54 protein-coding genes and 1 pseudogene (2 of these 55 only partly in view) are annotated in these 55,579 nt (G+C 73.4%); 18 read left to right on the top strand and 37 right to left on the bottom strand.

Going from position 1 to position 55,579, the window contains the following annotated elements; all coding sequences use genetic code 11:
• On the top strand, window positions 1-180 hold the 3' portion of the coding sequence (locus ASD33_RS08650) for a hypothetical protein (protein WP_056556206.1). It extends 141 nt beyond the left edge of the window; 180 of the gene's 321 nt are visible here — the last part of the coding sequence; the start codon falls outside the window, past its left edge; it ends in the stop codon at window positions 178-180.
• A 38-nt stretch (window positions 181-218) separates the two neighbouring features.
• Here ASD33_RS08650 and ASD33_RS08645 read toward each other — a convergent pair whose 3' ends face one another.
• The 7 genes from ASD33_RS08645 to ASD33_RS08615 all read right to left on the bottom strand — a co-directional run bounded on the left by ASD33_RS08645 (window position 219) and on the right by ASD33_RS08615 (window position 7,506).
• Window positions 219-899 carry a GntR family transcriptional regulator gene (locus ASD33_RS08645; protein WP_056556006.1) on the bottom strand — a complete coding sequence of 227 codons (681 nt, stop codon included), beginning with the start codon at window positions 897-899 and terminating at the stop codon, window positions 219-221.
• Between the two features lie 47 nt (window positions 900-946).
• Entirely contained in the window at window positions 947-2,332 is a 1,386-nt protein-coding gene (locus tag ASD33_RS08640; protein ID WP_107103649.1) for an aldehyde dehydrogenase family protein, read from the bottom strand.
• Window positions 2,329-3,333, bottom strand: coding sequence for a proline racemase family protein (locus tag ASD33_RS08635; RefSeq protein ID WP_056556003.1), 1,005 nt, complete (start codon window positions 3,331-3,333; stop codon window positions 2,329-2,331). Before ASD33_RS08635 ends, ASD33_RS08640 begins: the two co-directional genes overlap by 4 nt.
• Before the next feature lie 99 nt (window positions 3,334-3,432).
• On the bottom strand, window positions 3,433-4,341 hold the full coding sequence (locus ASD33_RS08630; protein ID WP_056556000.1) for a dihydrodipicolinate synthase family protein: 909 nt from the start codon (window positions 4,339-4,341) through the stop codon (window positions 3,433-3,435).
• A 154-nt stretch (window positions 4,342-4,495) separates the two neighbouring features.
• Entirely contained in the window at window positions 4,496-6,028 is a 1,533-nt protein-coding gene (locus ASD33_RS08625; RefSeq protein WP_079044653.1) for an NAD(P)/FAD-dependent oxidoreductase, read from the bottom strand.
• A complete protein-coding gene (locus tag ASD33_RS08620; RefSeq protein ID WP_056555996.1) occupies window positions 6,009-6,323 on the bottom strand; it encodes a (2Fe-2S)-binding protein in 315 nt (104 codons plus the stop codon). The genes ASD33_RS08625 and ASD33_RS08620 overlap by 20 nt, the downstream gene beginning before the upstream one ends.
• A gap of 31 nt (window positions 6,324-6,354) precedes the next feature.
• Window positions 6,355-7,506: an FAD-binding oxidoreductase gene (locus ASD33_RS08615; protein WP_056555994.1), complete on the bottom strand. Its 1,152-nt coding sequence runs from the start codon at window positions 7,504-7,506 to the stop codon at window positions 6,355-6,357.
• Window positions 7,507-7,710: 204 nt separating this feature from the next.
• Between ASD33_RS08615 and ASD33_RS08610 the strand changes: the two genes are divergently transcribed.
• From ASD33_RS08610 to ASD33_RS08590, 5 genes are read left to right on the top strand one after another with little or no spacing between them, the layout of a single operon-like run.
• Entirely contained in the window at window positions 7,711-9,456 is a 1,746-nt protein-coding gene (locus tag ASD33_RS08610; protein ID WP_056555990.1) for an ABC transporter substrate-binding protein, read from the top strand.
• Window positions 9,457-9,496: 40 nt separating this feature from the next.
• Window positions 9,497-10,522, top strand: coding sequence for an ABC transporter permease (locus tag ASD33_RS08605; protein ID WP_079044652.1), 1,026 nt, complete (start codon window positions 9,497-9,499; stop codon window positions 10,520-10,522).
• Entirely contained in the window at window positions 10,519-11,505 is a 987-nt protein-coding gene (locus ASD33_RS08600) for an ABC transporter permease (protein WP_056555988.1), read from the top strand. The genes ASD33_RS08605 and ASD33_RS08600 overlap by 4 nt, the downstream gene beginning before the upstream one ends.
• The gene (locus tag ASD33_RS08595) at window positions 11,505-12,509 is read left to right on the top strand and encodes an ABC transporter ATP-binding protein (protein ID WP_056555985.1); all 1,005 of its coding nucleotides are present in this window, start codon (window positions 11,505-11,507) and stop codon (window positions 12,507-12,509) included. Before ASD33_RS08600 ends, ASD33_RS08595 begins: the two co-directional genes overlap by 1 nt.
• Window positions 12,506-13,486 carry an oligopeptide/dipeptide ABC transporter ATP-binding protein gene (locus ASD33_RS08590; protein WP_056555982.1) on the top strand — a complete coding sequence of 327 codons (981 nt, stop codon included), beginning with the start codon at window positions 12,506-12,508 and terminating at the stop codon, window positions 13,484-13,486. Before ASD33_RS08595 ends, ASD33_RS08590 begins: the two co-directional genes overlap by 4 nt.
• Before the next feature lie 57 nt (window positions 13,487-13,543).
• On the opposite strand, the gene ASD33_RS08585 is transcribed toward ASD33_RS08590, so the two are convergent.
• The 3 genes from ASD33_RS08585 to ASD33_RS08575 form a co-directional block, all read right to left on the bottom strand.
• Window positions 13,544-14,479: an ornithine cyclodeaminase family protein gene (locus ASD33_RS08585; protein WP_107103648.1), complete on the bottom strand. Its 936-nt coding sequence runs from the start codon at window positions 14,477-14,479 to the stop codon at window positions 13,544-13,546.
• Window positions 14,476-15,462 (bottom strand): proline racemase family protein, encoded by a 987-nt coding sequence (locus tag ASD33_RS08580; RefSeq protein WP_056555979.1) that lies wholly within the window; start codon window positions 15,460-15,462, stop codon window positions 14,476-14,478. Before ASD33_RS08580 ends, ASD33_RS08585 begins: the two co-directional genes overlap by 4 nt.
• A gap of 203 nt (window positions 15,463-15,665) precedes the next feature.
• Window positions 15,666-17,150, bottom strand: coding sequence for an MFS transporter (locus ASD33_RS08575; RefSeq protein WP_056555976.1), 1,485 nt, complete (start codon window positions 17,148-17,150; stop codon window positions 15,666-15,668).
• Window positions 17,151-17,287: 137 nt separating this feature from the next.
• Between ASD33_RS08575 and ASD33_RS08570 the strand changes: the two genes are divergently transcribed.
• Window positions 17,288-17,728, top strand: coding sequence for a MarR family transcriptional regulator (locus ASD33_RS08570; protein WP_056555973.1), 441 nt, complete (start codon window positions 17,288-17,290; stop codon window positions 17,726-17,728).
• A 48-nt stretch (window positions 17,729-17,776) separates the two neighbouring features.
• Here ASD33_RS08570 and ASD33_RS08565 read toward each other — a convergent pair whose 3' ends face one another.
• From ASD33_RS08565 to ASD33_RS08540, 6 genes are all read right to left on the bottom strand, one after another.
• Window positions 17,777-18,355, bottom strand: a complete 579-nt coding sequence (locus ASD33_RS08565; RefSeq protein WP_056555970.1) for a hypothetical protein — start codon at window positions 18,353-18,355, stop codon at window positions 17,777-17,779.
• Window positions 18,352-19,527, bottom strand: a complete 1,176-nt coding sequence (locus ASD33_RS08560) for an ROK family glucokinase (protein ID WP_056555967.1) — start codon at window positions 19,525-19,527, stop codon at window positions 18,352-18,354. Before ASD33_RS08560 ends, ASD33_RS08565 begins: the two co-directional genes overlap by 4 nt.
• A gap of 57 nt (window positions 19,528-19,584) precedes the next feature.
• On the bottom strand, window positions 19,585-20,388 hold the full coding sequence (locus tag ASD33_RS08555) for an ATP-binding cassette domain-containing protein (RefSeq protein WP_056555963.1): 804 nt from the start codon (window positions 20,386-20,388) through the stop codon (window positions 19,585-19,587).
• Window positions 20,388-21,449, bottom strand: coding sequence for an ABC transporter permease (locus ASD33_RS08550; protein ID WP_056555961.1), 1,062 nt, complete (start codon window positions 21,447-21,449; stop codon window positions 20,388-20,390). Before ASD33_RS08550 ends, ASD33_RS08555 begins: the two co-directional genes overlap by 1 nt.
• Entirely contained in the window at window positions 21,446-22,465 is a 1,020-nt protein-coding gene (locus tag ASD33_RS08545) for a sugar ABC transporter substrate-binding protein (protein ID WP_199863479.1), read from the bottom strand. The genes ASD33_RS08550 and ASD33_RS08545 overlap by 4 nt, the downstream gene beginning before the upstream one ends.
• Before the next feature lie 110 nt (window positions 22,466-22,575).
• A complete protein-coding gene (locus ASD33_RS08540) occupies window positions 22,576-23,295 on the bottom strand; it encodes a GntR family transcriptional regulator (protein WP_056556187.1) in 720 nt (239 codons plus the stop codon).
• Between the two features lie 140 nt (window positions 23,296-23,435).
• Here ASD33_RS08540 and ASD33_RS08535 point away from each other — a divergent pair, with 140 nt between their 5' ends.
• A complete protein-coding gene (locus ASD33_RS08535; RefSeq protein WP_056555956.1) occupies window positions 23,436-24,449 on the top strand; it encodes a Gfo/Idh/MocA family oxidoreductase in 1,014 nt (337 codons plus the stop codon).
• A gap of 177 nt (window positions 24,450-24,626) precedes the next feature.
• On the opposite strand, the pseudogene ASD33_RS36165 reads toward ASD33_RS08535, so the two are convergent.
• The 4 genes and pseudogenes from ASD33_RS36165 to ASD33_RS08520 all read right to left on the bottom strand — a co-directional run.
• Window positions 24,627-24,749: pseudogene (locus tag ASD33_RS36165) on the bottom strand (RNA polymerase subunit sigma-70); the annotation flags it as partial.
• 136 nt (window positions 24,750-24,885) lie between these two features.
• Window positions 24,886-26,064 (bottom strand): cytochrome P450, encoded by a 1,179-nt coding sequence (locus ASD33_RS08530; protein ID WP_056555955.1) that lies wholly within the window; start codon window positions 26,062-26,064, stop codon window positions 24,886-24,888.
• A gap of 9 nt (window positions 26,065-26,073) precedes the next feature.
• Complete coding sequence (locus ASD33_RS08525; RefSeq protein ID WP_199863478.1) at window positions 26,074-26,751, bottom strand: response regulator transcription factor; 678 nt, start codon at window positions 26,749-26,751, stop codon at window positions 26,074-26,076.
• On the bottom strand, window positions 26,748-27,962 hold the full coding sequence (locus tag ASD33_RS08520) for a histidine kinase (protein WP_056555949.1): 1,215 nt from the start codon (window positions 27,960-27,962) through the stop codon (window positions 26,748-26,750). The genes ASD33_RS08525 and ASD33_RS08520 overlap by 4 nt, the downstream gene beginning before the upstream one ends.
• A gap of 144 nt (window positions 27,963-28,106) precedes the next feature.
• Here ASD33_RS08520 and ASD33_RS08515 point away from each other — a divergent pair, with 144 nt between their 5' ends.
• Window positions 28,107-28,331 carry a hypothetical protein gene (locus ASD33_RS08515; RefSeq protein ID WP_056555945.1) on the top strand — a complete coding sequence of 75 codons (225 nt, stop codon included), beginning with the start codon at window positions 28,107-28,109 and terminating at the stop codon, window positions 28,329-28,331.
• A 23-nt stretch (window positions 28,332-28,354) separates the two neighbouring features.
• On the opposite strand, the gene ASD33_RS08510 is transcribed toward ASD33_RS08515, so the two are convergent.
• From ASD33_RS08510 to ASD33_RS08500, 3 genes are all read right to left on the bottom strand, one after another.
• On the bottom strand, window positions 28,355-28,717 hold the full coding sequence (locus ASD33_RS08510; protein WP_056555943.1) for a hypothetical protein: 363 nt from the start codon (window positions 28,715-28,717) through the stop codon (window positions 28,355-28,357).
• Between the two features lie 11 nt (window positions 28,718-28,728).
• Window positions 28,729-29,664 carry a DMT family transporter gene (locus ASD33_RS08505; RefSeq protein WP_056555940.1) on the bottom strand — a complete coding sequence of 312 codons (936 nt, stop codon included), beginning with the start codon at window positions 29,662-29,664 and terminating at the stop codon, window positions 28,729-28,731.
• Between the two features lie 186 nt (window positions 29,665-29,850).
• Window positions 29,851-30,459 carry a dihydrofolate reductase family protein gene (locus ASD33_RS08500; RefSeq protein ID WP_056555937.1) on the bottom strand — a complete coding sequence of 203 codons (609 nt, stop codon included), beginning with the start codon at window positions 30,457-30,459 and terminating at the stop codon, window positions 29,851-29,853.
• A 168-nt stretch (window positions 30,460-30,627) separates the two neighbouring features.
• Here ASD33_RS08500 and ASD33_RS08495 point away from each other — a divergent pair, with 168 nt between their 5' ends.
• A complete protein-coding gene (locus ASD33_RS08495) occupies window positions 30,628-31,368 on the top strand; it encodes an SDR family oxidoreductase (RefSeq protein ID WP_056555934.1) in 741 nt (246 codons plus the stop codon).
• Between the two features lie 204 nt (window positions 31,369-31,572).
• Here ASD33_RS08495 and alc read toward each other — a convergent pair whose 3' ends face one another.
• Together alc and allB are read right to left on the bottom strand one after the other, a co-directional pair.
• Window positions 31,573-32,688, bottom strand: a complete 1,116-nt coding sequence (gene alc, locus ASD33_RS08490; protein WP_056555931.1) for an allantoicase — start codon at window positions 32,686-32,688, stop codon at window positions 31,573-31,575.
• A gap of 1 nt (window position 32,689) precedes the next feature.
• Entirely contained in the window at window positions 32,690-34,024 is a 1,335-nt protein-coding gene (allB, locus tag ASD33_RS08485; RefSeq protein WP_056555927.1) for an allantoinase AllB, read from the bottom strand.
• Between the two features lie 351 nt (window positions 34,025-34,375).
• On the opposite strand from allB, the gene ASD33_RS08480 reads away from it, so the two are divergent.
• Entirely contained in the window at window positions 34,376-35,182 is an 807-nt protein-coding gene (locus ASD33_RS08480; protein WP_056555924.1) for an IclR family transcriptional regulator, read from the top strand.
• Between the two features lie 77 nt (window positions 35,183-35,259).
• Here the strand turns inward: ASD33_RS08480 and ASD33_RS08475 are convergent, their stop codons facing one another.
• Both ASD33_RS08475 and ASD33_RS08470 read right to left on the bottom strand, forming a co-directional pair.
• Entirely contained in the window at window positions 35,260-35,931 is a 672-nt protein-coding gene (locus ASD33_RS08475; protein WP_056555921.1) for a response regulator transcription factor, read from the bottom strand.
• Window positions 35,928-37,055, bottom strand: a complete 1,128-nt coding sequence (locus ASD33_RS08470) for a sensor histidine kinase (RefSeq protein WP_056555918.1) — start codon at window positions 37,053-37,055, stop codon at window positions 35,928-35,930. The genes ASD33_RS08475 and ASD33_RS08470 overlap by 4 nt, the downstream gene beginning before the upstream one ends.
• A 219-nt stretch (window positions 37,056-37,274) precedes the next feature.
• On the opposite strand from ASD33_RS08470, the gene ASD33_RS08465 reads away from it, so the two are divergent.
• Window positions 37,275-37,703 (top strand): DUF6223 family protein, encoded by a 429-nt coding sequence (locus tag ASD33_RS08465; RefSeq protein WP_056555914.1) that lies wholly within the window; start codon window positions 37,275-37,277, stop codon window positions 37,701-37,703.
• Between the two features lie 64 nt (window positions 37,704-37,767).
• Here the strand turns inward: ASD33_RS08465 and ASD33_RS08460 are convergent, their stop codons facing one another.
• The gene (locus ASD33_RS08460) at window positions 37,768-38,448 is read right to left on the bottom strand and encodes an ABC transporter ATP-binding protein (RefSeq protein ID WP_056555912.1); all 681 of its coding nucleotides are present in this window, start codon (window positions 38,446-38,448) and stop codon (window positions 37,768-37,770) included.
• Between the two features lie 58 nt (window positions 38,449-38,506).
• Window positions 38,507-39,583 carry an ABC transporter permease gene (locus ASD33_RS08455; RefSeq protein ID WP_056555909.1) on the bottom strand — a complete coding sequence of 359 codons (1,077 nt, stop codon included), beginning with the start codon at window positions 39,581-39,583 and terminating at the stop codon, window positions 38,507-38,509.
• A 112-nt stretch (window positions 39,584-39,695) separates the two neighbouring features.
• On the opposite strand from ASD33_RS08455, the gene ASD33_RS08450 reads away from it, so the two are divergent.
• Together ASD33_RS08450 and ASD33_RS08445 are read left to right on the top strand one after the other, a co-directional pair.
• Window positions 39,696-40,883: a sensor histidine kinase gene (locus tag ASD33_RS08450; RefSeq protein ID WP_056555907.1), complete on the top strand. Its 1,188-nt coding sequence runs from the start codon at window positions 39,696-39,698 to the stop codon at window positions 40,881-40,883.
• 3 nt (window positions 40,884-40,886) lie between these two features.
• Entirely contained in the window at window positions 40,887-41,513 is a 627-nt protein-coding gene (locus ASD33_RS08445) for a response regulator transcription factor (RefSeq protein WP_056555905.1), read from the top strand.
• Between the two features lie 92 nt (window positions 41,514-41,605).
• Here ASD33_RS08445 and ASD33_RS08440 read toward each other — a convergent pair whose 3' ends face one another.
• Window positions 41,606-41,932: a DUF5955 family protein gene (locus tag ASD33_RS08440; RefSeq protein ID WP_056555903.1), complete on the bottom strand. Its 327-nt coding sequence runs from the start codon at window positions 41,930-41,932 to the stop codon at window positions 41,606-41,608.
• A 186-nt stretch (window positions 41,933-42,118) separates the two neighbouring features.
• Here ASD33_RS08440 and ASD33_RS08435 point away from each other — a divergent pair, with 186 nt between their 5' ends.
• The 3 genes from ASD33_RS08435 (at window position 42,119) to ASD33_RS08425 (ending at window position 46,066) form a co-directional block, all read left to right on the top strand.
• Window positions 42,119-42,745, top strand: coding sequence for a nucleotidyltransferase family protein (locus ASD33_RS08435; RefSeq protein WP_056555901.1), 627 nt, complete (start codon window positions 42,119-42,121; stop codon window positions 42,743-42,745).
• A 317-nt stretch (window positions 42,746-43,062) separates the two neighbouring features.
• On the top strand, window positions 43,063-44,685 hold the full coding sequence (aceB, locus tag ASD33_RS08430; protein WP_056555899.1) for a malate synthase A: 1,623 nt from the start codon (window positions 43,063-43,065) through the stop codon (window positions 44,683-44,685).
• Between the two features lie 235 nt (window positions 44,686-44,920).
• Window positions 44,921-46,066 carry a GDSL-type esterase/lipase family protein gene (locus ASD33_RS08425; RefSeq protein WP_056555897.1) on the top strand — a complete coding sequence of 382 codons (1,146 nt, stop codon included), beginning with the start codon at window positions 44,921-44,923 and terminating at the stop codon, window positions 46,064-46,066.
• A 40-nt stretch (window positions 46,067-46,106) separates the two neighbouring features.
• Here the strand turns inward: ASD33_RS08425 and ASD33_RS08420 are convergent, their stop codons facing one another.
• Both ASD33_RS08420 and ASD33_RS08415 read right to left on the bottom strand, forming a co-directional pair.
• Window positions 46,107-47,897 (bottom strand): hypothetical protein, encoded by a 1,791-nt coding sequence (locus ASD33_RS08420; protein ID WP_056555895.1) that lies wholly within the window; start codon window positions 47,895-47,897, stop codon window positions 46,107-46,109.
• Window positions 47,898-48,025: 128 nt separating this feature from the next.
• A complete protein-coding gene (locus ASD33_RS08415) occupies window positions 48,026-48,997 on the bottom strand; it encodes a fibronectin type III domain-containing protein (RefSeq protein ID WP_056555891.1) in 972 nt (323 codons plus the stop codon).
• 167 nt (window positions 48,998-49,164) lie between these two features.
• Between ASD33_RS08415 and ASD33_RS08410 the strand changes: the two genes are divergently transcribed.
• Complete coding sequence (locus ASD33_RS08410; protein ID WP_056555889.1) at window positions 49,165-49,857, top strand: hypothetical protein; 693 nt, start codon at window positions 49,165-49,167, stop codon at window positions 49,855-49,857.
• Between the two features lie 19 nt (window positions 49,858-49,876).
• Here the strand turns inward: ASD33_RS08410 and ASD33_RS08405 are convergent, their stop codons facing one another.
• The 5 genes from ASD33_RS08405 to pucL all read right to left on the bottom strand — a co-directional run.
• Window positions 49,877-50,524, bottom strand: a complete 648-nt coding sequence (locus ASD33_RS08405; protein ID WP_079044650.1) for an aspartate/glutamate racemase family protein — start codon at window positions 50,522-50,524, stop codon at window positions 49,877-49,879.
• 59 nt (window positions 50,525-50,583) lie between these two features.
• Window positions 50,584-51,933 carry a nucleobase:cation symporter-2 family protein gene (locus ASD33_RS08400; protein ID WP_242426876.1) on the bottom strand — a complete coding sequence of 450 codons (1,350 nt, stop codon included), beginning with the start codon at window positions 51,931-51,933 and terminating at the stop codon, window positions 50,584-50,586.
• A gap of 394 nt (window positions 51,934-52,327) precedes the next feature.
• Window positions 52,328-53,716 carry an 8-oxoguanine deaminase gene (locus ASD33_RS08395; RefSeq protein WP_056555884.1) on the bottom strand — a complete coding sequence of 463 codons (1,389 nt, stop codon included), beginning with the start codon at window positions 53,714-53,716 and terminating at the stop codon, window positions 52,328-52,330.
• Window positions 53,717-53,764: 48 nt separating this feature from the next.
• The gene (locus ASD33_RS08390) at window positions 53,765-55,183 is read right to left on the bottom strand and encodes a nucleobase:cation symporter-2 family protein (protein ID WP_056555882.1); all 1,419 of its coding nucleotides are present in this window, start codon (window positions 55,181-55,183) and stop codon (window positions 53,765-53,767) included.
• Window positions 55,184-55,254: 71 nt separating this feature from the next.
• Window positions 55,255-55,579 carry the final stretch of a factor-independent urate hydroxylase gene (gene pucL / locus ASD33_RS08385; RefSeq protein ID WP_056555879.1) on the bottom strand. The gene runs 599 nt beyond the window's last position, so only the last 325 of its 924 coding nucleotides appear in the window; its start codon lies off the right edge, out of view; the stop codon is at window positions 55,255-55,257.

Here is a 55,579-nt window from a genome sequence, read left to right as displayed (position 1 = left end):
GTGCCCGTCGCCGGCCCGGCGACCCTGCTGGCGGCGCCACTGGCGCTGATCGCCTTCCGGGGCTGCCCGACCTGCTGGATGGTCGGCCTGGCGCAGACGATCTCCCGCGGCCGTCTGGAGCGTCGGTGCGTGGACGGGGTCTGCACCCTCGCCAAGGCGCAGCCGACGACGAAGACCTGACCCGCCCGGGCCCGGAAGACGGATCCCGGGGGGCCGCGCTACGCGCCGGCCGGGCCGTCGTCCTTCGCCCACAGCGAGCGGACATGGCCCAGGTGACGGGTCATGCAGGCCTCCGCGCCCTCGGCGTCGCCGGCCAGCATGAGGTCGAGGAGCTCGATGTGCTCCTCGGCCGAGGGGATGAGGTTGCCGCTCTCGTCGAGGGCGGTGAGCCCGTAGAGCCGCGAGCGCTTGCGCAGGTCGCCGACGGTCTCGACCAGGCGTTCGTTGCCCGCCAGGCCGAGGAGGGTGAGGTGGAAGAGCCGGTCGGCCTCCAGATAGCCGATGAGGTCGTGCTCGCGGGCGGCGCGCACGATCTCCTCGGCCACCGGCCGCAGCGCCTCCAGGTCCTCGCGGGCGGCGGACCGGGTGACGCGGACGACCGTCGGGATCTCGACGAGCGCGCGGATCTCGGTGAACTGGTCGAGGTCGCGGCCGTCGACCTCGGTGACCCGGAAGCCCTTGTTGCGGACGGGCTCGACCAGGCCCTCCCGGGCCAGGTCGAGCATCGCCTCGCGGACGGGGGTCGCGGAGATCCCGAAGTCCTCGGCCAGGGTGGGCGCCGAGTACACCACGCCGGGCCGCAGTTCCCCGGAGATCAGGGCGGCCCGCAGGGCGTGGGCGACCTGGTCGCGCAGCCGCTCTCGGGAGGCGTTCAGGTCGCGGTGGGTCAGGTGCCCCATGACGGTGGTGGTCCCTTCGGTTCGGCCGGCGTCACCACCGTACGATGTCACGCCGCCGAGCCCGCGGGGGTCAGCGTGTACGTACGCGACGAGGTGTAGAACTCCAGGGCCGCCCTGCCCTGCTCGCGCGGGCCGTGACCGGACTGCTTGGACCCGCCGAACGGCAGGTGGAAGTCGACGCCGGTGGACGGGGCGTTGATCCGGATCATGCCGGTGTCGACGAGGTCCAGTCCGTACAGGGCCGCGTTGAGGTCGGAGGTGTGGACCGAGGTGACGAGGCCGTACGGGACGGAGTTGGTGATCCGTACCGCGTGGGCGAGGTCGTCGGCGGGCAGCAGGGCCGCGACGGGCCCGAACACCTCCTCGTTGAGCAGCTGGTGACCCGGCGGGACCCTCTCCACCAGGGTGGGGTCCGCGAACCAGCCGGCCCGGCCCGGCACGGTGGCGCCGGCGAGCGCGGAGAGCCCCTCCCAGGCCTCGGCGACGCGGTCGCGCGCGCTCTCGTGGACGAGCGGCCCGCACACCGTGGCCGGATCCGCGGGGTCGCCGACCCGGACCGCGCGGAAGGCCTCGGAGAGGGCCTCGCGCAGCGGCTCCAGGGCGGCTCCGACGGCGACGACCCGGCTGGTGGCGGTGCACTTCTGGCCGGCGAAGCCCGCGACGGCCGCGGCGATGTGGGCGGCCGCCTGGCCGATGTCCGCGTCGGGCAGGACGATCGCCGCGTTCAGGCCGCCCATCTCGGCCTGGACCGGGATGCCCCGCGCGGTCGCCGCGCGGGCGACGGCCCGGCCGACGGGCGTGGAGCCGGTGAAGGAGACGACGTCGGCGGCCGAGACGAGGGCGTTGCCCTCGGTGGGACCGCCCGGCAGGACGGTGAACACCTTCTCCGGCAGCGCCTGCTCGATGATCTCCGCGAGCCGCAGGGCGCACGCGGTGGCCTCGGGCGCCGGCTTGAGGACGACCGCGTTGCCGACCGCGAGCGCCGGGGCGGCCTTCCAGCTGGGGATGGCGAAGGGGAAGTTCCAGGGCGTGACGAGCCCCGCCACGCCGTACGGGCGGCGCCGGTTCAGGAGCAGTCCGGGCCCCGCCGCCGTCTCGTGGACGGCGCCGGTGGGCTCGTACGGTGCCTGGGCGTAGTAGCGCCAGATCGCGGCGGCGCGGGCGATCTCGGCCCTGGCCTCGCTGAGGGGCTTGCCGACCTCGCGCACGGCGAGGTCGGCCAGTTCGTCGGCCGCGGCCTCCAGGGCGGCGCCGACCGCGCCGAGGGCGGTCGAGCGCGCGGCGGCACCGCCGCGGAGCCAGCCGGGCTGGGCCGTGCGGGCCCGCTCGACGGCGTCCGCGGCGGCGAAGGCGCCCGGGGTCGTGAGGCGGAGGAGCACGTCGTCCGGGTCCGCGGGGTTGCGGGAGACGAGGGTGGAAACGTCGGTGATCACAGGAGGAAGCCTCCGGGGAAGGGGTCGTCCGGGTCGAGGAAGTACTGCGCGGTGCCGGTGATCCAGGCGCGGCCGGTGACGGTCGGGACGACGGCGGGGAAGCCGCCGACGTCCGGCCCTGCGGTGATCCGGCCGGTGAACCGGGTGCCGATGAAGGACTCGTTGACGAAGTCGCGGTCCAGCGGGAGTTCGCCCCTGGCGTGCAGCTGCGCCATCCTGGCGCTGGTCCCGGTGCCGCACGGGGAGCGGTCGAACCAGCCGGGGTGGATGGCCATCGCGTGCCGCGAGTGCGTGGCGTCGGAGCCGGGGGCGGTGAGGTAGACGTGCTTGAGCCCGGCGATCTCGGGCTGGGTGGGGTGCACGGGCCGGTCCGGGGAGGCGTTGATGGCGTCCATGATCGCCAGCCCGGCGGCGAGGAGGTCGTCCTTGCGGTCGCGCTCGAAGGGCAGCCCGAGGTCGTCGAGGGAGACGAAGGCGTAGAAGTTGCCGCCGAAGGCGAGGTCGTAGGTGACCTTGCCGAAGCCGGCGACGTCCACGGCGCGGTCCAGGCCGACGCTGAAGGCGGGCACGTTGGTGAAGGTGGCGGACTTCGCGGCGCCGTCCTCCACCTGGACGTCCACGGAGACGAGGCCCGCCGGGGTGTCGAGCCGCACGGTGGTGACGGGTTCGGACACCGGGACCATGCCGGTCTCGACGAGGACGGTCGCGACGCCGATGGTGCCGTGGCCGCACATCGGCAGGAGGCCCGACACCTCGATGTAGAGGACTCCGTAGTCGGCGTCGGGGCGGGTGGGCGGCTGGAGGATCGCGCCGCTCATCGCCGCGTGGCCGCGCGGCTCGAACATCAGGAGCGTCCTGAGGTGGTCCAGGTGCTCGATGAAGTGGAGCCTGCGCTCGGCCATGGTGGCGCCGGGGATGACACCGACGCCTCCGGTGATCACCCGGGTGGGCATGCCCTCGGTGTGGGAGTCGACGGCGTGGAAGACATGACGCGTACGCACGGAGTTCCTTTCGGTGGGCGGTCGGAACGGTCGGGGCGGCGCCCGGTGCGGCCGGGGCGGCCGGTGGCCGGGGTGCCCCGGCGACCGGCGGGGGTCCCGTCAGTGGTGGCCGTCGGCGACGGCCTTCTCGGTGGCGGTGCGCACGGCGGCCTCGGTCGCGCCGACGAGCGGGAGGCGCGGCGGGCGGGTGGCTCCGCCCTTGCGGCCGGCGATGTCCATGGAGAGCTTGATGGACTGGACGAACTCGACCTTGGAGTCCCAGCGGAGCAGGGAGTGCAGGGAGGAGTAGAGCGACCGGGCGGTGGTCATGTCGCCCGAGACGGCGGCGCGGTACAGCTCGGCGCAGCTGGCCGGGAAGGCGTTGGGGTAGCCGGCGATCCAGCCGACGGCACCGGCTAGGGCCAGTTCCAGGAGGACGTCGTCGGCGCCGATCAGCAGGTCGAGCTCGGGGGCGAGTTCGCCGATCTCGTACGCCCTGCGGACGTCGCCGCTGAACTCCTTGACGGCGACGATGCTGCCGTCGCCGTGCAGCTTCGCGAGCAGGCTCGGGACGAGGTCGACCTTGGTGTCGATCGGGTTGTTGTACGCGACGACGGGGATGCCGACCCCGGCGACGTCGGCGTAGTGGGCGACGACGGAGCGCTCGTCGGCGCGGTACGCGTTGGGCGGCAGGAGCAGGACCGAGCCGCAACCCGCCTCGGCGGCCTGCTCGGCCCAGCGGCGGGACTCGGCGCTGCCGTAGGCGGCGACGCCGGGCATGACCCGCGCTCCGTCGCCCGCGGCGGCGACGGCGGTACGGACGACCTGGGCGCGCTCCTCGGCGGTGAGGGTCTGGTACTCGCCGAGGGAGCCGTTGGGGACGACGCCGTCGCAGCCGTTGGCGATCAGCCAGGCCACGTGCTCGGCGTAGGCGTCGTAGTCGACGGAGAGGTCTTCCTTGAAGGGCAAGGTGGTGGCGACCATGATTCCGCGCCAGGGACGGTCGGTGGACCAGGTGGTGGCGTTCATCTCGACGACCTTTCTGTAATGTGTGACATTTTACTAACAGGGAAGGGGGAGCCCGCAAGGGGTCTCCACCGACTTTCGGGGTTCTTCGGAAGGGCTTTCCATGCCGCTGCCGGCGGCGGCGTCCCGGCCGCCGCCGGCAGCGTCGCCCGAACCGCTACCGGGAGGGTTCGGCATTTCCGTCCGCCGTCCCGTCCAGCGCGGCGAGCGTCGCCAGCGGTACGGGCACGGCGAACGGGCGCCGCTCGGCGGGCGGTTCGGGGGTGCCGCCACGGGCCGCGAGGCAGGCCACGGCCGTTGCGCACATCCGGCCCTGACACCACCCCATGCCGGCCCGGGTGAGGAGTTTGACGGTGCGGGCGTCGCGCGCCCCCAGCTCGTCGACCGCCTCGCGGATGCGGCCCGCGGGGACCTCCTCGCAGCGGCACACGTCCGTGTCGTCGGCCAGCCAGCCGGGCCAGCCGGGGCCGGGGGCGTGCGCGGCGGACATCACGTCGGCGAAGGCCCGCATCCGGTCCCGGCGGCGCCGGAGTCCCGCGACCGCCCCGGCCGCCGGCCGCGCACCGGCGCGGCGGCCGAGCAGCCGGGCGGCGATCGCCCTCCCGGCCAGCTCGCCTTCGGTACGGGCGAGTTCGGCGCCTCCCACGCCGCCGGTCTCGCCCGCGGCCCACAGCCCCGGGACCGAGCTCTCCTGGAGGTCGTCCAGGACCAGGCCCAGCGTTCCGTCCGGCAGCGCGCGGGCGGCGCAGCCGACCGCCGTGGCCAGCTCGATCTGGGGCACGAGGCCGTGTCCGACGGCGAGCGCGTCGCACGCGATCCGGCGGCCCGCCCCCGGTACGGGCCGCCAGTCGCGGTCCAGGCGGGAGACCGTGACGGCCTCCACCCGGTCGGTGCCGTGCACCTCGGTCACCGCGCTGCGCAGCCGTACGGGCACCCGGTGCCGGGCCAGTGCGGCGCCGTGCACGAGGGCCTCGACGGCCTTGCGCGGGTTGGTGAGGAGGGCACGGGGAGTACGGGCGTACCGCAGGTATCCGGCCGCCTCGACGACCGCCGGCACCCGCGCGCCCGCCGAGGCGAGCGAGGAGGCGACGGCGAGCAGCAGCGGTCCGCTGCCGGCCACGACCACCCGGCGGCCGGGCAGCACGAGCCCGGACTTGAGCATGGCCTGCGCTCCCCCGGCGCCCACCACTCCGGGCAGGGTCCAGCCGGGGAAGGGCAGCTGGCGCTCGTACGCGCCGGTGGCGAGCAGCAGCGCGCGGGCGCGGACCCGGACGGGTGCCTCCGCCGTACCGTCGGCGCCGGTGACCGCGTGCGCGGCCCAGCTCCCGTCGGCCTCCTTCACCACCGTCCACACGTGGTGGCCGGTCAGATGGTCGACGTCGCTCTCCGCCAGGCGTCGGCGCAGGCCGGCGAAGGCGGACCAGTCGTGGTGCAGCGCTTCGGGGCGTACGGCGCCGAGGGCGGGCGCCGGGTGCCGGTAGAACTGCCCGCCGGGCTGGGTCGAGGAGTCCAGGAGGGCGACGGAGAGGCCGAGTTCGGCGGCGGTGACCGCTCCGGCGAGCCCGGCGGAGCCCGCGCCGACCACGACGAGGTCGTACGGCCCGTCGGGGCGCGGGCCCGCACCGGGCGCGGCCGGGTCCACGGGTCCGGTCGCCGCCGGGTCCTTCGGCTCAGACGCCGAGGCGGTCATGGCCGTGTCCTTCCTGGGTGGTGATCGCGTCGCCGGGGCGGGCGGGGACCAGACAGGCGCGCCGGTTGGGCTCGCCGTTGACGGTGGCGAGGCAGTCGTAGCACTGGCCGATGCCGCAGAAGGCGCCGCGCGGCCGGCCGCCGTCCCTGGTGGTGCGCCAGGCCAGGATGCCCGCGCCCCACAGGGCGGCGGCGACGGTCTGGCCGGGCAGGGCGGTGACCCGCCTGCCGTCGAAGGTGATCTCGAACGGCGGGTCGGGCTGTGCACCGACCAGGTCGGTGGGGGTGCGGGCCACGGGCCCTCCTCTCGTGACGGTGGGGCGCGCCTCAGGCGGTGGCGAAGCGCTCGGGTCGGAACGGGCGGATGTCGAGGGGAGGTTCGGCGCCGGTCAGGCAGGCGGCGACGATCTGCCCGGTCACCGGCGCGAGCCCGATGCCCGCGCCCTCGTGTCCGCAGGCGTGCAGCAGCCCGGGGACCCGGGGGTCGGGTCCGATGGCGGGCAGGTGGTCGGGCAGGTAGGGGCGGAAGCCGAGGTAGGTCCGGATGGCCCGTACGGTGCCGAGGACGGGGAACAGCGAGGTGGCACCGGCGGCGAGGCGGCGCAGCACCTCGGTGGACAGGCTCCGGTCGAATCCGACGCGCTCCCGGCTGGCGCCGATGAGGACGGGTCCCGCCGGGGTGCCCTCGACGACCGCGGAGGTCTGGAGGGCGGCGGAGCCGCTGGCCACGTCGGCCACGTAGTCGGCGGCGTACACCTTGTGGCGGACGACGCGCGGCAGCGGTTCGGTGACGAGGACGAAGCCCCTGCGGGGCAGTACGGGCAGGTCGACACCGGCGAGTTCGGCGACGGCGCCGCCCCAGGTCCCGGCGGCGTTCACCACGTGGGGCGCGTGGAGTTCGCGGGTCGCGGTCCGCACTCCGCGGACCGCTCCGCCCGCGCCGGTGAGGAGGCCGGTGACCTCCTCCCCCAGCGCGAGGCGGACCCGGTCGCCGGCGGTGCTGAGCAGCCGCGCGGCAGCATGGGCGGGCATCACCTGGGAGTCCTGTGGATAGTGGAATCCGCCGGTGAGGCCCGGTGCGAGGTGGGGCTCCAGGTCGTGGAGCCGGTCACCCGGCACCTCGTGCGCGATGACGCCCGACTTCTCCTGGTGGGCCGCGAACTCACGCAGGGCGCTCAGTCCCGTCTCGCCGGAGGCGACGACGAGGCCGCCCTTGGCCTCGTACTCGACGGTCGGCGGGAGCCGCTCGGCGAGTTCGGTCCACAGCGTGGTGGAGAGGAGGGCGAGTTCGAGTTCGGGGCCCGGCTCCTTGTCGGAGACCAGGAGGTTGCCCTCGCCCGCTCCGGTCGTGCCGCCCGCGACGGAGCCGCGGTCGACGACGGTGACGGAGAGGCCGGCGAGGGCCGCGTAGTGGGCGCACGCCGCGCCGACGACGCCGGCGCCGATGACGATGACGTCCGAGGTTTGTCTCGTGGGCACCGCAGTAATATTTCACATTGCACTGGCCCTGCCAAGACCCCCGACCGGGAGCATCGCCGATGCGGCGACATCGCCGCGACACCCTCCGGACACGGATGGGTAACGGCCCTCCCGATACCTTGTCAGTGCAATTTCACATTACTATGTTACCGGTCACATTCCAGCTGCCTGCGGCTGTCCGACTGTTCCACGGAGTGACCACCCATGAACAAGCGCACGTACGTCCTGGCCACCGCCTTGGTGACGACCCTGACCCTGGCCGTGACCGGCTGCTCCGGCGGAGAGAAGTCCGGCGGCGCCCGGACCGGCAAGAACCCCGCGACCACCACCGTGGGAACGGTCCTCGGCGGCACCCCGCAGAAGGGCGGCACGCTCAGCGTCCTCTCCAACCAGGACTTCACCCACCTCGACCCGGCCCGCAACTGGGTGATGCCCGACATGGACTTCGGCACCCGGCTGCTCTACCGCACCCTGGTCACCTACAAGGCGGCACCCGGCGCCGGCGGCAGCGAACTGGTCCCCGACCTCGCCGAGAACCTCGGCACCCCGTCCAACGGCGCCAAGACCTGGACCTTCCGCCTCAAGCCGGGCCTGAAGTACGAGGACGGCACCCCGATCACCGCGCAGGACATCAAGTACAACGTGGAGCGGTCCTTCTCCCCCGACCTGCCCGGCGGCCCCGACTACGCGGCCCGCTACCTCGCCGGCGCCAAGGGGTACCAGGGGCCTGCCCAGGGCAAGCACCTCGACTCCGTGAAGACACCCGACGCCCGCACGATCGTCTTCGAACTCCACACGGCCTTCGCCGAGTTCCCCTTCGCCGCCACCCTGCCGACCTTCGCCCCCGTGCCGCCGAAGCAGGACAAGGGCCCCCAGTACGACAACCGCCCGTTCTCCTCGGGACCGTACAAGATCGACACGTACGCCCGTGACAAGCAGATCGTCCTGGTCCGCAACACCCACTGGGACCCGAAGAGCGACTCCGTCCGCAAGGCGTACCCGGACCGGATCGTCGTCACCATGGGCCTCAAGGGCAACCAGATCGACGACCGGCTCATCGCCTCCTCCGGCTCCGACGCCTCCGCCGTCCCCTGGGCCCAGCTCCGCCCCGAATCCATCTCCAAGGTGCTCACCAAGGCCGATGTCAAGGCCCGGCTGCTCGCCGAGTCCAGCAGCTGTACCGAGATGGTCCAGATGCACACCGGCCGCGCCCCCTTCGACAACGTGAAGGTCCGCCAGGCCGTGCAGTGGGCCCTCGACCGGGAGGCGATCGTCACCGCCACCGGCGGCCCGGCCGTCACCGACGCCTCCAGCGCCGCCATGCCCGGCTCCCTCTTCACCGGCGGAAAGCAGCCCGACACCCTGAAGATCCCGCTCTCCGGCGACCCCGAGAAGGCCAAGCAGCTGCTCAAGGAGGCCGGAAAGGCCGGCGGCTTCTCCACCAGCCTCACCGTCTCCATCAACGACAAGGCGATCGGTGAGGCCATCCAGCAGTCCCTGGGCCGGGCCGGCATCAAGGTGACCATCGAGACCGTCGACCCGTCCGCCTTCTACGACACCATCGGCGACACCAAGAACCGCACGGACCTCGTCTACACCGGCTGGTGCCCCGACTTCCCCTCCGGCACCACCTTCCTCCCCTTCGTCTTCGACGGCCGCTACATCAAGGAGAAGGGCAACGCCGGCAACCACTCCCTCTTCAAGGACGACGCCGTCATGAAGCGGATGGACGAGATCGCCGCCATGACCGACGGCGACCGGGCCAACAAGGCGTGGCAGGAGCTCGACGGACAGATCCTCGCCAAGGCCCCGGTCGCCCCCGGAGCCATGAAGCGCCGCTCCCTCCTCGTCGGTACCAACATCGCCGGCGCCTACGGCCACATCTCCTGGAGCGGGCAGATCGACTACGCGACCGTCGGCCTCAAGGACCCGTCGAAGAGCTCGAACTGAGAACCGGCCCGATGACCACCGACACGACGGGCACCACCCGATGACCATCGACACCACGGGCACCACCCAGCCCGACGAACCCCGCACCTCCACCGGACCCACCGAGCCGAGCAAACCGGGCAGGTCCGGCCGGTTCCGCAAGAGCGCCAACCCGCCCGCCACCCGCGCGGCCGGCGGCCCCTGGCAGCTCGTCCGTGCCGAACTGCGCCGCCGTCCCTCCGCCCGGATCTCCCTCGGCGTGGTCGCGTTCTTCGCGCTCCTCACCGTGGCCGCCCCGCTGCTCAGCGCGCTGGGCGGCTGGGGCCCGGACGAGTTCGACAAGAGCGCCGTCGACCCGTACCTGGGCGGCCTGCCCATCGGTCCGCTCGGCGGCGTCTCCGCCGACCACTGGCTCGGCGTCGAACCCATCACCGGCCGCGACCTGTTCGCCCGGGTCGTGCACGGCGCCCAGGTGTCGCTGCTCATCGCCTTCTCCGCGACGGCGATCGTCGTCGTCGCGGGGACGGCGGCCGGCATCGCCGCCGGCTACTTCGGCGGCCGCACCGACACCGTGCTCTCCCGGCTGATGGACCTCACCATGTCCTTCCCCTCCCTCATCTTCATGATCGCGATGATGTCGGTGGCCCGGGACGTCAACCGGATCGTCCTCATGACCGCCGTCATCGGCCTCTTCGGCTGGCCCGGCATCGCCCGGGTCGTCCGCGGCCAGACCCTGTCGCTCAAACACCGCGAGTACGTCGACGCCGCCCGCGTCGGCGGCTCCGGCCCCTGGCGCATCCTCGTCCGCGACATCCTCCCTGGCGTCGCGGGACCCGTCATCGCCTACACCACGCTGATGGTCCCCGGCATGATCGCCACCGAGGCCGCCCTCAGCTACCTCGGCGTCGGCGTCCGTCCGCCGACCCCCTCCTGGGGCCAGATGATCGCCGAGAGCGTCGCCTACTACGACACGGACCCCATGTACTTCGCCGTCCCGAGTCTCTGCCTGTTCCTCACCGTGCTCGCGTTCACCCTCCTCGGGGACACGCTGCGCGACGTCCTCGACCCGAGGGGAGGCGGCGCGTGATCCTCTACCTCGGCCGCCGGCTCCTCGGCGTGCTCGGCGTGCTGCTCGCCATCGCCGCCGTCACCTTCGCCATCTTCTACGTCCTCCCCTCCGACCCCGCGGCCGCCGCCTGCGGCAAGTCGTGCAGCGCCGACCGCCTGGAGGCCATCCGCGCCAACATGGGCCTGGACGCCCCGCTCTGGCGGCAGTTCGCCGACTTCGTCACCGGCATCTTCACCGGCCGCACCCTGGGCACCGGCCAGTACGCCCTGGAGTGCGACTTCCCCTGCCTCGGCTACTCCTACGAGAACAGCCAGGGCGTGTGGGACCTCCTCGTCGACCGGCTGCCCGTCTCCGCCTCGCTGGCCGTGGGCGCCGCCGCGATCTGGCTGGTGCTCGGCCTCGGCGCCGGCGTCACCGCCGCGCTCCGCAAGGACACCGTCACCGACCGGGTCCTGATGGTCGGCGCGGTCGCCGCCGCCTCGCTGCCCGTCTACTTCACCTCGGTGATGCTGATCTACGGGCTGATCCGGGTCACCGGCCTGCTGCCCTACCCGCAGTACGTGCCCTTCGGGTCCGACCCGTTCTCCTGGGCCTCCAACCTGCTGCTCCCCTGGCTGGCGCTGGCCCTGCTGTACGCCGCCATGTACGCGCGGCAGAGCCGGAGTTCGATGATCGAGAGCATGGCGGAGCCGTACATCCGGACCGCCCGCGCCAAGGGCCTCCCGCGCCGCACCGTCGTCGTCAAGCACGGCCTGCGGGCCGGCATGACCCCGATCCTGACCATCTTCGGGATGGACCTGGGCGGGCTGCTCGCGGGTGCGGTGATCACCGAGTCCATCTTCGGACTGCCCGGAGTCGGACGCCTCTTCTACGGCGCCCTCTCCACCGGCGACCAGCCGGTCGTCCTCGGCGTGACCCTGCTCGCCGCCACCTTCATCGTCGTCGCCAACCTGGCCGTCGACCTGCTGTACGCCGTCGTCGACCCGCGAGTGAGGTACTGATGGCCGACTCCGCCTCCCTCCTGTCGGTACGGGACCTCACGGTCACCTTCCCGACGAAGCGCGGCCCCGTCCGGGCCGTCGACTCCCTCGCCTTCGACGTGCTGCCCGGCCGCACCCTCGGCATCGTCGGCGAGTCCGGCTCCGGGAAGTCGGTGACCTCGCTGGCCGTCATGGGGCTGCACACGGGCGCCGAGGTCACCGGCTCCGTCACCCTCGGCGGCCGGGAACTGATCGGCCTCTCCGACCGCGAGCTGAACGGGCTCCGCGGCCGGCGGATGGCCATGATCTTCCAGGACCCGCTGTCCAGCCTCCACCCCTACTACACCGTCGGCGAGCAGGTCGCCGAGCACCACCGGGTCCACTTCGGCTCCCGGCGGTCCGCCGCCCGCGAGCGGGCCGTGGAGGCGCTCGCCGAGGTCGGCATCCCCGAACCCCGTCGCCGGGCCGGCGAGTACCCCCACCAGTTCTCCGGCGGCATGCGGCAGCGCGTGATGATCGCGATGGCGCTCGTCTGCGAACCCGACCTCCTCATCGCCGACGAACCCACCACCGCGCTCGACGTCACCGTCCAGGCCCAGATCCTGGATCTGATCGCCCGGCTCCAGCAGGACCGGGGGCTCTCCGTCGTCATGATCACCCACGATCTCGGGGTGGTCGCCCGGGTGGCCCACGACGTGCTCGTCATGTACGGCGGGCGGGCCGCCGAACACGCCCCGGTGGATGCCCTGTTCGCGTCCCCGGCCCACCCCTACACCCGCGGCCTGCTCGACTCGCTGCCCCGCCTCGACGACCCCGACGACGCCCCGCTGAGGGCGATCCCGGGCAGCCCGCCGTCGCTGCTCGCACCGGCACCGGGCTGCGCGTTCGCACCCCGCTGCTCCCGGGCCGCCGCCGGTTCCGAGGAGGAGCGGGCGCGCTGCACGGGCGAACGCCCGGCCCTCGGCGGCCCGGACGGCCACCCGGCCGCCTGCCACTTCCCCGCGTACGAAGGCGTCGCCTCATGACCACGACCCCACCGCCCCTGCTCCGGGTCCGGGACCTCACCATGACGTTCCCGGGGCGCCGCCGGGGCTCGGCCCCGGTCCGGGCCGTCGACGGCGTCGGCTTCGACGTGGCGGCGGGCGAGACCCTGGGCCTCGTCGGCGAGTCCGGCTGCGGCAAGTCGACCACGGGCCGCACGATCGTACGGCTCCTGGAACCGACCGCCGGCTCCGTCTCGTACGACGGGCGCGACATCAGCCATCTGTCGCAGCGGGAGCTCAAACCGCTCCGGCGCGACCTCCAGATGGTCTTCCAGGACCCGCACTCCTCCCTCAACCCCCGGCAGACGGTGGCCCGGATCATCTCCGACCCGCTGCTCGTGCAGGGGAGTTCGGCGGCCGGGGCGCGCGAGCGGGCCGTGGAGCTGATGGAGCTGGTCGGTCTCATCCCCGAGCACATCGACCGCTACCCGCACGAGTTCTCCGGCGGCCAGGCCCAGCGCATCGGCATCGCCCGCGCGCTGGCCACCGGCCCCCGCCTGGTGGTGGCCGACGAACCGGTCTCCGCCCTCGACGTCTCCGTCCAGGCGCAGATCGTCAACCTGATGGAGCGGCTCCAGCGCGAACTGGGCCTCGCCTACCTCTTCATCGCCCACGACCTGTCCGTGGTGAAGCGGGTCTGCGACCGGGTGGCCGTGATGTACCTCGGCCGGATCGTGGAGATCGGCGACAAGGAACGGGTGTACGCGGCCCCCGCGCACCCCTACACCCGGGCGCTGCTGTCCGCCGTACCGCTGCCGGACCCGGCGGCCGAGCGGGCGCGCGAGCGGATCACCCTGCTCGGCGACCCGCCGAGCCCGGCCGCTCCCCCGCCGGGCTGCACCTTCCACCCGCGCTGTCCGAAGGCGCAGGCGATCTGCCGTACGGAGGCTCCGCTGCTGCGGATCGCCGCGCCGGGTGAGGCGCGGGAGGTCGCCTGCCACTTCCCCGAGGCCGCCTGACCCCATGCGGAATGCCCCGGTCCCGCCTTCGGGCGGGGCCGGGGCATTCGGCTGTGCTCAGGCCTCGCCGGCGGCCCGGTAGAGGGCGGTGGCGACGGCGAGGTCCTCCCAGGCCATGCCCACGCTCTTGAAGAAGCGGGGGCGGTCCTCCGCGGGCGGCCGGCTGCCGGTCACCAGTTCGGCGAGGTCACCCGTGATGTGGTCGGCCCCGATGGCCCCCTCGAAGAGGGGGACGAGCAGGTCGCCCGCCTCGCGCAGTGCGGCGGCCCGCCCCTCGACGTAGACCTCGGAGCGGGCGACGAGCGTGCTGTCGGTCTCGCGGGCGTCCGGCTCGTGCGAGCCGACGGCGACGACGGTGGCGCCCGGCGGCACCAGGGCGCCGTCGAAGAGCGGTGCGCGGGCCGTGGTGCAGCAGACGACGAGGTCGGCCTTGGCGACCTCGTCGGGGGCGCCGGTGCGGGCGAGGACGCCGAGGGTGCGGGCGTATCCGGCGAGGGCGCGGCCGCCGGCCTCGTTGCGCGCGACGACGACGGCCTCGGCGATCTCGCGGACGGCGAGGACGGCCTCCAGGTGGCCGTAGGCCTGGGGGCCCGAGCCGAAGACGACGAGGCGCAGCGGCCGGTCGGCCGGGGTCAGCCGGCTGACGGCGAGGGCGGAGACGGCCGGGGTGCGCAGCTCGGTGAGGGCGGCCCCGTCGAGGAGGGCGAGCGGCCGGAGGTCGGTGCCGTCGAGCAGCAGGTAGGAGCCGGTGATGCGGGGCAGCCCGAGGGCGGCGTTGCCGGGGGCGACCCCGGCGATCTTGACGCCGGCGAAGGAGCCGAAGGCGGCGGGCATCAGAAGGAGTTCGCCGGCCGGGACGGGCACGGCGGTGCGGTGCGGCTGGGCGTCGGGTTCGAGTCCGGCGCGCAGGACGTCGGCGAGGACGTCGGCGACGGCGGCGGGGCCCAGCAGGCGGGCCATGGTCGCGGCGTCGAGGAAGAGCGGCCGGGTCACAGGAGGAACCCCGCTCCCAGGTCGTCGTGCGGGTCGAGGTGGAAGGCGTGGCTTCCGGTGCGGTGGGTGGTGCCGGTGACCTCGGTGATCCCGCCGTCGAGGAGGCGGCCGGTGAAGACGGTGCCGACGACGGATTCGTGGCGCAGGGTCTCGCCGGGGACGAGGCGGCCGTCCTCGCCGAGCAGGACGAGCCGCGCGGAGGTGCCGGAGCCGCAGGGCGAGCGGTCGATCTGACCGTCGGCGAAGACGGTGACGTTGCGCTGGGCGGGCCCCTCGGGGGTGTCGGACAGCTCCTCGTGGAGGATGACGCCGTACACGTCGTACGCGGGGAGCGCGGCGCGGATCTCACGTCCGGCGCGGACGAGTTCGGGCAGCTCCGGCACGGTGACTCCGAGGCCGAGCGCGCGGGCGGGGACGGAGACGTAGCAGGCGCCGGAGTCGGCGATGTCGACGTCGACGGTGCCGAGGGTGGTGGCCACCGGGACCTTGCGGGCGAGGACGCGGGCCGGGACGTTGCGGAAGGTGACGCCGGTGGTGCGGCCGTCGGCGCGGTGCACGGTCGCGGTGACGCGGCCGGAGGGCACGTCGATCCGGACGGGGACGTCGCCGTCGTGCGGGGCGGGGACGCGGCCGGTGTCGACGGCCCAGGCGCCGAGGGCCATGGTGCCGTGGCCGCAGGCGGTGGAGTAGCCGTCCTTGTGCCAGAACAGGACGCCGAAGTGGGCGCCGTCGTCGTCGGGCGGGACGATGAATCCGCCGTACATTCCGGCGTGTCCGCGGGGCTCGCGGGACAGGAGGCGGCGCAGGTCGTCGAGGGGGCCGGGGCGCGGGTCGGTGCCGGAGCCGCCGGGCCCGAGAGCGGTGGCACGGCGTTCGGCGACGGTGTCGCCGGGGACCGGGGGCAGGTCCTCGTCGACGATCCGGAAGGGCTCGCCGGCGGCGTGGTAGTCGGTGGTGCGGACCGTGTGCGGGGTGGTGCTCACGAAGTACAGCCTCCGGGAAGGGGTGTCGGGATGACGCGCCTGTACCATAGTAATGTGAAATTGTACTGACAACCCCTGGGCGCGTACCGGTTGCCTCACGCTCGCACACCCGGCCGCCGGACCGGGTACGCGGAAGCCCCGCCGGACCGCTCCGGCGGGGCTTCGTCGCTCCTGGGGCCGCGCGACGACGGCACGGCGACCCGCTATCCGACGGCCACCTTCTCGGCGGCGGCCGGGGCGGCCTCCGGAGCCGCGTGGGGCTCGGGGCGGGCGCGGAGGCCGAGCCAGGCCACCAGCGCGACCAGGGCGAAGGCCGTCGCCCCGATCCAGAACGTGAGGGTGAAGCCGGACTCCGCCGGCAGCGGCGGGACCCCGGCCGGGAGGTGGGCGACGGTCTGCGAGGCCAGGATCGTCGTGACCACCGCACTGCCGATCGCGCTGCCGGTGGAGCGCGAGATGGAGTTGATGCCGTTGGCGATGCCGCTCTGGTGGTGCGGGACGCTCGCCATGATGACCGCCGGCATGGCCGCGTAGCCGAAGCTGACCGAGGCGCCGACGACCACGCCGGCCCCGATCACCGAAGCCGTCTGCCCGTGGCCCAGGGCGAGCCAGACGAAGCCCACCGTGCCGAGGGCGGCGGCCACGGCCAGGGCCGTGCGCGGGCCGCGGTGGCGGACCAGCTGGCCGCCGACGGGCGAGGCGAGCAGCGAGACGATCGCGCCGGGCAGCAGGAACTCGACGGAGGCGCGCAGGACGGACGCCCCGAAGCCGTAGCCGGTGAGCGCCTCGGGCATCTGGACCAGGTAGGAGACGCCCAGGAAGTTCGCGAACATGCCGAAGCCGACGAGGACGCCGGCCAGGTTGGCCATCAGGACGGGCCGGTGGACGAACATCCTCATGTCGACGAGGGGTTCGCGGACCTTCAGTTCGGTGAACACCCAGACCGCCGCCATGACGGCCGCGCCCACGAAGCTGCCGAGGGTGCGGGCCGAGGTCCAGCCCCACTCGTGGCCCTGCGAGATGGGCAGCAGGAGCAGCAGGAGGGTGAGGCCGAGGGTCAGCGCGCCGAGGAGGTCGGTGCGGCCGCCGGTCTTGTGGCGGGTGGCGGGGACGAGCAGGACGACGGCGAGCAGGGCGAGCGCGGCGAAGCCGGTCGCCATCCAGAAGGCGCTGCGGTAGTCGGCGTCGGAGCCCGAGGTGAGCAGGCCGGTCGCGACGAGCGCGAGTCCGCTGCCGAAGGCGAGGGTGCCGCTGACCAGGGACATGGCGCCGGGCAGCTTCTGCGGGCGGACCTCTTCGCGGAGTACGGAGAGGGCGAGCGGGAAGATCGCGGTGGCGGCGCCCTGGAGGACGCGGCCGAGGACGAGCAGCGGCAGCGAGGTCGCGAGGGCGGCGACGACGGAGCCGGCGACCATGACGCCGAGGACGGCGACGAGGGTGGGCTTCTTGCCGTGCTGGTCGCCGAAGCGACCGAGCAGCGGGGTGAAGACGGCGGCGGAGAGCAGGGTCGCGGTGGTCACCCAGCTCACGTTCGCGGCCGAGGTGCCGAGGTCGGCGCGGATGAGACCGAGGATCGGGACCGGCAGGGTCTGCATCATCGACACGACCATGGCGGCGAGGCTCAGGGCGAAGACGATGAGCGTCTCGCGCCGTGGGTCGGCGGAGGGCGGCGCGGGGGTGTGGCTCATGGCAGGAGAGGCCTTTTCAGTGCTTCAGATCGTCGATGTTTGATGTCATCAAGTACTTCGACGACGGTAGGCCCAGATACTTGAGGTGGTCAAGTAAACAATTGATAATGTCAAGTGTTCTGAGTACGCTCGGCCCCATGAGCGCGACCACCCCCGCCACCCCCACCAAGCTCCAGCTCATGGAGCTGCTCGCCGCCATCGGCACGGCCCAGTGGCGCGATTTCGCGGCCGCCGCCGCCCACCACGGCCTGACGTCCACCCAGGCGAAGGTCCTCGCCCAGCTCAACGGCCCGCTGCCGATGCGCGCGCTCGCGACCCTGCTGGTCTGCGACGCGTCCAACGTCACCGGGATCATCGACCGCCTGGAGGCCCGCGCCCTGGTCCGCCGCGAGCCCGACCCCGCCGACCGCCGCGTGAAGAACGTCGTCGCGACCGACGAGGGCCGCGACGTCATCCGCCGCGTCCGCGAGGAGATGCAGGCCACCAGCGGCGCGCTCGACACCCTCGACGCGGACGAGAGCGCGACCCTCTACACCCTGCTCGCCCGGCTGCGTCCGGGCATGGAGAAGAACGCCTGACACGGGCGGCGGCCCGGCGCCCGACGGGACGACGGGCCGGACCGGACCTCAGGGACTCGTCGTCGAGACCGCGTACACCCGGGGGAACGCCGGGTCCGTGAGGTCGACCGTGATGTCCGTGTGCGGCCGCGGCTTCTCACGGGTCACCGTGGTGCCCGACCACCGCATGCCCTCGACGAAGCGCCAGCCGGCGATCTCGACGTCGCGCTCCCCGACGGTCACCCGCCCCGGGGTGAGGGCCGCCCGGCTCGTGCCCGACTCCGCGAGGAAGACGTCGAGACCCGTCGCGGTCGTCGTGAACTGCACGTACAGCCGGCTCGTCTTCCAGTTGCTGGTCTCGTAGTAGGCGACGCCCCAGGCCCCGGCCGGGATCGGCACCTCGAACACCCGGCGCTTCATCAGCGAGGGCCAGTTCGCCTGGAGGCCGGCCGCCGAGGACTCGCGCTCCTTGTCCCGGCCGCTGTCGCGGCTCTGCCCGGCGGAGATGACCAGATAACCGGCCGGGATGCCGACGAGCAGCACGATGATGACCGCCGTCAGCCAGCGGCGGCGGATCATGTGCCGACGGTCCTCGGGAAGCCTCTCCTGCGGGGTGCGGGGCGGGGTGGACTGGTGGGGCACGGTCATGAAGGCGGGTCCTCGGGAGTACGGGCGGCCCGGGCCGAGGTCCCGTTGCGCAGGGCCTGGGCGTAGCGCTCGTACCGTTCGTACCGCTCCACCCGGCGCCGGTTGGCGCGGCGGAAGCGGCGGGCGACGAGCCGGGCGAGGTCGGCGGCGCCGACCATCCCCGCCTCGGGGCCGAGCTGGGCGCGGGTGATGCGGGCCTCGGGACGGTAGCCGCGGCCGGTGAGGTGGCGGCGGAAGGAGTCCCGCGCGGGGCCGATGAGCAGGTCGTCGGCGGCCGAGACGCCGCCGCCGATGACGAAGCAGGAGGGGTCGAGCGCGGCGGCCAGGTTGGCGATGCCGACGCCGAGCCACTGGCCGATGTCCTGGAGCAGCTCGACGCACATGGCGTCGCCCTCGCGGGCCAGCTCGGTGATCAGCGGTCCGGTGATCTCCGGGACGTTCCCCTTGACCCGCTCGATGATGTTGTACGCCACCGGGGAGTCGGCGGCGGCCAGCTCGCGGGCCTCGCGGACCAGCGCGTTGCCCGAGCTGTACTGCTCCCAGCAGCCCCGGTTGCCGCAGGGGCAGCGGTGCCCGCCGGGCACGACCTGCATGTGGCCGAACTCGCCGGCGACCCCGTACCGGCCGCGCTTGACCTGGCCGCCCTCCAGGATCGCGCCGCCGATGCCGGTGCCGAGGGTGATCATGACGAGGTGGTCCTCGCCGCGCCCGGCGCCGAAGCGCCACTCGGCCCAGGCGGCGGTGTTGGCGTCGTTGTCGACCATGACGGGGACGGCGAGACGGCCCTGGAGGGCGTCGCGCAGCGGCTCGTTCCGCCAGGCGAGGTGCGGGGCGAAGAGCACGGTGGCGCGCTCGGCGTCCACCCAGCCCGCCGCGCCGATGCCGACGGCGTGCACGTCGTGCCGGTCGGAGAGGTCGAGGACCAGCTCGACGATGGTGTCCTCGACGACCTTGGGGCTCTTCGACTTGTCCGGGGTCTCCGTGCGGAGCTTCTCCAGGATGTTGCCGTCGGCGTCGACCACCCCGGCCATCACCTTCGTACCGCCGATGTCGATGCCGACGGTCGGCACCCGGGGCGCGGTCAGGTGGGAGCGCCGCTCCCGGGTCCCGACGGTCCGCAGCACGGTGCCGCGGGCGGAGCCCCGGTGCGAGAGGTCACGGTAGGTACTCATCGGCTCCGATTCTGCCAGGTGCGGTGTGAAGCGGCCGTCCGGTCGGGGCGGGTCGCGCTACGGCGCGGAGGGCCGTTCCAGCTCGTGGCGGAGGTCCTCCAGCTCGGTGCCGCCGGCCATCTGCCGGGTCAACTCGTCGAGCGTCACGGAGCCCTTGGTGTGGCTGCCGGCCATCACGCCCCGCTTGAGGAGGACGAAACGGTCGCCGACGAGGTAGGCGTGGTGGGGGTTGTGGGTGATGAGGACCACGCCGAGGCCCTGGTCACGGGCGGCGGCCACGTACTTCAGGACGACCCCGGACTGTTTGACGCCCAGCGCGGCGGTCGGCTCGTCGAGGACGAGGACCTTGGCGCCGAAGTGGACGGCGCGGGCGATGGCCACGCACTGCCGCTCGCCGCCGGAGAGGGTGCCGATCGGCTGGTCGACGTCGCGCAGGTCGATGCCCATGCGCAGCAGCGCCTCACGGGTGGTGGACCGCATCAGGGCGACGTCGAGGCGCTTGAAGGGGCCGGAGCCCCTGGTGGGCTCGGAGCCGAGGAAGAAGTTCCGCCAGACCGGCATCAGCGGGACCACGGCGAGGTCCTGGTAGACGGTGGCGATGCCCCGGTCGAGGGCGTCGCGCGGGTTGGCGAGGGCGACCTCCTCCCCCTCGATGCGGAAGGTGCCCGCGTCGTGCCGGTGCAGCCCGGCGACGATCTTGATGAGGGTGGACTTCCCGGCGCCGTTGTCACCGAGGACGCAGGAGATCTCGCCGGAGCGGACCTCCAGGGAGACCCCTTCGAGGGCGCGGATGTTGCCGTAGTACTTGCTGACGTCGTCGAGCTCGACCAGCGGGGCGGCCTGCGCCGTGGCTTCGGTCATCACTTGGTGGCCTCCACGCGCTTGCGGATCCAGGCGTTCAGCAGGGTCGCCAGGAGGAGCATCGCTCCCAGGAAGAACTTGAACCAGTCCGGGTTCCACTCGGCGTACACGATGCCCTTGCTGGTCATGCCGAAGATGAGCGCGCCGACCGCCGAGCCGATGGCGGAGCCGTATCCGCCGGTGATCAGACAGCCGCCGATGACGGCCGCGATGATGTAGATCAGCTCGTTGCCGACGCCTTCGCCCGACTGGACGACGTCGAAGGAGAACAGCAGGTGCTGGCCCGAGATCCAGGCGCAGAAGGCGACCCCCATGTAGAGGCCGATCTTCGTCCGGTAGACGGGGACGCCGACCGCGCGGGCCGCGTCGGCGCCGCCGCCGACCGCGAAGATCCAGTTGCCGAAGCGGGTGCGCAGCAGGATCCAGGTGGCGAGCGCCACGAGCCCGAACCACCACAGGATGGTCACCTTGAACTCGACGCCGCCGATCGTCAGCTGCGAGGCGAAGAGCTTGCGGGCGGAGTCGAAGCCCTCCATGTCGGCGATGGTCTTGGTGGAGACGGTGCCGCTGATGAGCTTGGTGAGGCCCAGGTTCAGGCCGGTCAGCATCAGGAAGGTGCCGAGCGTGATGATGAAGCTGGGCAGTTTCGTACGGGTCAGCATGAAGCCGTTGAACACGCCGATCGCCAGGGTGACGAGCAGCGAGACGCCGACGCCGACCCAGACGTTCGCGGTCATCTGGTAGCTGAACATCGAGGAGATCAGCGCGGAGCTGGTCACCAGGACACCGGCCGAGAGGTCGAACTCGCCGCCGATCATGAGCAGCGCGACCGGGACGGCCATGATGCCGATGGTCGAGGCCGCGTAGAGCACGGTCCCGAGGCTGGAGGCGCGCAGGAAGCTGTCGGCGACCACCGAGAAGAAGACGAAGACGGCGACCGCGCCGACGACCGAGCCCAGCTCGGGGCGGGCGAGCAGCTTCTTCAGCGGCGTGGTGCGCAGCAGCCGCTCGTCGACGTGGTCGATGCCGGGCGGTTCCGGCGCCGGGGCGGTGGAGCTCATCGGGTGCCCCGCTCCGCGTACCCGACGAGTGCGGCGGCGTCGTCCTTGGTGATGATCTGGGGGCCGGTCAGGACCGGCTTGCCGCCGCCGAGGACATCGGCGTTGTAGCGGTAGAGCCAGAGCAGGTCGACGGCCTCGTAGCCCTGGAGGTAGGGCTGCTGGTCGACGGCGAAGCCGAGGGTGCCGGCCTGGAGGGAGCTCGCGACCTTGGCGTTGAGGTCGAAGGTGTCGATCTCGGCCTTGCTCCCGGCGCTCTTCGCGGCCTGGACGGCGGTGTCGGCGAAGGGGGCGCCGAGGGTGACGACGGCGTCGATGGACTTGTCGGACTGGAGCTTGGCCTCGATGGACGCCTTCACGTCGGGCATGTTGGTGCCGTCGACGTACAGGTTGACCAGTTCGCCGCCGAAGGTCTTCTTCGCCCCGCCGCAGCGCTGCTCGTGGCCGACGTTGCCCTGCTCGTGCAGGACGCAGAGCGCCTTCTTCTTGCCGCGCTTGTCGAGTTCCTCGCCGACGGCCTCGCCGGCGACGGTCTCGTCCTGGCCGATGTGGGTGAGCGCCCCGTACGCCTTGGACTGTTCGGCGCCCGAGTTCACGGTGATCACCGGGATGCCGGCCTTGACGGCCTTCTCCACGGCGGCCTTCATGGCGTCCGGCTTGGCGAGGGTGACGATCAGACCGTCGACGCCCTTGGCGACGTACGAGTCGATCAGCTGCGCCTGCTGCTGGGCCTCGTCGCTGTGCGCGTAGAGGAAGTTGATGTTGTCCTTGACGGCGGCCTGCTTGGCGCCCTTCTGGACGATGTCCCAGAAGGTGTCGCCGTCACCCGAGTGCGTCACCATGGCGACGGTCCAGCGGGGGGTGTCGACGGCCGCCCTGCCCTGGGCCTCGGCCGCCCTGCGGGCGTCCTCCGCCCGCTTTCCGCCGGTGCTGCTGCACCCGGCGAGCGCCCCGGTGAGCGCGAGCGCGAGCACGGCACCGATGACGGCGCGTACCCCTCCTGTCCGAAGCCTGGTCACGAGGCCGTGCCCTCCTTTGTGTCCTTCTGCGTGCATTGCAGTATCGGTCATGCGGGTCGGAGCGCTCTCCAGGGGGCCCGTATCCGGCCGTCCGGTCGGCCGCCCCGGTCCTACGGACGGACCATCAGCCGGAACTCGAAGGAGTAACGGGCGGCCCGGTAGAGGTGGGAACCGTACTCGACGGCGCGGCCGGTGTCGTCGTAGGTGACGCGTTCCATGGTGAGCAGCGGGGCCCCTTCCCGTTCGTCGAGCAGCGCGGCCTCGGCGGCGGTCGCGGCGCGCGCGCCGACGCTCTGCCGGGCGCTGTGCAGGGTGAGCGCGGCGGAACGGAGCATCCGGTAGAGGCCGGTGGTCTCCAGGCGTGCGGTGTCCGGGTCGAGCAGCCCGGTCGGGAGGTGGTTCCTGAGGTAGGCGACGGGCTCCCCGTGCGCGGTCCGGAGCCGCTCCAGATAGTGGACCTCGCTCCCCTCGGGTACGCCGAGGGCCTCGGCGACCGGTCCGGTGGCGGGTTCGACGCGGTTGACCAGGACCCGGGTGGTGGGGCTCCCGCCGGCGGCGTCCAGGTCGTCGTAGAGGCTGCTGAGCTCCGGCGGGCGGCGGACCCCGCTCCGCACGACCTGGGTGCCGACGCCCCGGCGGCGGACCAGGAGGCCCTTGTCGACGAGGGTCTGGATGGCCTGGCGGACGGTGGGCCGGGAGAGGCCGAGGCGGGTGGCGAGGTCGATCTCGTTGCCGAGGAGGGTGCCCGGGGTCAGCGTGCCGTCCTCCACGGCGCTCTCCAGCTGCTGCGCCAGCTGGTGGTAGAGCGGGACCGGGCTGCCACGGTCCACGGAGAGCGGGGGCAGGGAGGAGCCGGACTGCTTGGACACGGGGGGAGCGTAGCCCGGTGCGCTGATGACGGGAAGTCGTGACGTCCGGTTGTCCTGACAAATCCTTGACATCGGGGACGGGACGGCTCCACGGTGGGGCCATGCGCATCGGACTCATCGGTACGGGACGGATCGGGAGCTTCCACGCGGGGGTGCTGGCCCGGCACCCGGAGGTCGAGTCGCTGGTCGTGGCGGACGCGGACGCGGGCCGGGCGGCCGGGGTCGCGGGGGCGCTCGGCGCGGAGGCGGCGCCGGACGTGACGGCGCTGTTCGGGCACGCGCTGGACGCCGTGGTGATCGCCTCGGCGACGGCCGCGCACGCGGAGCTGATCGCCCGCGCGGCGGGTGAGGGCCTCCCGGCCTTCTGCGAGAAGCCGATCGCCCTGGACGTGCCGGGGACGCGGGCGGCGCTCGCGGCGGTGGCCGAGGCGGGCACGGAGCTCCAGCTCGGGTTCATGCGGCGCTTCGACGCCGGGTACCGGGCGGCGCGGGAGGCGGTGCGGTCGGGGCGGCTCGGCCGGCTGCACACCGTACGGGCGGCGACCTCCGACCCGGAGCCGCCGCCGGCCGCGTACCTCCCGCTCTCCGGCGGGCTCTTCCGGGACTGTCTGGTGCACGACTTCGACATCGTCCGCTGGGTGACCGGCCGGGAGGTCGTGGAGGTGTACGCGACGGGCTCGGACGCGGGCCCGGCAATGTTCCGGGCGGCGGACGACGTGTCGACGGCGGCCGCGCTCCTCACCCTGGACGACGGCACGCTCGTCACGGCGACGGCGACCCGCTGCAACGGCGCCGGGTACGACGTCCGCATGGAGCTGGCGGGCGACCGGGACCAGGTCGTGGTGGGCCTGGACGACCGGACCCCGCTCACCTCGCTGGAGGCGCAGGGTCCGGCGGCGCCGGGGAAGCCCTGGCCGGGGTTCCTGGAGCGGTTCGGCCCCGCGTACGAGGCGGAGCTCGACGCCTTCGTCCGGCTGGTGCGCGGGGAGGCGGCCAATCCGTGCGACGGCGCGGAGGCCCTGGCGGCCCTTCGGGTGGCGGAGGCCTGCGAGACCTCGCGCAGGGAGCGGCGCCCGGTCCGGGTGGACGACGCTCCCCGGGCCGCCGGCCACTGAGGTCAGCACGCGGTCCGCGGGGGAAAGGCGTGCCGCCGGGCGAGCGCCGTGGTCAGGACGGCTCTGTTCGGCGGCGGACGGCTCGCCGAGGCCGTCCTGCCGGCCCCCGTCCTCCTTCAGCCGGGCGCGCGCCCGCTGCAGCGAGCTGTTCACGGAGACGGTGGTGGTGCCGAGGATCGCCGCCGCCCCGGACGCGGAGAAGCGGAGCACGTCACGCAGGACCAGCGCCCCGCGCTGCCGCGCCGACAGGTGCTGCAGGACCGCGGCGAACGCCAGGCGGAGGCTGCTGCGGTCGATCACGGCCCCCGCCGGGTCGCCCGTGTCGAGCAGCGCGTCCGGCAGGGGCTGGAGCCATGCGGCGGCTCGACCGTCCGGCCGAACTCCTCGTCCCCGGCGGTCACCCCCGCGGCCGTGTTCTTCGACGACCCGGCCGGGTTCACCAGCGGACCTGCAGGTGACGGACGCCGCGCATGAGGAGGCCGGGGAGCCATTCCCAGGGCTCGGCCCCGGGGTCGAGGGTGAGGCCGGGGAAGCGGTCGAGGAGCGTCCTGAGGGCGATGCGGCCCTCCAGGCGGGCCAGTGGGGCGCCGAGGCAGTAGTGGATGCCGTGGCCGAAGGCGAGGTGGCCCCGGGTGTCGCGGCGGATGTCGAAGCGGTCGGGGTCGGGGAAGCGGGCGGGGTCGCGGTCGAGCGCGCCGATGCCGACGAGGACGCTCTGGCCCGCCGGGATCTCCGTACCGCCGATGGTGACGGCTTCCCGGGTGAAGCGGTAGGTGCCGGTCTCCACGGGGCCGTCGTACCGCAGGGACTCCTCGATCGCCCCGTCCAGGAGGCCGGGGTCGGCGCGCAGGGCCGCGAGCTGTTCGGGGTGGGTGAGCAGGTTGCGGACGGTGTTGGAGATCAGGTTGACGGTGGTCTCGTGGCCGGCGATGAGCAACAGGTAGGCCATGGCCCGGAGTTCGGGGAGGGAGAGCCGGTCGCCGTCCTCGGCGCGGGCGGCGATCAGGCCGGAGAGCAGATCGTCGGCGGGTCCCGACGCCCGCTTGTCCTCGATGAGTTCGTCGAGATAGGCGGCGAAGCCCTCCATGGCCTCCTGGATGCCCCGGTCGCCGGTCGGGGTGACCAGTTCGGTGGACCAGCGGCGGAAGGTGTCGCGGTCCTCGGCGGGGACGCCGAGGAGTTCGCAGATGACGGTGATGGGCAGCGGGTAGGCGAAGGCGTCGACGAGGTCGGCGCGGCCGGCCGGTTCCATCGCGTCGGCGAGCTCCTGGGTGAGCCGCTCGATGCGGGGGCGCAGGCTCTCCACCCGGCGGCCGGTGAACTCCCCGGCGACGAGGCGGCGCAGCCGGGTGTGGTCGGGGGCGTCCGCGCCGAGGAGGTGGACGCCGATGATGTCCTCCTCCGGCGGCCGTACGCCGATCACGGAAGGGGACTTGGCGAGCCGGGCGTCGGCGAGCGCCGCCCGGCCCTCCTCGTGACCGACGACCAGCCAGAACCGGAAGCCGTCGGGGAGTCGTATCTCGTGGACGGGACCGGACGCGCGGAGCTTCGCGTAGAAGGGGTACGGGTTCGCGGTGAAGTCCGCGCCGTACTCCCCCAGTTCGATGACGGACATCGGTCCAGCCTACGGGTTGTCCCCCCGGTCCTCGTCGAGGAGGCCCGCGTCGTGGACGAGCAGGGCGATCTGGACGCGGTTGTTCAGGCCGAGCTTGGCGAGCACCCGGGAGACGTGGGTCTTCACGGTCGGGACGCTCATGTACAGCTCGGCGGCGATCTCGGCGTTGGCCAGTCCGCGGCCGACGGCGACGGCCACTTCCCGCTCCCGGTCGGCGAGTTCGGCGAGCCGTCCGTCGGCCGTGGCGCGCGGGCCGCGTTCCGGCTGCCCGGCGACATGGGTCATGAGCTGGCGGGTGACGGCCGGGGAGAGTACGGGGTCCCCGGCGGCGACCCGGCGGACGGCGGCGACGATCTCGGCGGGCGGGGTGTCCTTGAGGACGAACCCGGCGGCCCCGGCGCGCAGCGCGCGCAGCACCTGTTCGTCCGCGTGGAAGGTGGTGAGGACGACGACCTCGGGGGCGCCCGGCCGGGCGCGGAGGAGTTCGGTGGCGGTGAGTCCGTCGACGTGCGGCATGCGGATGTCCATGAGGACGACGTCGGGGGCGTGGCGGGCGACGAGTTCGGGGACTTCGCGGCCGTCGGCGCCCTCGCCGACGATCTCCAGTTCCTCGGCTCCGCCGAGCATCAGGGTGAGGCCCGCGCGGACCAGGGGGTCGTCGTCGACGATGAGCAGCCGGATGGTCATGAGGGCCACGGTAGCCAGGCGTGCAGGGTGAACCCCCCGTCGGGGTCCGGGCCGTGCTCCAGCCGGCCGCCGGCGAGGCCGGCGCGCTCGGTGAGTCCGATGAGTCCCTGGCCGGAGCCGGGGACGTGCGGGACGGGTCCGCCGGGTGCCGGGTTGTGGACCGCGACGGTGAGGCCTTCGCCGGGCCGGCCGCGCACGGTGACGGTGACGGTGGTGCCGGGGGCGTGCTTGCGGGCGTTGGTCAGGGCTTCCTGGGCGATGCGGTAGACGGTGCGGCCGGTGGCGGCGGGCACGGCGGCCGGGTCGTCGACGGTGGTGTCGAGGACGACCTCCGCGCCGGCCTCGCGGGATTCGGCGACGAGCGCGTCGAGGGTGGCGAGGGTGGGCTGCGGCCGGTCGCCCGCTTCCCCGTTCTCGCCGGGGGCGCGCAGGACGCCGATGATCTCGCGGAGGTCCTGGAGGGCTTCGTGGGCGCTGTCGCGGATGACTCCGGCGGCGCGGGCGACCTGCTCGGGCGGGGCGTCGGGGCGGAACTCCAGGGCTCCGGCGTGGACGCTGAGCAGGGTGAGCCGGTGGGCGAGGACGTCGTGCATCTCGCGGGCGATGGCCTCGCGGGCGAGCCGCTGGGCCTGTGCGGCGCGCAGCTCTGCCTCGGCCTCGGCGCGGCGGGCGCGTTCCCTGAGGGCCTCGACGAGCTGGCGGCGGGAGCGGACGAGCATGCCCCAGGCGGTGACGAGGAGGATGAAGACGAAGCCGATGGCGAGGGCGAGGCCGACGTTGATGGTGGGGTCGGGGCGGACGAAGACCTGGGTGACGGAGGCGGCGAGGGCGAGCGCCCCGATCCAGGCGACCTCGCGGAAGGGGCGGCGTACCGCGACGCTGAACAGGCTCGCGAGGACGGCGCCCGCGGCGACCGGGGCGACGGCGCTCACCAGGCAGAGGCCGACGGCGAGCCCCACGGGCCACCGCCGGCGCAGCCAGAGCGCGCAGCAGGCGGCGGCGCCGACGAGCTGGTCGATGAGGGTGACGGTGTCGCTGGTGTACTGCGCGCTGGCGTCGGCGGCGAGGAGGCCGACGAACGCGGCGAGGAGGAAGAGCGAGATGTCCACGACCCAGTCGCGGGCGGTACGGCGGGGCCGGGCCGTCCCGCTCCCGCCCGGTTCGACCAGGTGGGAGGGGAACAGCCAGCGCTGCCGGTCCGTACGAGTCATGGGGGAAATGTACGCAGCCGGGGAGCCTCCGCGGGGCATCGGCGGGAGGGGCGCTACCGAAGTCGTACGGGTCGATACTTTGGTAGCGGTGCCGTGGACGGGAGACGGACGCGCCCTCTTCCCCGGCCGGTCCATGATCACCTCATGAAGAAATTTCTGGAAGTCGCCGGTTTCCTGCTCGCGCTCTTCGGTGTCGCCGGGGTGGTGCGCGAGCTGACGGACGGCTCGTTCCGGCTCCTCGGGGTCACGCGGTACCTCACCGAGAACGTGGGGTTCCTGGAGGGCCGGGAGCTGTTCACGAACATCGTGATCGCGGTCCTCGGGGTGGTGCTGATGATCGTGTCGGACCGGGTGCCGAAGTCGGCCTGAGGGCGGGCCGCCGGGGCGGGCGTTCAGGCGCTCGCCCTGTCGAGCCGGTTCACCTCGGCCAGGTGCTCGGCCATGCGGTGCGAGACCGAGCCGCTGGTGAAGAGGACGGCGCCGACGACGGCGAGGGGGACGGATCCCCCGAGGACCGCGAGGAGTTCGGGCCAGTCGCGCTCGTTGACGCAGGCGCTGTTGCCGTTGTGGAGGTTCTCGCTGGTGAACCGCGCGGTGCACTCGCGGCTGCGGTGCTCGTCGGCCTCGTAGGGCGTGAGGAGGAGGACCGCGAGCCAGATCCAGAGCAGGCCCGCGAGGGCGAGCAGTCCGAGGCCCCAGCCCTGGGTGCGGCGGGCGCGGGCGCGGAAGTCGTTGTCGTAGGCAAGTGAACGCATGGTCGAAGAACCTACCCGGCGTCCTTGTCGACGGCCCGGCGGCCCCAACTGGTGCCCGCGAGCAGGAGCATCGCGCCCGCGAGACCGAGGGCTCCGGGGCGGTCGCCGGCGAGGGCGATGCCCGCCGCGGCGGCCCAGAGCGGCTCCGTGCCGAGGAGGAGGCTGACCCGGGACGGGGAGCTGCGGCGGACCGCCCACATCTGCACGAAGAAGGCGAAGAGCGTGCAGAAGACGGAGAGGAAGAGCAGGCCGGCCCATTCGCGCGGGCCGAAGTCGAGGGCGACCGCCCAGGGCGAGGCGCCCGTGCCGGGGACGCACGCGATGACGGCGAAGACGGCGACGGCGGAGCCGAGCTGCACGGTGGTCAGGGAGAGCGCGTCGGCCGAACGGACCGCCTCGATCCGTGACATGGCGAGGACGTGCACGGTACGGGCGACGGCGGCGAGCAGCATGAGCAGGTCGCCCGGGGACGGGGCGGTGAAGCCCGCGCCCTGGGTGAGGAGGACGACGCCGGTGACGGAGAGCGCGGCGGCCGCGAGGAAGGCGCGGGGCGGTCTGCGCCGGGTCACGGCGGCCTCGGCGAGCGGGGTGAGGATCATGGTGAGGCTGATGATCAGGCCCGCGTTGGTGGCGGAGGTGTGGACGACCCCGTAGGTCTCCAGGAGGAAGATCCCGCCGAGGATCAGCCCGAGGGTCGCGGCGCCGCGCCACTGGGCCGGGTCGAGCGCCCGGATCCTGCGCCACCCGGCGGCGACGAGGACGGGCAGCACCACGGCGAACCGCAGCACGAGGACGGCGATGACGGTGTGGCCGGTGGTGATGCCCTTGGCCGCGAGGTAGCTGGTGCCCCAGACGACGGCGACGAGCAGGACGGGCAGGTCGGTGAGCCAGGCGCGGCGAGGCGCGCCGAGCGCCACGGGCGCGGCGAGGGGGGACGAAGCTGCCATGGTGGACCGGGTCTCCAACACTCGGGGTGGGGTGGAGACTTCGACGGCTCGCACACGGAGCGATCACCGTACCCGGAGGGGCCCGTGGCGGCTACACCTTTCCGACGGGCGGGACCGGCCGGGTGCGGGGCGGCCGGTGACGGCCCCGTCCTTCCCGGCCGGGCCCTCGCCGGCGGGTCGGCAGGTTCAGAAGCTGCCGTACGTGGGGCGGCCGGCCAGTTCGTAGGTGTGGAGGGCGACGCCCTTGCTGGTGACGCGGGCGTCGGTGAGGCGGAAGGCGGCGGGGCGGACGCCTTCGGTGAAGAGGCGGCGGCCGGTTCCCAGGACCACGGGGAAGACGTGCAGGTGGAGGGTGTCGATGAGGTCGTGGTCGAGGAGGGTCCGGGCGAGGCCCGCGCTGCCGTGCATCTGGATCTCGCCCTCGGTGCGTTCCTTGAGGGCGGCGACCTCCTTGACGACGTCCCCGCGGAGCAGCGTGGTGCCCTCCCAGTCGGCGGAGGTGAGGGTGGTGGTGGCGACGTACTTGGGGAGGCCGTTGAGCTTGGAGGCGACGGGGTCGGCGGGGTCGGTGTGCCGGGGCCAGTAGCTCGCGAAGATGTCGTACGTGCGGCGGCCGAGGAGGAAGGCGGTCGGCCGGGCGAAGATCTCGGTGATGCGCTGCCCGAAGGTGTCGTCGTCGAACGGGACGGACCAGCCGCCGTGCTCGAAGCCGCTGCTGCGGTCCTCGTCGGGGCCTCCGGGCGCCTGGATGACGCCGTCGAGGGTGAGGAACTGGGTGAGGCTGAGGGTGGCCATGGTGGGTGCCTTTCTGTTCTCCGGACCATCGTGTCCCACCTCTTCCGACCCCACCGCCCGGCGAAAGTCATCGGTGCCCGGGTCGGCGTCCGATTCCTGCCAGCGCGGGGACCTCCGCCGGAGTTTGCTTGAACCCGCAACCAATCAGCGGCTCTACGGAGGTTCGGGATGTCCACGATGAACGGCACGGCGGTACTGGTCACGGGCGGCGGCCGGGGCATCGGCGCGGCCACGGCCGTCCGGCTGGCCCGGGAGGGCGCCGATGTCGCCTTCACCTGGGTCCAGGACGAGGTGCGGGCCAAGGAGGTCGCCGCGCGGATCGAGGCGGTGGGCCGGAAGGCGCTGCCGCTGCGGGCGGACGCGGCCGACGCCGGGGACGCGGCGGGGGCGGTGGAGTGGGCGGCGGACGCGCTGGGCCGGCTCGACGTCCTGGTGAACAACGCGGGCGTCGGCGTCCTCGGTCCGCTGGAGTCCTTGGCGCTCGCGGATGTGGACCGGGTCCTGGCGGTCAATGTCCGGGCGGCCTTCCTCGCCTCTCAGGCGGCGGCCGCGCGGTTGCCGGAGGGCGGGCGGATCGTCACGATCGGCAGTTGCATGGCGCAGCGGGTGCCGGGCCCGGGTGGGGTGCTGTACGCGATGAGCAAGACGGCCCTGATCGGCCTGACGAAGGCGCTGGCGCGTGAACTCGGCGGGCGTGGCATCACGGCGAATCTGGTCCACCCGGGTCCGATCGACACGGACATGAACCCGGCGGACGGCCCGTACGCGGACGGCCAGTCGGCGCTGACGGCGCTCGGCCGCTTCGGCACGGCGGAGGAGGTGGCGGCGACGGTGGCCTTCCTGGCGGGCCCGGAGGGACGGTACGTGACGGGCGCGGAGTTCGCGGTGGACGGCGGTCACGCGGCCTGAGACGGCCGGGCGGGCCGGACGCGGTCGACGGGACCCGGCGAGTGCCCCGAAGGACGCCGCGGGGACCCGGCGAGTGATCCGAAGGGCGCCGCCGGGGGAACGACCCCGACCGCGCGGAGCCTCCCGAGGAACGAGGGAGGCGAGCACGGTCGGGGTCGTGAGCCCGGCTCCGGGCGCCCGGAGGGGAACCGAGCCCTAAAAAATTCAGCCGCCCAGCTCCTGGTGGCGGGCCGTCAGTCGGGTGCGGCCGGTCTCCGTGAGGGAGCCGTAGAGGCGGAGGCGGGAGATGCCGCCGTCCGGGTAGATGTCGATCCGGACGCGGGAGCCGACCGCGGGGGTGTCGAGGACGAAGCGGTGGTTGGTGTCGGGCTGGAGGCGGGTCCGGGGGAGGATCTCGGTCCAGTCCTCGGAGCCTTCCGCGGCGACGGAGAGCGCCGCCCAGCCCGCGCTGTTGCCCTTGAGGTAGGCGGTGTCGATCTCGACCGCGCGGATCTCGGATTCGGCGACCAGCTGGTAGCGGATCCAGTCGTTGCCCTTGTCGCGGCGGCGGCGGGTCTCCCAGCCGTCGTCCATCTTGCGGGAGCGGCCGGGCTGGATGGTGTTGGTGGCCGGGGAGTAGAAGCGGTCGGAGGCGTCTTCCACCTGGCCGCCGTTCTCGAGGGCCGCGAGGTCGAAGGTGCCGAGGACGCCCAGCCAGGCCGGGTCGGGGGCGACTTCGCCGTGGACGCGGAGGCGGGCGATGCCGCCGTCGGGGTGCTGGTTGACGCGCAGGTGGGTGAAGCGCTGTTCGACGTCGACGGCGAAGCCGTTGGCGGCGTGGCCGCCGACGGCGGTGCGCGGGACGAGGGTGGTCCACTTCACGTCGTCGGCGAGGAGTTCCTCGGGTGAGGGGGAGCCGGCGACGGAGGCGGCTTCGACGGAGACGGCCTGCGGGTAGTTGCCGCGGAAGTGGGCCGTGTCGAGGATGATCCCGCGGACGACGCCGGGGGCGCCGAGGCGTACGAGGGCCCAGTCGTGGTCGTCCTCGGTGGGGTGCGGCTGCTGGGCCGAGACGCCGCGGCGGCGGCGGGTCTCCCAGCCGTCCATGATCTTGCCCTTGTGGCCGAAGTGCTCGGGGTCGAACTCGGCGGCCTCGGGCTTCAGCAGGTTCTCGCGTTCGGCGAAGAACTCGTCGTTGGCGGCGACGACGCCCGCGCCGAGGCGCCGGTCGGCGAGGTCGGCGTACTGGGTGAAGGGGAAGTCGGCCGTGCGGTAGTCGGCGTAGGGGTCACCGCCGCCGTAGGGGCTGGCGTCGCCGGTGAAGGAGGGGATGACGGACACGTCAGTTGTTCCTTTCGAGGAGGCGGCCGGTGGGCTCGGTGAGGGTGCCGTGGTCGGCGATCCGCTGTCCGCGCAGCCAGGTGGAGGTGACGACGCCGCTGAGGGTCTTGCCCGCGTAGGCGGTGATCCGGTTGCGGTGCTGGAGTTCGGCCGGGTCGACGGTGAAGGTGGCTTCGGGGTCGAGGACGGCGAAGTCGGCGTCGCGGCCGGCTTCGATGGCGCCCTTGCGGGAGAGTCCGGCGAGCCGGGCCGGGCCCTCGGACATCCAGCGGACGACGTCCGTGAGGTCGAAGCCGCGGCGGCGGGCCTCGGTCCAGATGGCGGGCAGGCCGAGCTGGAGGGAGGAGATGCCGCCCCAGGCGGACGCGAAGTCGGGCGTCTTGAGGTCGGCGGTCGACGGGGAGTGGTCGGAGACGATGCAGTCGATGGTGCCGTCGGCGAGTCCCTGCCACAGGGCGTCCTGGTTGACGGCCTCGCGGATGGGCGGGCAGCACTTGAACTCGGTCGCGCCGTCCGGGATCTCCTCGGCGGTGAGCGTGAGGAAGTGCGGGCAGGACTCGACGGTGATCTTGACGCCCTCGGCCTTGGCGGCGGCGATGAGCGGCAGCGCGTCGGAGGAGGAGAGGTGCAGGACGTGGACGCGGGCGTTGAGCCGGCGGGCCTGGTTGACCAGGTTCTCGATGGCCGTGTTCTCGGCGTCGCGGGGCCGTGAGGCGAGGAAGTCGGCGTAGGCGAGCCCGGACTTCTGGGGGGCGGCGGCGAGGTGGTGCGGGTCTTCGGCGTGCACGATCATCAGGCCGTCGAAGCCGGAGATCTCGGCGAGCGAGGTCGCCAGCTGTTCCTGGTCGAGGGAGGGGAACTCGTCGACGCCGGAGGGCGAGAGGAAGCACTTGAAGCCGTAGACGCCGGCGTCGTGGAGCGGGCGCAGGTCCTTGGTGTTGTCGGGCAGGGCGCCGCCCCAGAAGCCGACGTCGATGTGCGCCTTGGTCCGGGCGACCTCCTGCTTGACGCGCAGGTTCTCCACGGTGGTCGTGGGGGGCAGCGAGTTGAGGGGCATGTCGAGGAGCGTGGTGATGCCGCCGGCGGCGGCCGCGCGGGTGGCGGTCCAGAAGCCTTCCCATTCGGTGCGGCCGGGGTCGTTCACGTGCACGTGGGTGTCGACGAGGCCGGGCAGGACGACGTCGTCGCCGACGTCCTCCAGCCGGGCGCCGGCGGGTACCTCGGCGTCGTACGGCAGCACGGCCGCGATCGTCCCTCCGGAGACGGCGATCGACGCCGGGCGCGTCCCCTCGGGGGTGATGACACGCGTCGAGCGCAGGACCAGGTTGACGTCCACCCGTACCCCTTCTTCAGGTTCTTCAAGTGCTCCGGCGGGAATCCGCCGGCAGGAAATTCAACGAACTGTTGAAGGAGTCTTCACTTCCGGACGACATGTCGTCAAGGGCACACTTCAAGCATCGGCCTCGACCGAACCCCGCTTGGACGTTTCCACGAAGTGGAATGTAAATTTCGTACAGTAGAACGTAGCTCCGCACATGCGGGGCGTTCGCGGACCGCCCCGGGCCCTCGACGACACCGGACAAACACGCCCTGACCGGCGCGGACGCCGAGACCGGGACCGTGTGCCCCGGCCGGGGGCGCCCGGTAGGCTGCTGCCTTGCCCGCCTGCCCCGAAAGGACCGTTGACGTGCCGACGTCCAGCGCCAGCACCACCGACGCCGCCAAACCCGCCGCGAGCGGGGGCGTCCAGTCCCTTGAGCGTGCCTTCGACCTCCTGGAGCGGATGGCCGACGCCGGGGGCGAGGTCGGGCTGAGCGAGCTCTCCGCCAGCAGCGGACTGCCGCTCCCCACCATCCACCGTCTGATGCGGACGCTGGTCGCCTGCGGATACGTCCGCCAGCAGCCCAACCGCCGGTACGCCCTCGGCCCCCGCCTGATCCGCCTCGGCGAGTCGGCCTCCCGCCTCCTCGGCACCTGGGCCCGCCCCTACCTGGCGCGGCTCGTCGAGGAGACCGGCGAGACGGCGAACATGGCGCTGCTCGACGGCGACGAGATCGTGTACGTGGCGCAGGTGCCGTCCAAGCACTCGATGCGCATGTTCACCGAGGTCGGCCGACGGGTGCTGCCGCACTCCACCGGCGTCGGCAAGGCGCTGCTCGCGCACACCCCGGCGGAGGAGGTGCGCGCGCTGCTCGCCCGTACCGGGATGCCCGCCGCGACCGAGAAGACCATCACCACGCCGGACGGCTTCCTCGACGCGCTCGTCGCGGTCCGCGAGACGGGGTACGCGGTCGACGACAACGAGCAGGAGATAGGAGTCCGCTGCCTCGCGGTGTCGGTCCCCGACTCCCCCACCGCGGCGGCGATCTCGATCTCGGGCCCGGCGGGCCGTGTGACGGAGGCGGCCACGGAGAAGATCGTCCCGATCCTCCAGGAAGTGGCCAGGGACCTCTCGGCGGCCCTCGCGAACACCGCGGGGAACAACCAGGGCTGAGTCCGCCGCGGCGCGGACGTCGACGGGTGGTCGAGGTCCGCGCCGCGCGACGGCCGTCGGGCCGTCGCGCTCGGGCGTCAGACGCCAGGGGTGCGGCGCGCCGACACCAGGCCCGATTCGTAGGCGAGGACGACCAGTTGGGCCCGGTCGCGGGCCCGTAGCTTCGTCATGGCCCGGTTGACATGGGTCTTCGCGGTCATCGGCGTGATCACCATCCGGCCGGCGATCTCGTCGTTGGACAGACCCCGCGCGACCAGGACCACCGCCTCGCGCTCCCGGTTGGTCAGCTCCTCCAGTCCGGCCCCCGGAGCGGGCCCGAACGGCTCGGCGACGTACCGGTCGATGAGCCTGCGCGTGATCGACGGCGCGAGCAGCGCGTCGCCGCGCGCCGCGACCCGCACCGCGTGCAGGAAGTCCTCCGGCACGATGTCCTTGACCAGGAAACCGGCGGCGCCCGCCCGCAGCGCCTCGAAGACGTACTCGTCCAGGCCGTAGTTGGTCAGGATGACCACGTGCACCCCGGCCAGCGCCGGATCGGCGGCGATGCGCCGGGTCGTCTCGACACCGTCCATGACCGGCATCCGGATGTCCACGAGCACGATGTCGGGCAGGTGCTCCGCCGCCAGGGCCAGGCCCTCCCGGCCGTCGCCGGCCTCCCCCACCACCCGGATGTCGTCCTCCAGGTCCAGGAGCGCGCGGAACCCGCTGCGGATGAGCGGCTGGTCGTCGACCAGCAGGACGCGGATCACGGGGTCCGCTCCAGGGGGAGCCGGGCCCGGACGGTGAAGCCGCCCTCCGTACGCGGCCGCGCGCTCAGCCCCCCGCCGAGCGCGATGACCCGTTCCCGCATCCCCAGCAGCCCCCTTCCGGGTGTCGGCGCCGAGTCCGGCGCCGCCTTCCCGTCGTCGTCGACGCGTACGGTCAGGGCGTCCGGACGGCAGTCGATCCGCACCGAGGCCGTGGCCGCGTCCGCGTGACGGGCGATGTTGGTGAGCGATTCCTGGACGATCCGGTAGACGGTCCGGTCCACCGCGACCGGCACGTGGTGCCGGTCGCCCTCGATCGTCAGCGTGGCGTCCAGGCCGGTCAGCCGGGCCCGCGCCACCAGGCCCCGCACGTCGTCGAGACCGCGCGGCGGGGCCGTGTCGTCGTCGCGCAGCGCCTCCAGGGTCGCCCGCAGTTCCCGGGTCGCCTCCCGCCCGGCCTCCTGGATCGCGAGCAGGGCCTCCGGCACCTGCTCACCGCGCCGGCGGGCCACGTGGACCGCGACCTCCGACTGCACCTTGATGATCGAGATCTGATGGGTGAGCGAATCGTGCAGCTCACGCGCGATCCGCAGGCGCTCCTCGTCGGCGCGGCGCAGCGCGGTCTCCTCCCGGGTCCGCTCGGCCTCGTCCGCCCGCGACTCGGCCTGCCGCAGCGCCTCCCCGGCGGCACCGGCCGCGATCAGCCAGGCCAGCTCCAGGGCGCCGCGGGCCCGCGCGAACGCCTCGCCCGTGTCGTGCAGGCCGGAGAGCAGCGCCGCGACCGGCAGCGCGGCGAGCACCGCCACGCTCACCACGATCGCGACGGTGCGGTGTCCGGCCCGTACGGCCGCGTACACCGCGAACAGGTACGCGACGGCGGGCACGTCGAAACCGGCCGCCTGGTAGCCCGCCGCGCAGAGCCCGGTCACGAGCAGGACGGGGACCGGGGCACGGCGGCGGACGGCGAGCGCCAGGCCACCGGCCGCGAGGAGCGCGTAGCCGAGCAGACCGAGTCCCGTGGCGGAGTGCTGCCCGGACGCCCCGGCGGACAGCAGCGCCGCCGCCACGCCGACGGCGATCACCCCGTCCCCGAGGCCCTGCGGGCCGCTGAACCGTCCCCTGGTCATGCGCGCACCCTAGCCGCGCACGGAGCCGGGCGGATCCCGCTCGCGGAGGAGCCCGCGACTACCGCGGACGCGGTAGCCGGGCCGTTCCTGCCGCGTGCGCGGCAGCGCGAAGTGACCACGGCTGCCGGACGACCGGCGGCGGGTCCGGCGGCGATGCTCGGGTGGTCCCGTTCCCCTGAGGAGCGGGTGGTCCCGTTCCCCCGAGGAGAAGGAGCACCCATGTCGGTCCGCACCGCGCTCGCCGTGACCGGAACCGTCCTGATCGGCGGTCTCGCGCTCGCCGTACCGGCGGCCGCCGACCCCGCCGTCCACCCGGTGGCCGCGAGCGTCTACACGCTGAGCGTCGGCCGTGTCGCCGCGTCGGCGGCCGCCCTGGTCGGCCTCCTGGGCGCGGTCAACGGCGCCCTCGCCCTGGCCCGCACCCCGGTCCGGGGCCGCTTCGGCGCCTGGGCCGGCCGGCACGGCTCGGTCACCGCCCTGGTGGCCGGGCTGATCGCCGTGGCCGTCGGCGGGGCGGTCGCGGCGACCGCCGACGGTGGCCTCGGCACCGGCAACGGGCTGGGGGGCGCCTACGTCGCGATGCTGGTGGGCCTGGCCGCCGTCACCCTCGGGTGGCGGGCCCGCGCACGCGCCCACCGGCACGGCTGAACGGCCCGCCGGGCCGCGCGACGCTCCGGACGGGACATCGCCCGGAGCCCGTCTCCTCCCACGCTCAGGCCCGCACCGAATCCGTCAGACGGCCGTCCTGGACCGTCACCGTGCGGTCCGTGCGGGCCAGGTGGGTGCGGTCGTGGGTGACCAGGACCGTCGCCGTGCCCCGCTCGGTGGTCAGCGTGGCCAGGAGGTCCATGACCGCTGCCCCCCGCTCGTGGTCCAGGGCGCTCGTCGGCTCGTCGACCAGGAGCAGCGAGGGCTCGTTCATCAGCGCCCGCGCGATGTTCACGCGCTGCCGCTGGCCGCCCGACAGCTGGTGCGGCCGCCGGTGGGCCTGGTCGGCGAGGCCCACCGCGTCGAGGAGGTCCATGGCCCGGCCCCGTACCGCCTTCGGCTGGCGCCCGGACAGGTGGGCCATCACCTGGAGCTGCTCCGCCGCGCTCAGCGAGGGCAGCAGGTTGGGCTGCTGGAAGACGATCCCGATGTGCTCGCGCCGCAGCTCCGCCTTGGCGGCGGGGGTGAGCGGCCCGGTGTCCGTACCGCCGACGACGACCCGCCCCTCGTCCGGGGTCACCAGGGTGGCGGCGACCGCGAGGAGGCTGGACTTGCCGGAGCCGGAGGGGCCGACGACGGCGGTGAGCGTACCGGCGGGCACGTCGAGGGAGACGGCGTCGAGCGCGGTCAGCCGGCCGTCCCCGTCGGGGTAGGTGAGGGTGACGGCGTCGAGGACGAGGCTCATCGGGTGCTCCGGGGGATGGAGAGGGGGACGGAGAGGGAGAGGGGACGGAGGCCGACGCTCATCGGGCACTTCCGAGGGCGGTCAGGGGGTCGACGGCGGTGATCCGCCGGATGGACAGGGCGGCGCCGAGGACACCGAGGACGACGATCACGGCGGCGGGCCCGAGGACGGTGAGCGGGTCGAGGACGAAGGGCACGTTCCCGCCGCTGACCAGCGCGCCGATGCCGACGGCGAGCGCCGTGCCGAACAGCGTGCCCGCGGTGAGCATGAGGACGGCCTGACCGAGGGCGTCCTTGAGGAGGTACGGGGTGGAGGCGCCGAGCGCCTTGAGGACGGCGACGTCGCCGCTGCGCTGGATGGTCCAGACGGTGAAGAAGGCCCCTATGACGAGCGCGGAGATGGCGAAGAGGAAGCCGCGCATCAGCTGGAGGGAGCCGTTCTCGGCCTGGTAGGACCCTATGGCGGTGAGGGCGCCGTCGACGGTCCGCGCCTCGGTGCCGGTCGCCTTGTCGCCGGCGGCCCAGTCGACGCCGTCGCCGCTCAGCGCGATGACGGTGGCCTGCTCCCCCGGGCCCGTGCCGTTGTGGCCGAGCTTCTGCCAGTCGTCGAGGGAGGTCCACACGACCGGGGTGTGGCTGTACGAGGCGTCGCCGGAGACCGCCGAGACGGTGAGGTCCACGGAGCCCAGGCGGACGGCGTCGCCGGGCGCGAGGCCCAGTTCCTCGGCCGCGGACTCCGAGAGGACGGCCTTGCCGGGGCCGACGGCGGCGGGCGCGAGCCCGGCGTCCGGCTCCGAGCCGAAGGCGGAGACGGCGGCGGTACGGTCCCCGGCGGCGCCGTTGAGCGTACGGATGCCGAGCGGCTCCGCCCCGGTCACGCCCGGCCGGTCCGCCCACGCCTGCCACTGCTTCTCCGTCACCGTCGAGTTGGTGAAGGAGACCGACTGTCCCGACGGCGGCGCGGCGAAGGCCAGCCGGTCGGCGGACAGGCCGGTGATCGCGGAGATGTTCTCCCGCGCGAGCCCGGCGGTCAGCCCTGACAGCAACCCGACGAGCAGCGTGATCAGCACGATCACGGTGCCCATGAGGGTGAACCGCCCCTTGGCGAATCTGAGGTCTCTCCATGCCACGAACATGCTGACCAGGTTGGCCCCCGGGGTGCCCCTCGGGCATCGCGCCACGGATGGCTCCGCAATCAAACTTTCGGTTGAGTCCGGATTGTCTCCCCCCGCCTAGGCTGGTGGGACCATGGATCCACGTTCCCTCACCCCTGCCCTCCGCGCGCTGCGCCTCTGTCTGCACCTGCTGATGGCGGGCCTGCTGGTGCTGGCGGCGGTCCGCGCGCACTCGGCCGCCGGGACGGTGGCGGCGGTGGTCATGGGCGTCGTCTACGCGGCCGGCTCGTACCTCCCTTCCGTGCGCGGCTCACAGCGGGCCGCCGCCGTGTGGCTGGGGGTCCTGGGGCTGTCGTGGCTGGTGCTGCTGTGGCTGACGCCGGAGGCGCTCTGGCTGGCGTTCCCGCTGTACTTCCTCCAACTGCACCTGCTGCCCACCCGCTGGTCGCTGCCGGTGGTCGCGCTGACGGCGGGCGCGGCGATCCTCTCGTACGTGGGGCACGGCGCGCCGCTCAATCCGGGCGTCTTCATCGGTCCGCTGCTCGGCGCGGCGGTCGCGGTGGCGACGGTCCTCGGCTACCAGGCCCTGTACCGGGAGAGCGAGCGGCGGCGGCAGCTCATCGAGGAGCTGATCACGACGCGGGCGGAGCTGGCCTCGGCGGAGCGGCACGCGGGGACGCTGGCCGAGCGGGAGCGCCTCGCCCGCGAGATCCACGACACCCTCGCGCAGGGTCTGTCCTCGATCCAGCTGCTGCTGCGGGCCGCGGAGCGGGCGCTGCCGGCGGACTCCCCGGCGGCGGGGCACATCGACCGGGCCCGGCAGGCGGCGCAGGACAACCTGGCGGAGGCGAGGCGCTTCGTCCGCGCCCTGTCGCCGCCGGACCTGGAACACGGCTCGCTGGCGGCGGCCCTGGAGCGCCTGTGCGAACCGGGTTCCGGCGGGGGTGCGGCGGCGGGGGCGTACGGGGCCGGGCCGCGCGTGCGGTTCTCGGTCAGCGGTACGCCGGCCGAGCTGCCGACGCCGTACGAGGTGGCGCTGCTGCGGATCGCGCAGTCGGCGCTCGCGAACACGGTGCGGCACGCGACCGCCTCGCGCGCCGAGATCACCCTCTCGTTCATGGACGCCTCGGTGACGCTGGACGTCGTCGACGACGGCGCGGGCTTCGATCCGGGTGCCGTACGCCCCTCCTCCGACGGCGGTTTCGGGCTTCCGGCGATGCGCGTGCGCGCGGAGTCGCTGGGCGGCACGTTCACCGTCGAGTCCGCGCCCGGCCAGGGCACGGCCGTCGCCGTCTCCCTCCCTCTTCCCGCTGGAGTCTGAAGCATGACCATCCGCCTCCTCCTCGCCGACGACCACCCGGTCGTCCGGGCCGGCCTGCGCGCGGTCCTCGACACGGAACCGGACTTCGCCGTCGTCGCCGAGGCGGCCACCGCCGAGCGCGCGGTGGAGCTGGCGGCGGCCGAGGGCGTGGACGTGGTCCTGATGGACCTGCAGTTCGGCACGGGGATGCACGGCTCGGAGGCCACGGCGGCGATCACGGCGGTCCCGGGCGGGCCGAAGGTCCTGGTCCTCACCACGTACGACACGGACGCGGACATCCTGGCGGCGGTGGAGGCGGGGGCCTCGGGCTACCTGCTGAAGGACGCGCCGCCGGAGGAGCTGGCGGCGGCGGTCCGGACGGCGGCGGCCGGGCAGTCGGCGCTCGCCCCGGCGGTGGCGCACCGGCTGATGGACCGGATGCGGACCCCGGCGGAGGCGCTGACCAAGCGGGAGCTGGAGGTGCTCCAGCTGGTGGGCGAGGGTCTGTCGAACCAGCAGATCAGCAAGGCGCTGTTCCTGAGCCAGGCGACGGTGAAGTCGCATCTGGTGCACATCTTCGCGAAGCTGGGCGTGGACTCGCGGACGGCGGCGGTGGCGGCGGCGACGGCACGGCGGCTGATCAGGCGGTAGGGACCGGAGTCGGCACCGGGCCGGTCACGGGACTCGGCACCGGGCCGGCCACGGGCTCGTCACCGGAGCGAGGGGCTCAGGGCCTCAGGGCCTCAGACCCCGCTCCCCCGCTCCGGCGGCGGTCCGAAGAGTTCGACCGCCCTGCGCACCCCCGCCAGCCCCGCCGCGAGGGCGCTGACCGAGCCGACGGAGCCCGCGACGAGCAGCAGGGAGCGGCGCAGCCGCCGTACCTCGGGGGCGCCGCTGAGCGCCATAGCGTCCAGGGCGGCGAGTTCGTCCTCGGCGATGCCCCGGTCGGCGAACTCGACGCGGTGGGCGGCCAGTTCCCTGCGGAGCCGGGACACGGCGGACCGCAGTTCGGCCACTCTGGGGTCCACGCCCTCGCCGGTCACTCGCCTCTGCCCCACGCTTCGCAACATGGTTCTCCCCCTCGCACGACACTGTGCGCAGAACTCCACACTCCGAACACTCCGAGCCGACCGCCTGGCGGTGGTCGGGCGCCGTGAGTCGCGGTCAGTTAACTCCTTCGCCGCCCCGGCGCGCCACCCTCCGCAGGGGTGATTCAGGCGAGCGTGTCATTCCGCCTGATGAGGTAAGCAGTCCTCATGACAACCACGCATGACCGAACACCCGTCCGATCGCCCGTCGTCGCGGGGCTGCTGCTCGCCGCAGGGGGCGGACGGCGCCTCGGGGGGCGCCCGAAGGCCCTCCTTCCCCACCGCGGCCGCCCGCTCGTCGAGCACGCCGTGGGGGTGCTGCGGGCGGCCGGCTGCGAGGTGGTGCACGTGGTCCTGGGGGCTTCGGCGGAAGCGGTCCGGGAGCGGGCCGAGCTGCCCGGGTGCGTGCTGGTCGACAACCCCGAGTGGGCCGAGGGGATGGGTTCGTCGCTGCGGGCGGGGCTGGCGTCGCTGGCCGCGGACCCGCGGGGGGTGGACGCGGCGCTGGTGTCCCTGGTGGACCAGCCGGGGATCGGCGCGGAGGCGGTGGCGCGGGTCCGGGCGGCGTACACGTCGAGGGAATCGCTGGCGGCGGCCTCGTACGACGGCAGCCGGGGCCATCCGGTGCTGTTCGGGGCCGCGCACTGGGCGGGGATCGCGGAGCTCGCGGTGGGAGACCGGGGCGCGCGGGACTATCTGGCGGCGCACCGGGATGCGATCACTCCGGTGGACTGTTCGGATGTGGCCGAGCCCTACGACATCGACACGGAGGCGGACCTGGACCGTCTGGAGTGATCCGACCGAAGCGAGGCGGCCCGAGCAAGGCGGCCCGAGCGACGCGACCGGAGCGAGGCACCCCGCCCCGGATCCGGCGCACCCGGAGTGAACGTTCTGGCACCCAGCGCCATGGTCTGTCGATCCGGAGAATCTCGACATCAACAAACCATTGAACTTCCACCATGAGGAAACTAGTATCCACTGTTCAGAAGCGCCTGCTGTTTCAGAAGGCGCTCGCGGCCGTATCTCGGCGCCTGCGGCACTCCGTGCCGTTCCGTGACGCCCGGCGGCCGCCTGGCACCGCCCGTGAAGTCCGCTGAAGGAAGTGACAGTTCATGTCCGCACCAGCGCCGTCCCCCCTGGCCGTCGTCGATGCCGAGCCCCTGCCGCGTCAGGAAGAGGTGCTCACCGAGGCCGCCCTGGCCTTCGTCGCCGAACTGCACCGGCGGTTCACCCCGCGCAGGGACGAGCTCCTCGCCCGCCGAGCGGAGCGTCGCGCCGAGATCGCCCGTACGTCCACCCTGGACTTCCTGCCGGAGACCGCGGCGATCCGCGCCGACGACTCCTGGAAGGTCGCGCCCGCCCCGGCGGCGCTGAACGACCGCCGCGTCGAGATCACCGGCCCGACCGACCGCAAGATGACGATCAACGCGCTCAACTCCGGCGCGAGGGTCTGGCTCGCCGACTTCGAGGACGCCTCGGCGCCGACCTGGGAGAACGTGGTCCTGGGCCAGCTCAACCTGATCGACGCGTACGCCCGGAAGATCGACTTCACGGACCCGCGCTCGGGCAAGTCGTACGCCCTCAAGCCGGCCGGCGAGCTGGCCACGGTCGTCATGCGGCCGCGCGGCTGGCACCTGGAGGAGCGTCACCTCGCCTTCGACGGCCGCCCGGTGCCGGGAGCCCTGGTCGACTTCGGCCTGTACTTCTTCCACAACGCCCAGCGTCTGATCGACCTCGGCAAGGGCCCGTACTTCTACCTGCCGAAGACGGAGTCGCACCTGGAGGCCCGCCTCTGGAACGACATCTTCGTCTTCGCCCAGGACTACGTCGGCATCCCGCAGGGCACCGTCCGCGCCACCGTCCTGATCGAGACGATCACGGCCGCGTACGAGATGGAGGAGATCCTCTACGAACTCCGCGAGCACGCCGCCGGGTTGAACGCGGGCCGCTGGGACTACCTCTTCTCCATCGTCAAGAACTTCCGTGACGGCGGAGCCAAGTTCGTCCTGCCGGACCGCAACGCGGTCACGATGACGGCCCCGTTCATGCGCGCGTACACCGAACTCCTCGTCCGCACCTGCCACAAGCGCGGTGCGCACGCGATCGGCGGCATGGCGGCGTTCATCCCGTCCCGCCGCGACGCCGAGGTCAACAAGGTCGCCTTCGAGAAGGTCAAGGCCGACAAGGACCGCGAGGCCGGCGACGGCTTCGACGGTTCCTGGGTCGCCCACCCCGACCTGGTCCCGATCGCGATGGCCTCCTTCGACGCGGTCCTCGGCGAGAAGCCGAACCAGAAGGACCGTCTCCGCGAGGACGTCTCCGTCGCGGCCGGCGACCTCATCGCCATCGACTCGCTGGACGCGAAGCCCACGTACGACGGCCTGGTGAGCGCCGTGCAGGTCGGCATCCGCTACATCGAGGCGTGGCTGCGCGGCCTCGGCGCCGTCGCCATCTTCAACCTGATGGAGGATGCGGCCACCGCCGAGATCTCGCGCTCGCAGATCTGGCAGTGGATCAACGCCGGTGTCGTCTTCGAGAACGGCGAGTCCGCCACCCCGGAACTGGCCCGCAGGGTCGCCGCCGAGGAGCTGGCCGCCATCCGCACCGAGATCGGCGAGGAGGCCTTCGCGGCCGGCAAGTGGCAGCAGGCGCACGACCTGCTGCTGCACGTCTCCCTCGACGCGGACTACGCCGACTTCCTGACGCTGCCGGCCTACGAGCAGCTGGTCGGCTGATCCACCCCCGTCGGCCGACCGCACAGCGGCCGCACACCGTCTGATCAGGGCTCCGTCCCAGGTGACGCACATCACCGGGGCGGGGCCCCGTCGCGTTCCCGGTTGCCTCACAGGGGACGTGACGGAACCGAGATACGCAGCTACCTAGCGGTAACAAGCCGCGGGGTGACAGATTCCGCCATGCCACCGGCCGGCGGCTGTCCCCCACGTCACTGCGTACCGCAGGAGCACAGCCATGCCTTCGACCCCCCACCGTGCGCTGCGCGCACTCCTGGCACTGTGTACCGCCGCCGGGCTGGCCTCCCTCGCCGCCCCGGCCGCCCATGCCTCCCCCGGCACCGGGCCCACCGCCGTCGTCACCATGGGCGACAGCTACATCTCCGGCGAGGCCGGCCGCTGGCTGGGCAACAGCCTCACCGACTCCGGGAGCCGCAACGGCACCGACCGCGCCTGGACGGGCAGCGGATACGACCCGTCCCGGGTGTACGGCTCCACCGCGGGCGGCTGCGACCGCTCGGACACCGCCGAGGTCAGGAGCGCCGGCCCGATCGCGGGTTCGCTGGTCAACCTGGCCTGTTCCGGCGCGACCACGCGGAACGTCTTCCGGGCCTCGCAGGGCGGCCAGTCCTACAAGGGCGAGGCCCCCCAGGCCGACCAGCTGGCGGCGGTCGCCGCGGCGAACGACGTGAAGCTGATCGCGCTGTCGATCGGCGGCAACGACCTCGGGTTCGCGGACGTCATCTCCACCTGCGCGACCGACTACATCGTCTGGTACTCGTACTGCCACGACGACCAGCAGGCCGCGGTGGACGCGAGGATCGACGGCGTGATGGCGGACGTCGGCCGCTCGGTCGACGAGATCAGGGCCGTCATGGCGAGCGCCGGATACGGCTCGTCCGACTACCGGATCGTCCTCCAGTCGTACCCCTCTCCCATCCCCCGCGCCGCCGACAACCGCTACGGGGAGAGCGGCTGGTCCCGTACGAACACCGGCGGCTGCCCGTTCTGGAACGCCGACTCCGACTGGGCCCGCGACTCCCTCGTCCCCCAGCTCGCCAACCGCCTGAAGGGCGTCGCCACGGCCAAGGGCGTGCAGTTCCTGGACCTGCGGGACGCGCTCCAGGGCCGTGAGGTCTGCGCGAAGGCGAGCCGCCAGGTGACGTCGACGGCGCCCGCCTCGGGCACGACGAGCGAGTGGGCGCGCTGGATCGACAGCCAGAGCACCCAGGGCCTCGTCCAGGAGTCCATGCACCCCAACGCCTATGGCCAGCAGGCCCTGGGCCGCTGCCTGGCCCTGGTCAACGCCCGCCCGACGGGCAACCAGAGCTGCCGGAACACGGCGGGGGCGGGCCCGTCGGGGATGTATCTGACGGCGGGCTGACGGACCTCGCTCGCCACGGGACGGAACGGGCCGGGGCTCGCTACAGCATGAGACCGAGCGGGCCGAGGACCCGCTCCGTCTCGTGGCGGTCCGCCGCGGCCATCGCCCGGAGCAGGGCGGCGGAACCGCCCGGCCAGGCGGCGGCCGCCGTGTCGAAGGCGGTACGGCGGGACTCCAGCGGCCCCTTCTTGGCGGGCAGCGCGTCGAGCACGAACAGCGCCCGCGCCGAGGTGCGTACCTGGATCAGGTCGGAGGGCTCGCCCCGTGCCCGCAGGGCCTGGTGGGCGTACGCGCCGATCACCGGGTCCCGCAGGGCGCCGCGCAGGGCCTCGGGCGGCGCGGATCCGGTGTCCAGGACGGCGAGGAGGCCCCGGGTGGCGGCCGCGTCGGACGTGCCGGCGTGGACGGTGCCGAGGGCCGCGAGCAGTTCGGCCCAGGCTTCGACGGTGTCTCCGCGCGCGTGGAGCCGGTCGGCGAGCACGCGCGCGGCGACGCAGTCGGGCCAGCCCACGGCGGCGGCCACCACGTCGGTCGCGGGCCACGACCTGACCTCGTCGGCGTCGGGTGCGGCGATCCCGCGCACTCCCAGCAGATAGCGCACGACGCCCGCGCCGCGCGGGGTGAGCCCGAAGGCGTCGCCGGTGCGGAAGACCAGGCCGGTGGCGGCGAGCCGGTCGAGGACGGCGGCCAGCTCGCGGGCGGGCCGTTCGAGACCGGCGCGGTCGGCCTCGGTCAGCCCGGCGGTGCCGAGGAGGCGGACGAGTTCGGGGAGCGGCGGGACGGTGTACGGGTCGGCCGCCTCGGCCGGTACCGGTACCGGCAGGTCCTCCAGGGCCGGATCGACGGCCAGGTCCTCGAACTCGGCGGCCTTGCGGACGACGGACTCGGCGCAGCAGCCGCGCCGGTAGACCACGTACAGCAGATGGGGTGCCTCCCCGCCGTAGGGCTCGAACTCCTCCTCGCTGAGTTCCTCCACGGCGGTGATGAGGGTGTCCGCGTCCTCCTCGACGGGCACGGGCCCGGCCTCGGTCGCGGGCGGCGGGGGGACGGGGACGGCGATGTCCCCGTAGTGGTCGAGGTGCTCGTCGAGGAGGGCGTCGGCGAGGACGAGGTGCGGGAAGGCCTCGGGTCCCGGCGCGAAGCGCGCGTACGGCCCGGAGAGCTGTTCGGCGAGCCCGGCGGCGGTCCACCGGTCCTGGAGCGCGGCCGCCACCTGTCCGATGCCGGTCGCGACGGCGTGGTCGGTGAGCAGCGGTCCGACGGCGGGCGGCTCCTCGGCGTCCCGTACGTACGCGCGGGTGAGGGCCTCGGCGAGGAGGACGTCCGCGAGGGCCGTACGCCCCATGAGGTCGGCGCGGTGCACGCCGGCGGGCAGCGGCGCCCCGTCGAGCGCGGCGAGCCGGCGGCGCACGTCCTCGGGATCGGCGAGATCGGCTCCGCAGGTCCGCAGCAGCGAGGCGTACCAGCGGTGCCAGGTCAGGTTCCCGGGGTCGGTCATGGCCCGCTCGAAGTCGGCGGCGGCCTCCCGGACCACGGCGCCGATCCGCTCGCCCCGCCCCCCGTCGAACCGGGCGGCGAGCCGCGCGAGCACGGCCGGGTAGGCGTCGAGCGTCCCGGGGGGCGCGTAGACGAAGGTCGGCAGGTCCTCGACGAGCAGCCGCCGCACGAGTCCCGGCGTCGGCTCGGGCACCCCACTGCCCCGGTCGGCCCCCCGCAGGGCCAGAAGCCCGAGGACCGCCTCGGCGGCACGCACGAAGACGGGATCTCGGCGCTCGGCGGTTCCGTCGAGGAAACTGTCGAGCCCGGTGTTGGTGAGAACGGTCTCGGCCACGCTTCCCAGGGTAGTTCGCAGGGGACGAATCGGGCGGGCGACGCAGGCGGGCGGGGCCGGGAATCGTCGGATTCGGCGGACCCGGTCACCGGTCCGCCGAGGCGGCGGCCGGCCGGTGGGCGCCGGTTTCAGCGCACCGTCACCGTCCTCGGGGCCGCGAAGTCGCCCCAGGTGCCGTCCGGGAGTTGGGCGCGGAGGGTGACGGTGTAGCGGGTGCCCGGGGGGTCCTGGACCGGGAAGGTGTAGGTGGCGCGGCCGGGGGGCGGGGTGTTGCCCCAGACGATGGTGGTGGCGAAGCGGCCGTTGAGGTGGAGTTCGTGGTGGGTGACCGGGGCGCCGGTGGTGGGCGGGGTCCAGGTGACCGTGATCTCGCCGCCGGCCGCGGTGACGGCGAGGTCGGTGGGGGCGGTGTTCGTGGGGGCGCCCGGCGAGGGGGCCGTGGTGAGGTCGGCGGGGGCGCTGTCCGGGGAGGAGTTCTCGGCGGCGTCGCGGGCGCGGACGGTGAAGGCGTAGGCGGTGCCGGGGCGCAGGCCGGTGAGGCGGGCGGTGGTGGCGGTGCCGGGCACGGTGTGGATGCGGGTGTCGGCCTGGTAGACGTCGTACGCGGTGACCCGGGTGTCGTCCCGGGAGGGGTTCCAGCGCAGGGTCGCGGCGCTGCTGCCGTCGGGGGTGACGCGGAGGGCCGAGGGGGTGGTGGGGGGCTTGTGGTCCTCCGCGACGGCGCGGAGGGTGGTGGCGGCGACGGTGGCGCTCGGGGGCGAGGTGTTGCCGGCGGCGTCGCGGGCGCGGACCGTGAAGCGGTGGCGGGTGGCGGGGGCGAGTCCGACCACGTCGGTCATCAGGGTGGTGGCGGGGAGGTCCTTGATCTTGCGGCCCTCGCTGTAGACCGCGTATCCGGTGACGGCCCGGTCGTCGGTGGCCGCGCTCCACATGACGTGGACGGTGGTGGCGCTGCCGGCCGTGGCGGTCACGCCGGTCGGGGCGGTGGGGGCGGCGGTGTCCTTCGCCTCGGGCGCGGCGGCGCCGGAGCAGCCGGTGGCGGCGACCGCGAGGGTGAGCGCGAGGGTGGTCAACAGGCTTGCGGCGAGCGGGCGTTGCACGGGCCGGCCTCCGTCCGTCGGAAAGGTCCAGACCTATATCGCACACGGGGGCCGACCCCGGCAAGGGGACGTCGTGGAGCGCGCCCCCGAGGCGGCCTCCGAGGGCGTTGTCAGTGGCGTGCGCTTCACTGGGAACATCACTCTCCGTAGTCGATTCAGGGGGAATCATGACGGACCGTACGACCTATGTGACCTTCGCCGGGGTGCGCGGGCGCGGCTGGACCGACACGATGGTGCGCGACCTGCTCGGCACGCCCGACGTCCAGGGCCGCGACCCGCGCCGCTGGTCCCTCGCGCCCGTCCGGCTCTACCTCCTCGCCCGGGTCCAGACGGTGGAGCGGACGCCCGAGTTCGCCGAGACCTCGGCGCTGGCCCCCGGGCGTTCCGCCGCCGCCGGGGCCCATGCCGAGCGGCGCCGGGCGGCCGTACTGACCGCGATCCGCGCGGAACCGATCGAGGTCCCGCGCCTGCCGGGCCCCGAACTGGAGCGGCGGGCGGTGCGCCACCGGCAGCTGCTCGGGGCGCGGAGCCCGGGGGCCCCACGGGCGGAGGCACGTCGCGGGGCCTCGGCCCCGCCGCAGGCCCCGGCTTCGACCCCGTCCTCCTCCGTCTCCTCGCCCGCTTCCTCCTCCGCCGCCGCCGCACCGCCCGGGTTCCCCGCCGGGGCGCTGGTGCGGTGGCAGGTGAGCTATCTGCGGCAGGCCCTCTCCCGCTACGAGGCCCTGCTCGACGGGCTGTACGGGGAGAGCGGGCGCGGCGAGGCCGAGCGGCTGCTGCGACGGCGGCTGTACGAGGCCATCGCCGCCGCCTATCCCGCGCTGGCGGACGAGTGCCGACGGCGGATCGCGGTCGAGCGGTGAACCGCCGGCACCTCCGTCCTCAGCGGGCCAGGAGGCGTTCGGCCCTGCGGCAGGCCGCCGGAATCGGGGCGACGATCCTGGTGGCGCAGCGGGTGCGGAGTTCCTCGGCGGCCTCGCCCAGCGGGCCGCCGCCGATGACCACCGCCCGCGCCCCGTCCCGTTCGACGCAGGCGCGGACCGCCCCTTCCAGCCGGTCGAGGAGCAACTCGGGGTGGGCGGAGAGGTGTTCGGGGGTGCCGGTGGTGAGCCGCAGACCGGTGTACCGCTCGGCGAGGCCGAGGGCCGTCACATGGGCCGCGATGGCGTCGGCGAGGAGCGGTGTGGTGGTGGCGATCCCGAAGGGGGTCCCGTCGGCGGCGGCCTCCCTGAGGGCGGCCTCGCCGAGCCCCACCACGGGGATGCCGGTGGCCGCGCGCAGCGCCGCGAGGCCGGGGTCACCGAAGGCGCCGACGAGGAGCGCGGCGCAGTCGCCGCCGGCGAGGGCGCGGAGGCCGGCGGCGAGGACCTCGGGAGCGGCGGCGCGCAGGGCGGCGGGGTCGGTGAGCATCCGCGGGCCCCTCGCGACGGTCACCCCCCGGACGCGCAGGGCCGGACGCAGGCTGCGCCGGGCGATGGCGGTCATCATCGCGGTCGTGGCCGCGGAGGTGTTGGGGTTGATCAGCACCACGGCCCCGGGCCCCGCGGCGTGCGCGGGGACCGGGGCGTCGGGTGGGGCGACGGGCGGGTTCAGTGGGCGTGCGCCGCCTTCGCCGTACGGCTGCCGGAGATCTCCTCGCCCGGTTCCATCGGCGCGGTGACCTCGTCGGCGTCCCGTCCCCGGCCCAGGTGGTTGAAGACCACGTTGAGCAGGACGGCGGCGACGCAGCCGGTCGAGATGCCGGAGTCCAGGATGATCTGGGCGGTCTCCGGGAAGGCGTGGTAGAAGTCCGGCTTCGTGATCGGGATGATGCCGACGGCCAGGGAGACGGCCACGATGAGGACGTTGTTGTCCTTCTCCAGGCCGGCCTTGACCAGGGTCTGGATGCCGCTGGCGGCGACCGAACCGAAGAGGACGACGCCCGCGCCGCCGAGGACCGGCCGGGGGACGACCGAGATGAGCGAGGCGGCGACCGGCGAGAGGCCCATCAGGACCAGGAAGCCGCCGCCGCAGGCGACGACGAAACGGCTGCGGATCCGGGTCATGGCGACCAGGCCGATGTTCTGCGCGAAGGCGCTGCACATGAAGCCGTTGAAGAGCGGGCTGATCGCGGAGCCGAGGGTGTCGGCGCGCAGTCCGGCCGCGATGGTCTTCTCGTCGGCCGGCCGGTCGACGATCTCGCCGAGCGCCAGCATGTCGGCGGTCGACTCGGTCATCGACACCAGCATGACCACGCACATGGAGATGATCGCGGCGAGCGCGAACTGCGGGGCACCGAAGTGGAACGGCGACGGGAAGCCGACGATGTCCGCCTCGGTCACCGGGGAGAAGTCGGTGACGCCGAAGGGGATGGCGATGACCGTGCCGATGACGAGGCCGACGAGGACGGCGATCTGCTTGAGGAAGCCGCGGGTGAAGCGGCGCAGCAGCAGGACGACGACCAGGGTGATGCCGGCCAGCGACAGGAAGGTGGTCGAACCGTAGTCCGCCGCCTTGGGGTTGGGGCCCTGGGCCCAGCCGAACGCGACCGGGAGGAGGGAGACACCTATGAGGGTGATGACGGTGCCGGTGACGACCGGCGGGAAGAACCGCACCAGCCGGGAGAACCAGGGGGCGGCGAGGAAGCCGAGGAGTCCGGCCACGATGATCGCGCCGAAGATCACGGGGAGCGCGTCGGCCTTGTTCTCGGTGGTGTCGACGATGGCGAGCATCGGCGCGACACCGGCGAAGGTCACGCCGTTGACGAAGGGCAGCCGGGCGCCGATCTTCCAGACCCCGAGCGTCTGGAGGAAGGTCGCGAGGCCGGCCGTGAAGAGGCTGGCGCCCGTCAGGAAGGTGAGTTCGGTGCCGGAGAGGCCGACGGCCGCTCCGACGATCAGGGGCGGGGCGACGACGCCCGCGTACATGGCGGCCACATGCTGGAGGCCGCTGGTGAGCATCTTCAGTGGGGGCAGCGTCTCGTCGACCGGATGCGTCTCACGGTCGTCGGGGGCGGAGCCTGCTTCTTGTGCATTGCGAACCTGGGGCTTGGCGGCCACGGCGGTTCCTCCGGTCGGGTACGCGTCGGCGGTGACACGGGTGTCAGGGAGGTGGTGCGATGCGGTGCGAGGTGCAGGAGGTGCGGCTCGTTGCGGGGGTGGTGCGGTGCGCGCGGGGAGGAGCTGCGGCGCGGGGACGGTCGGCCCGGTGGGGGTGCGGGCGTGTTTCACCTTCCCGGGAGGTGCCGTACGGCTTCTGCGTACGGCACCTCCCGGTCCGGCTGCCGCGGACCCCGCTCGGGTCCGCGGCGACCGACCGAGGGCCGTCCCCCTCGGTCGGACTCCATGGGGAGGGTCAGGCCTGGGCCGCGATGCGGGCCAGGCGCTGCGCCTCCGCGCGTGCGTCGCGCGCGATGGTGTCCTCGTCGACGGTGAGCAGGCGGTCGTTCTCGACGATCTGCTTGCCGTTGACGAAGGAGGCCGTGACCGGGGCCGCCGCGCCGAAGACGATGGCGGTGACCGGGTCGGCGATCGTGGAGTGGCCGAGGCCGTCGATCTTCCAGAGGACGAAGTCGGCGAGCTTGCCGGCCTCCAGCGAGCCGATGTTGTCGGCGCGGCCGAGGACCTGGGCGCCGCCGTAGGTGCCGAGGCGCAGGGCCTGGCGGGCGTTGAGCGCGGACTCGCGGTGGGCGCCGAGGCGGTTGATCAGGAGCGCGTTGCGCAGCTCGGTGTGGAGCTCGCCGGACTCGTTGGAGGCGGTGCCGTCGACGCCGAGGCCGACGGGTACGCCCGCCTTCAGCATGTCGGGGACGCGGGCGATGCCGGCGGCGAGGCGCGCGTTGGAGGAGGGGCAGTGCGCCACACCGGTCTTGGTGCGGGCGAACGCGGCGATGTCGGAGTCGTTCATGTGGACGCAGTGCGCCATCCACACGTCCTCGCCGAGGAAGCCGGTGGACTCGAAGTAGTCCGTCGGGCCCATCCCGAAGAGCTCGTGGCAGAACTTCTCCTCCTCCACGGTCTCCGAGCCGTGGGTGTGCATGCGCACGCCGAGGCGGCGGCCGAGCGCGGCGCCCTCCCGGAGGAGTTCGGTGGAGATGGAGAAGGGAGAACAGGGGGCGACGGCGACCTGGGTCATCGCGTCGAAGGAGGAGTCGTGGAACTTCTTCACCGTCTCCTCGGTCGCGGCGAGCGCGCCCTCGGTGGTCTCGACGGCGAAGTCCGGCGGCAGGCCGCCGTCCTTCTCGCTGCGGTCCATGGAACCGCGGGCGAGGGTGAAGCGGACGCCCATCTCGGAGGCGGCGCCGATGATGGCGCCGGAGAGGTCGCCGGAGCCCCGCGGGTAGACGTAGTGGTGGTCCATGGCCGTGGTGACACCGCCGCGGGCCATCATCGCCAGGGAGCCCTGGGCTGCGGCGCGCACCATCTGCTCGTCGATCCGCGCCCAGGTCGGGTAGAGGGCGACGAGCCAGTTGAAGAGGTTGTGGTCGGTCGCCAGGCCCCGGGTGATCCACTGGTAGAAGTGGTGGTGGGTGTTGACGAGACCGGGCGTGACGAGGTGGCCGGTGGCGTCGATGCGCCGGACCACGTTCTCCAGGCCCTCGGGAGCCTTGCCGGCGCCGATGGACTCGATCCTGTTGTCCGCGACGACGAGGTACCCGGAGGCGTACTCGGTGTCGTTCGCGTCCACGGTCGCGATCGCCGCGTTCTCGATGACGATGCGCTGGGCTGCCGAAGGTGCTGCCATGGCGGTGCTTCCTTCATTCCTCGGGGATGGTGTGGGCACGGCAGGACCCTAGGAGGATTTGAGTGCCGGGGCCGTGTGACGGCTCCGGGTGCCGAGATGGTGGAAGAAGAGATTCAGCAGGACGGCGACGAGCGCGCCCGCGCTGATGCCGGAGCCGAGCACGGTCTGCGCCCAGGCCGGGAACTCGGCGTAGAAGGTGGGTGCGGCGAGCGGGATGATGCCCGCTCCGAGCGCGACGGCCACCAGGATGATGTTGGAGCTGTCGTCGAGACCGGCCTCCGACAGGGTCCGGATGCCGCTGACCGCGATGGAGCCGAAGAGGACGATGCCGGCGCCGCCGAGGACGGGCATCGGGACCATGGAGACGACCGCGCCGAGGACGGGGAAGGCGCCGAGGACGAGCAGGGCGCCACCGGCGACGGCGACCACGTATCGGGAGCGCACCCGGGTCAGCGAGACGACACCGACGTTCTGGGCGAAGGCCGAGGTGGGGAAGCCGCCGAAGACGGGGCCGATCAGGGTGGCGATGCCGTCGGTGCGCAGGCCCCGGGTGATGGTCCTCCCGTCGCTGCGCCGCTCGCAGATCTCGCCGAGGGCGAGCATGCCGGCACTGGACTCGGTCATGAGGACCAGCATCACGATGCACAGGGAGAGGATCGCGGCGGGCTGGAACTCGGGGGCGCCGAAGGCGAAGGGGGCGGGCAGGGCCGCGACGGGCGCCTCGCGCAGGGCGCTGAAGTCGGCCATCCCGAAGGGGATCGCGGCGAGGGTGCCGATGAGGAGGCCGAGCAGCAGGGCGATCTGCTTGACGAAGCCCTTGCCGAAGCGCTGGAAGAGCAGGATGACGACGAGAGTGAAGGCGGCGAGCGCGAGGTACTTCATGGCGCCGAAGTCGGCGGCGGTTCTGTCGCCGCCCTGGGCCCAGCCGACGGGCACGGGCATCAGGGTGACCCCGATGAGAGTGATCACGACGCCGGTGACGAGCGGCGGGAAGAAGCGGAGGAGCCTGCCGAAGAAGGGGCCGACGGCGAGGCAGAACACTCCGGCGACCATCACCGCGCCGTAGATGGCGGGGAGTTGGTGTCCGGGGGCGCTGGTCTCGGCGATGGCGAGCATCGGGGCGATTCCGGCGGAGGAGGCGGCGTTGACGAACGGGAGCCGGTTTCCGGCGAAGCGTCCGATGCCGAGGGTCTGCAGGATGGTCGCGCAGCCGGCGATGAGCAGGCTGGCCGCGATGAGCCGGGTCATCCCGGCCGCGTCCAGGCCGACGGCCTGGCCGATGATGAGCGGAGGGGTGACGACGCCGGCGTACATGGCGGCGATGTGCTGGAGTGCCGCGGGGACGAGCCGCGAGGCGGGGAGCTTCTCGTCCACCGGGTGACATTCGGTCGAGGCCGAAACCGGGGTGGACGGAGGGGTGGAACACGGGCCTTCGGCGGTTGCCGGCCCCTGTGCAGGCTGTGCCATGAGATTCCCTCCGGTCTGGTGCGGCCCCCGCCCGACTGCGGGCGGGCGGGGGCCGGTCACTCAGATGCCGCTTAGAGGTTGGTCATGTCGACCGGGATCTGCGCCGTGGCTCCGTCGCGGAGGACGGTGGCCTCGATGAGGCCGTACATGCGGTCGGCGGCGTAGTAGACCTCGTTGTCGTTCTTCAGGCCGAAGGGCTCGAGGTCGACCAGGAAGTGGTGCTTGTTCGGGAGCGAGAAGCGGACTTCGTCGATCTCCGAGCGGTGGTTGATGATGCGCGTGGCCATCTGGTACAGCGTCTGCTGGAGGGAGTACGAGTACGTCTCCGAGAAGGCTTCGAGCATGTGCTTGCGCGTCTGCTCGTAGGACCGCTCCCAGTTCGGCATGCGCTGGTCG

The organism is Streptomyces sp. Root1304, from assembly GCF_001426405.1.
In the GTDB taxonomy this organism is placed as follows: domain Bacteria; phylum Actinomycetota; class Actinomycetes; order Streptomycetales; family Streptomycetaceae; genus Streptomyces.
This window is presented reverse-complemented; position numbering and strand designations above follow the sequence as displayed.

Coding starts and splice junctions, on each gene's coding strand:
- ASD33_RS08645 (WP_056556006.1), bottom strand. CDS start 899: ATGGGGCACCTGACCCACCGCGACCTGAACGCCTCCCGAGAGCGGCTG.
- ASD33_RS08630 (WP_056556000.1), bottom strand. CDS start 4,341: ATGAACGCCACCACCTGGTCCACCGACCGTCCCTGGCGCGGAATCATG.
- ASD33_RS08625 (WP_079044653.1), bottom strand. CDS start 6,028: ATGACCGCCTCGGCGTCTGAGCCGAAGGACCCGGCGGCGACCGGACCC.
- ASD33_RS08610 (WP_056555990.1), top strand. CDS start 7,711: ATGAACAAGCGCACGTACGTCCTGGCCACCGCCTTGGTGACGACCCTG.
- ASD33_RS08605 (WP_079044652.1), top strand. CDS start 9,497: ATGACCATCGACACCACGGGCACCACCCAGCCCGACGAACCCCGCACC.
- ASD33_RS08595 (WP_056555985.1), top strand. CDS start 11,505: ATGGCCGACTCCGCCTCCCTCCTGTCGGTACGGGACCTCACGGTCACC.
- ASD33_RS08590 (WP_056555982.1), top strand. CDS start 12,506: ATGACCACGACCCCACCGCCCCTGCTCCGGGTCCGGGACCTCACCATG.
- ASD33_RS08575 (WP_056555976.1), bottom strand. CDS start 17,150: ATGAGCCACACCCCCGCGCCGCCCTCCGCCGACCCACGGCGCGAGACG.
- ASD33_RS08570 (WP_056555973.1), top strand. CDS start 17,288: ATGAGCGCGACCACCCCCGCCACCCCCACCAAGCTCCAGCTCATGGAG.
- ASD33_RS08565 (WP_056555970.1), bottom strand. CDS start 18,355: ATGACCGTGCCCCACCAGTCCACCCCGCCCCGCACCCCGCAGGAGAGG.
- ASD33_RS08560 (WP_056555967.1), bottom strand. CDS start 19,527: ATGAGTACCTACCGTGACCTCTCGCACCGGGGCTCCGCCCGCGGCACC.
- ASD33_RS08555 (WP_056555963.1), bottom strand. CDS start 20,388: ATGACCGAAGCCACGGCGCAGGCCGCCCCGCTGGTCGAGCTCGACGAC.
- ASD33_RS08550 (WP_056555961.1), bottom strand. CDS start 21,449: ATGAGCTCCACCGCCCCGGCGCCGGAACCGCCCGGCATCGACCACGTC.
- ASD33_RS08535 (WP_056555956.1), top strand. CDS start 23,436: ATGCGCATCGGACTCATCGGTACGGGACGGATCGGGAGCTTCCACGCG.
- ASD33_RS08530 (WP_056555955.1), bottom strand. CDS start 26,064: ATGTCCGTCATCGAACTGGGGGAGTACGGCGCGGACTTCACCGCGAAC.
- ASD33_RS08525 (WP_199863478.1), bottom strand. CDS start 26,751: ATGACCATCCGGCTGCTCATCGTCGACGACGACCCCCTGGTCCGCGCG.
- ASD33_RS08520 (WP_056555949.1), bottom strand. CDS start 27,962: ATGACTCGTACGGACCGGCAGCGCTGGCTGTTCCCCTCCCACCTGGTC.
- ASD33_RS08515 (WP_056555945.1), top strand. CDS start 28,107: ATGAAGAAATTTCTGGAAGTCGCCGGTTTCCTGCTCGCGCTCTTCGGT.
- ASD33_RS08510 (WP_056555943.1), bottom strand. CDS start 28,717: ATGCGTTCACTTGCCTACGACAACGACTTCCGCGCCCGCGCCCGCCGC.
- ASD33_RS08505 (WP_056555940.1), bottom strand. CDS start 29,664: ATGGCAGCTTCGTCCCCCCTCGCCGCGCCCGTGGCGCTCGGCGCGCCT.
- ASD33_RS08500 (WP_056555937.1), bottom strand. CDS start 30,459: ATGGCCACCCTCAGCCTCACCCAGTTCCTCACCCTCGACGGCGTCATC.
- ASD33_RS08495 (WP_056555934.1), top strand. CDS start 30,628: ATGTCCACGATGAACGGCACGGCGGTACTGGTCACGGGCGGCGGCCGG.
- ASD33_RS08470 (WP_056555918.1), bottom strand. CDS start 37,055: ATGACCAGGGGACGGTTCAGCGGCCCGCAGGGCCTCGGGGACGGGGTG.
- ASD33_RS08465 (WP_056555914.1), top strand. CDS start 37,275: ATGTCGGTCCGCACCGCGCTCGCCGTGACCGGAACCGTCCTGATCGGC.
- ASD33_RS08460 (WP_056555912.1), bottom strand. CDS start 38,448: ATGAGCCTCGTCCTCGACGCCGTCACCCTCACCTACCCCGACGGGGAC.
- ASD33_RS08455 (WP_056555909.1), bottom strand. CDS start 39,583: ATGTTCGTGGCATGGAGAGACCTCAGATTCGCCAAGGGGCGGTTCACC.
- ASD33_RS08450 (WP_056555907.1), top strand. CDS start 39,696: ATGGATCCACGTTCCCTCACCCCTGCCCTCCGCGCGCTGCGCCTCTGT.
- ASD33_RS08445 (WP_056555905.1), top strand. CDS start 40,887: ATGACCATCCGCCTCCTCCTCGCCGACGACCACCCGGTCGTCCGGGCC.
- ASD33_RS08440 (WP_056555903.1), bottom strand. CDS start 41,932: ATGTTGCGAAGCGTGGGGCAGAGGCGAGTGACCGGCGAGGGCGTGGAC.
- ASD33_RS08435 (WP_056555901.1), top strand. CDS start 42,119: ATGACAACCACGCATGACCGAACACCCGTCCGATCGCCCGTCGTCGCG.
- aceB (WP_056555899.1), top strand. CDS start 43,063: ATGTCCGCACCAGCGCCGTCCCCCCTGGCCGTCGTCGATGCCGAGCCC.
- ASD33_RS08425 (WP_056555897.1), top strand. CDS start 44,921: ATGCCTTCGACCCCCCACCGTGCGCTGCGCGCACTCCTGGCACTGTGT.
- ASD33_RS08410 (WP_056555889.1), top strand. CDS start 49,165: ATGACGGACCGTACGACCTATGTGACCTTCGCCGGGGTGCGCGGGCGC.
- ASD33_RS08400 (WP_242426876.1), bottom strand. CDS start 51,933: ATGCTCACCAGCGGCCTCCAGCATGTGGCCGCCATGTACGCGGGCGTC.
- ASD33_RS08395 (WP_056555884.1), bottom strand. CDS start 53,716: ATGGCAGCACCTTCGGCAGCCCAGCGCATCGTCATCGAGAACGCGGCG.
- ASD33_RS08390 (WP_056555882.1), bottom strand. CDS start 55,183: ATGGCACAGCCTGCACAGGGGCCGGCAACCGCCGAAGGCCCGTGTTCC.